The following is a 57,671-nucleotide window of genomic DNA, read 5'->3' on the forward strand; positions in this document are numbered from 1 at the left end:
CTGGAAGGAGACGACAGTTTTGTCGTGAAAGTTTCCAGCGGATTTTACACCAATCCATCATTAGGATTATCCAGCAATCAAGGTTTGATGATGGCCTTCTCGGCCAAAACCGGTGAGCCACAGGCGCTATTAATGGATGAAGGCTGGCTAACCGCTCTGCGCACCGCATTAGCCGGTCGAATTGTTGCCGAACTTTGTGCCCCAAAACACATTACAGCTATTGGCATTGTGGGCACCGGCTTACAGGCTCGCTTACAGTTGGTGCACCTGAAGGCCGTAATTAATTGTCGGGATGTCTGGGTTTGGGGACGAAATCCTGAAGCATTATACGATTATCAGTTATTTGCTGAATCAGAAGGTTTTCGCGTACAGATCACGCAAAATGCCAGCCAGTTAGCGGAAAAGTGTCAATTTATCGTGACGACTACGCCGAGCCGCGAACCTATTTTGCGGGCTAAAGACATTCAACCCGGTACTCACATCACCGCAGTCGGCGCTGATGCTACTGGCAAACAAGAGTTGGAAATCCAACTTGTGGCCAAAGCAGATAAGATTCTGGTGGATTCATTGGCGCAATGCCGCGCATTCGGTGAGATTTCCCATGCTTTTCAGCAGCAGTTACTTCAGGCAACACCCATTAGCGAGATCGGTGAAGTATTGGCGCTAAATAAACCCGTTAGAGAAAATGATCGTCAAATCACGCTGGCAGATTTAACTGGCTTGGGCATTCAGGATGTACAGATCGTAAAAAGCATTCTGCTTTCCTGCCCCTGAGCCTCAGAACAGGAAGGGGCCACTAATGGCCCCTAAAGCGTTTTTTACGTTATTTAGCAGCAAATTAACGTTGATTCAGCACAAACTTTTCAATGGCTAGCGCTACGCCATCTTCTTCATTAGTTGCCGTCACGTACTGGGCAATCTCTTTTAGCTCGGGAATAGCATTCCCCATCGCCACGCCCAGGCCAGCATATTCAATCATCGCGTAATCATTACTCTGATCGCCTAAAGTCATCACATTTTCCTGTGCGATGCCTAGATGCTCCGCCAGCATTTTAACACCGGCACCTTTATCAACGCGTTTACTTAGAATTTCCAGGAAGTAAGGCGAGCTTTTCATAATAGTGAACTTCTCGAACACTTCGGCAGGAATCTGTGCGATGGCGCGATCCAAAAGCTCTGGTTCATCGATCATCATCACTTTAGGGAAACGCATTGTTGGGTCCATTTCACTGACACTACGGTATTTCAACGAAATTCCCGTCAGAACAGTTTCGTGAATGGTGTACTTACTGATGTCTTTGTTAGCGGTATACAACGTATTGTAATCAAAAGCGTGGAAATGCACGCCTAACTGCCGCGCCAGAGCTTCGAAATAAAGATAATCATCAAAGCTTAAGGTTTCCTGCAACACACATTCACCGGTCGCGGCTTTTTGAACTAATGCACCGTTATTGCTAATGCAATAATCGTTGCTGTTTTCCATATTCAGTTCGCGCAGATATTGAGTGACACCGATATAAGGCCGGCCGGTAGCCAGTACCACCACCACGCCTTTTTTCTGTGCGGCCTCGATGGCCTGCTTTACTCTAGGGGTAATTTGGTGAAGCCCGTTAAGCAGCGTACCGTCCATATCAATCGCAATCAATTCAATAGCCATGACACCCTCATATATTTACATCGTCTTGCATCATGCTAACGCGATTCAGCGAACGAATGCTAGCAAGGGTTTACTCAACCGCCTGCTTGCCTATGAAACCTGGCTCGAAGCAGCAATATTGGCTGCAAATCGCGCCTAAACTGGCTTTTCAGGCAAAAAAAAACCAGAGACAGTCGCCTGCTCCGGTTTTCTTATTGCCGCAATTTATCAGATATCGATATTTGCTGCTTTTAAGGCGTTTTCTTCGATAAAGGCACGGCGTGGTTCCACTGCATCACCCATCAGAGTGGTAAACAGTTGGTCTGCGGCAATGGCATCTTTCACCATTACGCGTAGCATACGGCGACTTTCTGGGTCCATAGTGGTTTCCCAAAGTTGATCCGGGTTCATTTCCCCCAGACCTTTATAACGCTGAATTGCCAGACCACGGCGGGATTCTTTCACCAGCCAATCCAATGCTTCTTCGAAGCTATCGACCGCGAAACGACGCTCGCCGCGCTCAACGTACGCACCTTCTTCGATCAGGCCACGCAGTTTCTCACCCAGCGTACAAATCTTGCGATATTCACCGCCGTGAATGAATTCGAAGTCCAGATCGTAATCGGTATCAACCCCGTGGGTACGAATGCGCAGAATCGGCTCAAACATCTGACGCTCACGGTTTTCACGAACGATCGAGCTGTAGCTGCTACCGTGCTGTTCATTTTCATTCAGCAAGTTCACCAGAGAATCGATCCACTGCTGTACCGCTTCTTTATTGTCTAAATCGTCTTCCAACAGCGTTGGCTGATAAATCAGGTTATTCAGCAGCGCACGCGGATAACGGCGCTCCATGCGAGTAATGGTTTTCTGCACGCTGTAGTGTTCAGCAACCAGTTTCTCCAATGGTTCGCCAGACATTGCTGGTGCATTAGCGTTGATATGCAGAGCCGCGCCATCCAATGCCAGAGACATTTGATATTGCTCCATCGCATCATCATCTTTGATGTACTGCTCCTGCTTGCCTTTCTTCACTTTATACAGCGGCGGCTGAGCAATAAACACATGGCCACGCTCAATAATTTCCGGCATCTGACGATAGAAGAAGGTCAATAGCAACGTACGGATGTGAGAACCATCGACGTCGGCATCGGTCATGATAATGATGCTGTGATAGCGCAGTTTGTCCGGGTTATATTCATCCCGGCCAATCCCGCAGCCCAGCGCAGTAATCAAGGTAGCGACTTCCTGCGAAGACAGCATCTTATCGAAACGCGCTTTCTCAACGTTAAGAATCTTACCTTTCAGCGGCAGAATCGCCTGATTCTTACGGTTACGGCCTTGTTTAGCCGAACCGCCCGCTGAGTCCCCTTCCACTAAGTAGAGTTCGGACAGCGCCGGATCGCGTTCCTGACAGTCTGCCAATTTGCCCGGCAGACCGGCCAAATCCAACGCGCCTTTACGGCGAGTCATTTCACGAGCTTTACGCGCTGCTTCGCGAGCACGAGCGGCATCAATGATTTTACCGACCACGATTTTGGCGTCGGTTGGGTTTTCCAACAGATATTCGACCAGCTTCTCATTCATCAGCGTTTCAACCGCGGTTTTCACTTCGGAAGAAACCAGCTTGTCTTTGGTCTGAGAGGAGAACTTAGGATCGGGAACTTTTACCGAAACTACGGCGATCAGGCCTTCACGAGCATCGTCGCCGGTAGCGCTGATTTTCGCTTTTTTGCTGTAGCCTTCTTTATCCATATAGCTGTTCAGGGTACGGGTCATCGCCGTACGGAAACCAACCAAATGGGTACCGCCATCCCGCTGAGGAATGTTGTTGGTAAAGCAGTAGATGTTTTCCTGGAAACCATCGTTCCACTGCAACGCCACTTCCACGCCAATATCGTCTTTTACCGTAGAGAAATAAAAGACTTTTGGGTGAATCGGGTTTTTGTTCTTGTTCAGGTACTCGACAAACGCCTTGATCCCACCTTCGTAATGGAAGTGGTCTTCTTTATCGTTACGCTTATCTTTCAACTTAATGGAAACGCCTGAGTTCAGGAATGACAGCTCGCGCAGGCGTTTCGCCAGAATTTCATACTGGAATTCAGTATTATTGGTAAAGGTCTGGAAACTCGGCCAGAAACGTACCATGGTGCCGGTTTGTTCGGTTTCACCGACAACTTTCAGCGGCCCCTGTGGCTCACCCATTTTATAAGTTTGCTCGTGAACTTTACCTTCACGACGAATGACCAATTCCAATTTTTCAGAAAGGGCGTTGACAACCGAAACCCCAACGCCGTGCAGACCACCAGACACTTTATAGGAGTTATCATCAAACTTACCGCCGGCGTGAAGCACGGTCATGATGACCTCTGCCGCGGAAACCCCTTCTTCTTCATGCAGACCGGTAGGAATACCACGGCCGTCATCCTGTACGGATACGGAGTTATCGGCGTGAATAGTCACCTGAATTTCTTTACAGTGACCCGCGAGGGCTTCGTCGATAGCGTTGTCCACAACCTCGAATACCATGTGGTGCAGACCGGTACCGTCATCAGTATCACCGATATACATGCCCGGACGCTTACGAACCGCATCCAGCCCTTTTAATACCTTGATACTTGAGGAGTCATAAGTATTCGACATCAACGTTTCTCGCTCATCTTTAATCCTGTGGTTGAACCTCTATTTTGCCATGTTCCACTCGGAACATCTTGCCCTTTTCACCTACCATGTCGGTTACTTGTTCAGCGCTAACCGCACTGACAAAAACCTGTGCCTGGGTGGCTTTCAAACGCTCAGCCAATAAACGGCGTCGGCCGGTGTCCAGTTCAGAAGCAAAATCGTCAAGCAGATACAGGCAACGCCGCCCGCTCTGTCGGGTGAGAAACTCACCCTGCGCTAACCGCAGCGCGCACATCAGCAGTTTTAGCTGACCGCGCGATAGCAAATCTTCTACCGGCGTACCCTCGGCCCGAATGCGGAAATCCGCTTTATGCGGGCCGGCGGCGGTATAGGTTAGCGCTCTGTCACGCTCAAACTGGCGTTCCAGCAACTCACCGTAGTCGCTCTCTTTGTCCCAGCCACGCTGGAAAGAGAAACTCAGGGCGAACTCTGGCAGGAACAGGGCGCATGTCGCAGCAATATCTGCGGCAATGGCGTCACTGTATGCCGCTCGCCATTCGCTAATACGCTCAGCCAGCGGGATAATTTCCTGATCCCAAGGCCGTATTTGCGCATAGCGATTCACCTGGCGCAGCGCGGCGTTGCGCTGCTTAAGTAACCTTTTCAGGTTGCTCCAGGCAGTAAAGAAACCGGGTTCATTATGAAAGCAACCCCAGTCTAAAAAAGCGCGCCGAAACTTCGGCCCGCCGTTCAATAAGGTAAAACCTTCTGGCGTGATCAGCTGCATTGGCAACATTTGCGCCAGCTCAGCCACTTTATGGCCGTCACTGCCATCAATCCGCACTTTACTGTCGCCCTGGCGACTCTTGCTTAACCCAACGGACAACTCACGCTCACCGCCGTCTACCCGCCCATGTAATACAAACTCAGGACAGTCATGGCGAATCACTCTTCCTGCCTGTAGGCTACGAAAAGCCCTACCATGACCAAGGGTATATACTGCTTCGAGTACGCTGGTTTTGCCGCTGCCATTGGGGCCGACGAGAAAATTAAATCCCGCGGCCGGTGCCAGATCTGCAGATTCGATATTACGAAAATCTTTTATCAGTAAACGCGTCAAAGCCATGAAGCTGGTTCTTATTCTTATGATCGAGGACGTCATTATCGCCGGCAGACTGGATGTGAGCAGAGTTCAGCCTCATCCATGCAGGCAAATAGACAGCCCGATAAATACTACAAACGCATTGGCATGACTACGTAAGCCGCCGCCTGACTCGCGCTATCTTCAATCTGTACGCTTGAAGTCGAATCCGTTAGCAATAGGCGAACATCTTCACATTTCAAAGCGTTAAGCACATCCAGTACGTAGCTGACGTTGAAACCGATTTCCATTTCCTCGCCTTCATAGCTAACGTCCAGAATCTCTTCGGCTTCTTCCTGCTCAGGGTTGTTTGCCGTGATCTTGAGCTGATTATGGCTAACATAGAGGCGAACACCGCGGAATTTCTCATTCGATAAAATAGCGGCGCGGGCGAAGGCCTGCTTCAGCAAATCACAGCCTGCTTCCAGCGTTTTATCCGGATTCTTCGGCAATACACGGCGATAATCAGGGAAACGGCCGTCAACCAGCTTGGAAGTGAAAATAAAATCACCCACGTGAGCACGAATGTTGTTACTGCCAATTTGCAGACGCAGTGGCGTGTCGCCGCCGTCCAGCAATCGAACCAGTTCCATGACCCCTTTACGCGGCACGATCACCGAATGTGAAGGCAAAGTCTGGCCAATAGGCATTGAGCACACCGCCAAGCGATGGCCGTCGGTGGCTACGGTGCGCAGTTCTTCACCTTCGGTTTCAAACAGCATACCGTTCAAGTAGTAACGCACATCCTGATGGGCCATTGAAAACTGGGTTGACTCAATCAGACGCTTCATCGTGGCCTGAGGCAGCATAAATTCTACCTCACTTTGCCAGTCATCCAGATTCGGAAAATCAGCGGCAGGCAGCGTAGACAACGAGAATCGGCTGCGACCAGAACGCACCAGCAGGCGATCGCCATCCAGCGCCACGGTAATTTCAGCCCCTTCCGGCAACCCACGCCAGATATCAAAAAACTTCCGCGCAGGCACGGTCGTTGCGCCCTGTTCATGGGAGTGGGACAAGGCGACTCGCGCCACCATTTCCATTTCCAGATCGGTACCGGTCAGCAGCAAAGAGCCTTCCGTGACTTGCAGCAACAGATTGCCCAGAATTGGCAACGTCGGACGTCCACCCAGCGGGCTACTGACCTGTTGCAGGGGTTTTAGCAGATGCTCACGTTCAATGATAAATTTCATAGCGCTAGGAGGATAATGTTCTGATTAAGTTAGAGAAATCTTCTTTGATGTCGTGACTTTCTTCACGCAACTGCTCAATTTTCCGGCAGGCGTGCAACACCGTGGTGTGGTCGCGGCCACCAAACGCATCGCCGATTTCAGGCAGGCTGTGGTTGGTTAGCTCTTTGGCCAATGCCATCGCCATTTGGCGTGGGCGAGCCACCGAACGAGAACGCCGTTTGGAGAGCAGGTCTGCGACCTTGATTTTATAATACTCGGCCACTGTCTTCTGAATATTATCGATAGTGACCAGTTTTTCCTGTAACGCCAGCAAATCACGCAGCGCTTCACGCACAAAATCAATGGTAATGGCGCGTCCGGTAAAGTTCGCGTTGGCAATGACGCGGTTCAGCGCCCCTTCCAGCTCACGAACGTTAGAACGCAGGCGTTTGGCAATAAAGAACGCCACTTCTCCTGGCAGACGAATATCATTTTCATCCGCTTTTTTCATCAGGATCGCAACGCGGGTTTCCAGCTCCGGCGGCTCAATGGCGACCGTCAAACCCCAACCAAAGCGTGATTTCAGACGATCTTCCACGCCATTTATCTCTTTCGGGTAGCGATCCGAAGTCAAAATGATTTGTTGATTACCTTCAAGCAAGGCGTTGAAAGTATGGAAGAACTCTTCTTGTGAACGCTCTTTATTGGCAAAGAACTGGATATCATCGATCAGTAACGCATCTACTGAACGATAATAACGCTTAAATTCTTCAATTGCGTTGTTTTGCAACGCTTTTACCATGTCCTGCACAAAGCGTTCGGAATGCATGTAAACCACTTTGGCATTGGCTTTACGCGCCATGATGCCATTCCCCACCGCGTGTAACAGGTGAGTTTTACCCAAGCCGGTGCCGCCGTAGAGGAATAGAGGGTTATAGGCACCACCCGGATTATCCGCAACCTGACGGGCTGCCGCGCGGGCCAGCTGGTTAGATTTACCTTCAACAAAGTTATCGAAAGTGTGCTTAGGGTTGACGTTAGAGCGATAAGAAAGCTCTGGCTGCGCCGGTGAGCTGTCCCAACTCGGACGCATCGGCGCACTGCGAATCACCGGAGCGGCGGGCGCACTGACGCTGGCGGCGGTAACCGGTTGATTCTGTGTTTGCACCATGGGTTTGCTGCCAACTTCAAAGCGAAGCAAGGGTACGTTTGTACCGCAGAAGTCATTAAGCAAACCATTGATATTGTTTAAGTACTTATCACGTACCCAGTCCAAAACAAAACGATTAGGTGCGTAAAGCGCCAGAGTATTGTCACTCAGTTCCGCCTGTAGGGGGCGTATCCACATACTAAATTCTGTGGCAGGTAACTCATCCTGCAATCGGGCAAGACACTGCTGCCAAAGCGAAAGTGACACGGCGGACTCCACTCGAACAAGATCAATAAAAGAAAGAAATCAGGATATTGTGTAAATCATCGTTTTTGACACACGCCAATTGGCCTGTAGCAGGCCGAAGCGACATGCGAACCGTTTTTACGGTTGTTTTTTTACGATTAACATCCCCCCACGATCCCAGAGTAGAGATCGCGATCGGAATGGCGGATCATAGCGCAAAAGGAGCAATAGATCCTCCCCTTCCTCACAGATTAGATCCTTTTTATCCACAGGTGTGGCTTGACAAACAAGTGTAACCCACCGCGCCGCATTTGGTTGAGCACATCAGCATTAATCAAGAAAAATTTCAGACTTTCCTGAAATAACCCACAGCCTGCCCACAATCCGATCCCCTGATGAGAACAAAGGATCTTGATGCGATCCTTGCGATTTATCAGGGAGTCCGTATAATCCTCAGCCCTACGTGTGATGCCTGTTTTCCAGATGGCTTTGGCCAAACGGAATCCTTCGGTAAACACGGGCAGGCTCCTTGGTAAACTCCCGGTTTGGAAAACTTCCTTACTGGCTTGCGCAATGTGAATTGACTCAGGACTGTACAATTATTACAATCCCGCTTCTTTATATGTTGCGATTGAGGCGTCGGTGGTCTTCACTCCGAGCAGCCAAACGCGTTTACTGAATCAGTAATAATTTTAAGTTTAGGTAGAAATCGCTATGAAACGCACTTTCCAACCGTCCGTATTGAAGCGCAACCGTAGCCACGGTTTCCGTGCTCGTATGGCCACCAAAAATGGTCGTCAAGTTCTGGCTCGCCGTCGTGCGAAAAGCCGTTCTCGTCTGACTGTTTCTAAGTAATAAAGCTAACCGACTGAGTGGTTAAGCTCGCTTTCCCTAGGGAGTTACGTTTGTTAACTCCCAGTCATTTCACTTTCGTCTTCCAGCAGCCACAACGGGCTGGCACGCCGCAAATCACCATCCTCGGCCGCCTGAACGAGCTGGGGCATCCCCGCATCGGTCTTACCGTCGCCAAAAAACATGTCAAACGTGCTCACGAACGTAACCGGATAAAACGCTTAACACGCGAAAGCTTCCGGCTGCATCAGCACACGTTACCGTCTATGGATTTTGTGGTGTTGGTTAAAAAAGGTGTGGCTGACCTTGATAACCGTGCGTTGTCGGAAGCTTTGGAAAAATTATGGCGCCGCCACTGTCGCCAGGCTCCCGCATCCTGATCGGCCTGATTAGGGGCTATCAGCTCGTAATCAGTCCGCTGTTGGGGCCACGCTGTCGTTTCCATCCGACGTGCTCTCATTACGGAATTGAGGCATTGCGCCGGTTTGGCATGATAAAAGGCAGTTGGTTAACGCTGAAACGCGTATTAAAATGCCACCCTTTGAACCCAGGTGGCGATGATCCCGTGCCGCCGAAACCCGACGATAACAGAGAACACTAACGATGGATTCGCAACGCAATCTTCTCCTCATCGCGCTGCTGTTCGTGTCTTTCATGATCTGGCAAGCATGGCAAGTGGATAACAACCCACAAACCGCCGCCCAGACCACGCAACAGACTTCGAACGCAGCTAACGGTGATACCGCAAGCCAGGCCGTGCCAGCCAGTGGCCAAGGCCAATTGATCACGGTTAAAACTGATGTGCTGTCTCTGACCATTAATACACGTGGTGGTGACATTGAGCAGGCTAACCTGCTGGCTTACCCGGATTCTCTGGGTTCAGACAAAACATTTGAGCTGTTGGAAACCACGCCAGCCTTTGTTTATCAGGCGCAAAGTGGCCTGACAGGCAAGAATGGCCCGGACAACCCGGCAAACGGCGAACGTCCGCTGTTTGAAGTGGCGCAAAACAGCTTTGTGCTGGCTGACGGTCAGGATGAACTGCGTATCCCTCTGACCTTTACCGGCAAAGATGGCTCGGTCTTTACGAAAACGTTCATCGTTAAACGTAACGATTACGCAATTGGCGTGGATTACCACGTTAAAAACGCCTCTGCCGCACCGCTGGAATTGACGTTATTTGGGCAATTGAAGCAAAGCATCAACCTGCCTAAACACCGTGATACCGGTAGCAATAACTTCGCACTGCACACTTATCGCGGCGCGGCGTACTCCTCTGATCAAGATAATTATCAGAAGTATGCTTTCGATAAAATCGAAAAAGAACCGCTGAATATCACCACCAAAGGTGGCTGGGTTGCGATGTTGCAGCAGTATTTTGCAACCGCGTGGATTCCAGCGGCTAACGAAACTAACACCTTCTATTCTGCCGATCTGGGCAATGGACTGGCGGCTATCGGTTTCAAAGGTGCGCCTGTTGTCGTACAACCGGGTGAACAGAAACAGCTGGGAGCAACCCTGTGGGTTGGCCCGGAAATTCAGGACAAAATGGCCGCTATCGCGCCGCATCTTGACCTGACTGTTGACTACGGCTGGCTATGGTTTATCTCTCAGCCACTGTTCAAACTGCTGAAGTTCATTCACGGTTTTGTCGGTAACTGGGGCTTCTCCATCATTGTCATCACCTTTATCGTGCGTGGTATCATGTACCCGCTGACGAAGGCGCAGTACACTTCGATGGCGAAGATGCGTATGTTGCAGCCTAAACTGGCCGCGATGCGTGAGCGAATCGGCGACGATAAGCAACGTATGAGCCAGGAAATGATGGCGCTGTACAAAGCTGAGAAAGTGAATCCTCTGGGCGGCTGCTTACCGTTGATCATCCAGATGCCAATCTTCCTGGCCTTGTACTACATGCTGATGAGTTCCGTTGAGCTGCGCCATGCGCCGTTTATCCTGTGGATCCATGATTTATCGGCGCAAGACCCGTACTACATCCTGCCGATTCTGATGGGTATAACCATGTACTTCATCCAGAAGATGTCACCGACTACCGTGACTGACCCGATGCAGCAGAAGATCATGACCTTTATGCCGGTAATTTTCACAGTGTTCTTCCTGTGGTTCCCAGCAGGTCTGGTACTGTACTATATCGTCAGTAACTTGGTGACCATCCTTCAGCAGCAGTTGATTTACCGTGGCCTGGAAAAACGTGGCTTACACAGCCGCGACAAAAAGAAATAATGTGTATCGGTAATCATCTGTAGTAATAGCCTAAGGCGGTCAATTGACCGCCTTATTCTTTTTTAGTAGAAACCACTTTTACGCCGTCCAAGAGAGAGATAACCATGAGCGCAACGGATACGATCGTCGCACAAGCTACCCCACCGGGACGCGGTGGCGTTGGCATTTTACGTGTTTCAGGCCGTGCCGTGGCGGCCGTCGCCGAGGCAGTTTTGGGTAAATTACCCAAGCCGCGTTATGCCGACTATTTGCCTTTCCGCGATGCCGACGGCACCACGCTGGATCAGGGTATAGCTCTCTACTTCCCCGGCCCGAATTCTTTCACCGGCGAGGACGTGCTTGAATTACAAGGGCATGGTGGCCCTGTAATACTGGATTTATTGCTTAAACGCGTCTTGGCCCTGCCAGGCGTGCGTATTGCTCGCCCGGGGGAATTTTCCGAACGTGCGTTTCTCAATGACAAACTGGATTTGGCACAGGCGGAGGCTATCGCCGATCTGATCGACGCCAGTTCTGAGCAGGCCGCGCGTTCGGCGGTCAACTCGCTACAAGGCGCTTTTTCAGTCCGAATTCATCAACTGGTGGAAGCACTCACTCACTTGCGAATCTATGTGGAAGCTGCGATTGATTTTCCTGATGAGGAAATCGACTTTCTTTCTGATGGCAAAATAGAAGGCCAGTTGAACGGCGTAATGCGTGATCTGGAAAACGTACGCGCCGAGGCTCGTCAAGGCAGCCTGCTGCGAGAAGGGATGAAAGTGGTCATCGCTGGTCGCCCAAATGCAGGAAAATCCAGTCTTCTCAATGCATTAGCAGGACATGAAGCCGCCATTGTTACAGACATCGCCGGTACCACCCGCGACGTGCTGCGGGAACATATTCATATCGACGGTATGCCGCTACATATTATTGATACCGCTGGCTTACGGGAAGCAAGCGACGAAGTAGAGCGAATTGGTATCGAACGTGCTTGGAACGAGATCGAACAGGCTGACAGAGTGCTGTTTATGGTCGATGGCACAACCACTGATGCTACTGAACCTGCGACAATCTGGCCAGAGTTTATGGCTCGTTTGCCCGCAACATTACCGATTACCGTCGTACGTAATAAAGCCGATGTGACAGGCGAGACGCTTGGTTTAACCGAAGTGAATGGTTACTCACTTATTCGTTTATCAGCCCGAACCGGCGACGGAATTGACCTGCTGAGAGATCACTTAAAACAAAGCATGGGGTTCACCAGCAATACCGAAGGGGGCTTCCTGGCTCGGCGCCGCCATTTACAGGCGCTGGAAGCCGCTGCACAGCATCTGGTTCAAGGTCATGAGCAACTGGTTGGCGCACAGGCTGGCGAGCTTCTGGCTGAGGAGTTACGCCTTGCTCAACAATCACTTAGCGAAATAACCGGTGAATTCAGCTCTGATGATTTGCTGGGCCGAATTTTCTCAAGTTTCTGTATCGGTAAATAATCAAAACCGAATCGGGCTAAGCCAAATACAGTGCTTATCCCGATAATTTATGATGGCATCTTATTCAGAGGCCATCATAAAGATCAAAGAACATTGCAATAAGTGGTGAGTGAGCACTCACACCATACAGAGTTCTAGCTAATAAAGGCGCTCAATCGGCAAAAGCATACTTTTACCTCATCTACTCCCTATCGCGCTGCTGCTATTGCGCCCTTAAATTAAGGTTATTTATAATTGACGGTGAAAGTAGCCGTAGTCATCAGACTGCCAGCAGCAATTCTATTCTCGGTTTGATAGAATCTGGCCTTATAGGGCAGTTGGGTTAAAGTAGAGAGACTCCCAAGCGGTTGTTCTGTATCAAAAACCAAAGGAGCATCCCGCTCAACTATTTGAATGCCCACCCCCGCTGAAGTAGATGTCGAATCCGCTTTGATGACGCCGTTGCTACTTCCACCCTGCCAGATAATAGTCGCTTGAACCCCTCCACTACACTGCACTTCAATATCAAAACTTCGCTCACCGCTAGTGCTGCCGACACCTTTAAAGGTATTTTTCAATACAGCGCCCATTGGAACATCAATTTGGGGCGTCCTGACTTCACAGGTTTTTGCCGTTACTTTAAAACTGGGAATTTCGTAGCTAAATAAAATCTCATCGGTATTGAATCCCTTCTCATCCTGACGAGCTAATATTATTTTTATTGGATTAACCACACCAGATTCGGCATTCTTATCAACTGATATATAAAATTTACCGGTGAAGTTTTTTCTGACACCGATCCCTCTCATACTACCAACATTCATTTCCTGAGGGCTTAAATTATTTGGTTGGAGGCTCCACTTTATTTTCACTCCTAACAGATTGGTATCAAAATAATTATTTATGCCAATACTAGACACACCCAGCATAGACTTAACATAAATTCCCTGATGGGTTTTCCCCGGACAATTTACGTTAATTCCACTTACAGTTTTAACTATTATTTTCGGTGAATGAGCCATATCTCGACGAATAGAAATATCATCAAAATTAACTACCCCTACAGCTCTGTTAGCGTTACATACAGGGGATTTTGCAGCTTTCGCTCCATTTAAATAACTACAAAAAATAATAGATATAACTAACATCAATCCTGTTTTATTATATTTTCGGCTAAGAAAAATATAATTAATAGAAGCAAACATAAAAAATCCTTTTAATAACGACACTGGGCCACAAGCCGTAAAACACCTGATTTATCTGACATCTTTGATAAATCTAACTTTGCATAACAGTGCTGAGCAGGCTCTTTTCCCCATTGCACCTTTATTTCCGCATTTTCTGGAACGGCGTTTAAGTACAACTCACCTTCATCACCAACAATTCCACTGCTATCACCGTTTACCAACGTGGCACTGGAACCAAAAGGTACAGGCTTATTATCACTAAGTAATGTCACCAGTATTCGGTGCCCCTGCCGGACGCGAAAATCAGCGGCAACCACCGCGCCACGGGTTGGTACAACTTGCTGCACTGACTCATCCAAATCGAGGCCGTCAGCCAGTCCTTCTGTATCTAAAGCCACGCGGTTATAGGCATAAGGTTCAATAGACGGAATAACTGCATAACCTCTCGAATCAGTTTTAATGCCTCTCTGATTTAATATTTTTGCTTCCGCAGCGCCTTCTGCTCTAACCAATGCCACCGTCTCCCCTAAAGATTGAGAGAAAGTAATACCATCACGGTGAGCAACAATACCGCCCGATAATCCGTAATTTAGCATTCTGCTATTATCGCTATGGCTATATGCCATATTCATGCGTCCAGCATTATGAACATATTCCAACGACGCGCCGGCGCTGGTTGTCGCATAATTATTACTTTGATCCATGCGGATACCGTATAACAGCGCACGATCTTCCAAAGCACTTCCATTAAACGCTACCTGTTGTGTTCCCTGTCCACGATCGTTTCTATTAATACCGTAGGTTAGGGTTCCATTTGATATCCATTTATCCAAAGGAATAGAAACGTTAAAAGAAACCTGTTTATCCCTGGCGGCGGTATTTTCACGACTATCGCTATAAGAAAGGTTTAATCCATATCCAATACCCGCGCGATTAATAGTATATCCGGCGGATAATGATTGGTTTTTTCCCTGCTTTCCCCAGTAGTCCTGCTGGTTGGCTGACAAATAAACACTGCCCAAATCACCCATTCCCTGATTTAGAGTTAACTGTATTTGGCTACGTTTATTTAGCCCAGCGTTAACTGATTTTTTCGCTGTATATTCGTTTGCTTCCGCAAATGAGTAGTAGCCCGATGTAGAATAGCGATAGCCAGCTAACGTCAGCGAAGTTCCCGTGGTTTCAATACTTTTTGCATATTGAATACGATAAGACTGCCCTTGTTTACGCTGATTATCTTTCAGTCTGGCATCGGCCAGAGTCGTATCCAGAGAGATAGCACCGAAATTACCTAAGCCGAGTCCAAATCCGGTATTTAACGCGCGATAATTATCAGCAGCCTGTATACCAGAAAGTAAACTGACTCGATTAGAAAGCCCATAAATAAAGGAGCCTTCACCAAAATAAGGCTGATAAATATTGGCCCCAGAACTTCTGTAACGGCCAAAAGTTACCTGGTATTTTAATTGCCCTTCTCTTTGCATCATCGGCACTGAAGAGAATGGCTGGACAAATTTACGCTGTTGCCCGTTCTTTTCGGTGATCGTAACCTCTAAATCTCCGGAACCAGAAGTTGAATAGAGATCGGATATAACAAACGGCCCAGGCGGCACATAACCTTCATAAATAACATAATTATTTTGGCGAACCGTTACCCGAGCGTTGGTTTGAGCGATACCACGAATAATGGGTGCGAAACCTCGCTGGCTTCCTGGCAGCATTAAACTATCGGATGAAATGGATGCACCCGTGAACTGTATACTGTTAAATACATCCCCGTCAGTGAAAGCTTCACCGAGAATCATTTGGCTCTTTAACCGATGAATATCTCGCTGAACGTAACTGTTAATAGATGAGAAACGGCTACCCCCCTTATTTTCTTCAGAGTCATGACTATAGGTAGATTGGTTTCTGATACGCCAGGAACCAATATTAATTCCACTTCGTACATTTAAAAAATAGCTTTGGTTTTTACTTGTTCCATTATGATTATCCGAGCCGGTTAAATCATAGTTCACTAAAAATGAAGACAGCCCCTGTTGCCATAAATGCGATGAAACGGCATCTCTGACCTGAACATCTAGCGCAGCCTGCGGGATGCTGATATCCAAACGTTGAGAATAAAAATCAAAAACAACAGACGCCTGAGGAATATATTCTTTAAGGTCATCAATAATATGTTTTGAAGGAAGATCACTCAGCGTCGGAGTTGACGATATTTTTACGCCAAAGCGGCGGAGGTCATCCACGGTTAACTGTGGTAATAATGCTTTATCCGCCGTCTGAATAAATCTGACCCGCCTGGTTTCTTTCTCATTTCCGTTAAGAAATATAACCACCTGATACTCACCGGGTAATTGACCACCAGAGTTTGAAAAAGCGCTTAAATCAATAACAGCTTGCTCTGCATCACTTAACTCCAACGCAGATAATCGAAAATGGTCTTGCGCCAGAACCGAAGATGATAAGCATAAAAAAAAGGCTGAAATGAGCGTACAAAATAATAACTTTAGCGCACCTGGATTTATATTTAACATAATACTTTTCAGCCTCCTGCTGATCGTTCATCTTCCTTTTACCGCAGTTTTTGAGTGATCTCCGGGCTGACACCACCGTAGCTATTAATGCTGCTCCACTTTACGGCACAACCCGCTAAGCCCGATGGAAGTAAGAAGTGGGAAACACCCTGCGGAGCTATCATGTCCGCGCCTGCCAAAGCTTTACCATTAACCCTAATTTGTCCTAGAGTGACGTAATAATTGCTGGGGTTTTTCACCTCAAGCTGGTTACCAATACGACGAAACATCAATGATTTATAAGCCTCTTCCGCATCTCCAATGATGCCTTTAGGCCGGTAAAACAGTTTGATCCTCGTTTTAACCGCTATTAATAAAGTACTTTGTTCATTTTCTTGCACCGAAGGAATAGATTTCACATTCAGGTAAAACACCGATTCCCTATCTTCCGGTAAGTGACCACCGGTGCGCACAATTCTGAGCGTACTTTCTTTACCTGCATCCAAACGAAATAATGGAGGCGTCACGACAAAGGGAGGTTTCTCACCTTTTGTATTGCTATTGATAAAGGATTGAATTAAATAAGGCTTTGTTTCATCGGAATTAATTACCGAGATTGACGCCTCTTTTTTATTTCCATCATAGATAACTCGTGTTCCTCCAACGGTGACACCTGCCCAAGCCGGATATATGAATAACATTGATAATATCAACGTTATTTTCCTAATAAAAAGACACAAATTAAATAAATCATTTATTTTAGATTTCATAACAACTGTCCATGGTGTTAATTATCCCTGGCAAATAGCCATCACAATTCGCCTGCTGCCAGGGAATAAATTTTTATGAAAATTAATTTATATTTTTATTTATAAGAAATGTCGAAGTTTAGAGTAGCCTCTGCCTTTCCTGCTACGCCAGATTGACCATTAGCGACATAAGCGACTTTAAAAGGAATGTTTACATTAGCGCTATTAATAGCATCCGGGTATTCATAGCTAGCTGAATTTAAAGATATTTGATTTCCATCTTTGTCGTAAAGACCTATACCGATCCCTTCAGCGCCTGTTGCATCTAATTTTAACAACTTGTCGTCCTCGAGATCTGCCGTACCGGTAAAAGCGATAGACATAAGAACCGGAGCTCCAGTAACAACCGGGCAACCCGTTAATTTAATATCGAAATCTCTCTCACTTCCGCTAACTTTATCGCCTTTATTTTTTATCTCGCTTTTTAAAAATGCGCCCATTGGGACAGAAAGTGCTGATCCGCCAGAAATGGTACAGGTTGTTTCCATAATTTTACCGGTAAATTTTACCGTTCCGTTTGTTACCCCATAAGTCGTGCTACTTAAAGACATCAACGTCCCAGTAATTAATGATAAAACCACCCTTCTTTTCATTTACATCTCCTTGACAAATAAAATAAATATCCATTTTTTAAACTTCAAAATAAAAGCGTAAATAATTTATGACAAAAACAACTTTCCAGTACAGATATAAATCTGTACTGAGATAACAATGACAAATAACTTAAAAAACCAGAATAAAATTTTCGATAAAAACAAGAAATAAGAGCTTTAAATAGCTCCTATGTTTTTACTTTTAAATAACCATTAGCGATTTGTAAAATCCATTTACTTTCTTAATTAAGATTCCATCCTTAGCCTTTTAATTAATATCTTTTAAGGAGAAAATTATATGGGATTTTATGACTCAGATCAAACTTTAATCTATTTACAGTAAAACAAGAAAATGACTTAAGTTAAATTGTTTTTTTACAATAAGTTAAAGTTTAAAGTAAATAATTCTTTACACTTAGAAGTTAATTATCTCTACCTTCATCTGGTCTGGCTTGTGGGAATTTTCTGCTTTATTTAATTAATAATCTCCCAAAACTTAATCATCTTTGTTATCTATTCCGATATAAAATGAAATAACCTACTTTATTAGTATATTTATTTCGAGCTATTAACCTGTTTAAACCGAGGTATTATCCTTAAAAAAACCAGATAACCACATTATTTATATGTGTAACATTAGATAATGTCTCATCTACTCATGCTAAGAAAACCTTGTTTTTCTTCATTTCTCCCACTGGATCTAATAGCCGGGATAACTGAGTATTCTTCAGTTACATCCACCGAGGAGCCTTGTTTTGATGGCAATATCAATGAGTAAACTCTCTCAATCCAACCTTTCCTGATTGAAGTTATTGATGGCTGCACTAAGTTACTAAGTTACTAAGTTACTAAGTTACTAAGTTATAGACATCCATTTTGCTCAAAGAATACAGCTCTACTGTTGCAAGCCAATTAACGTTTTTTTAGATTATTATTAGTACGATAGAAACAGCATGACCCTTTTTATTATCAAACCCAAGCCTTACACCAAGTCACTCTTAGGTAGCGATATTTTTATTGATATTCAGCAAGATAAGCAGACAAATACCTATTGTTTAATTCGAGTAAGCAAGCCTAATCTAGTTCAAGACAATATTATTTCACCAATTAACAGGAGTGAGTCATGTCACAGCAGCCGCTTAAACTTGTTACCTTACTGGGTAGTCTGCGTTCCGGTTCCTATAACGCTATGGTTGCCAAAGCCTTGCCGCAATTAGCTCCCGCTGGAGTGACTATCGAGGCCCTGCCTTCTATCCGCGATATTCCTCTTTATGATGCTGATGTTCAACAGGAAGATGGCATTCCAGCTAGCGTAGAAGCCATTGCAGAGCAAATCCGCCAGGCCGATGGCGTGATCATTGTGACACCAGAATATAACTATTCGGTTCCCGGCGGTTTGAAAAACGCTATCGATTGGCTTTCTCGCCTACAAAACCAGCCCTTGGCTGGCAAACCCGTGTTAATTCAAACGAGTTCAATGGGCCCTATCGGCGGCGCACGCTGCCAATATCACCTGCGCCAGATTTTGGTCTTCCTCGACGCTATGGTGATGAATAAACCAGAATTTATGGGCGGCGTAATTCAGAGCAAAGTCGATGAAGAGCGCAGAGAATTAACCGATCAGGGAACCTTGGATTTTCTGACTAAACAACTCGCCGCGTTCAGCGCTTATATTGAGCGAGTTAGAGTGAAGTAAGCCCCATTTTGCATCAGACCCGGATAAAAAAAGCCCCGATCTCTGCAGATTCGGGGCCATTTTTATTACTCGATCAAATAATTAATGATCGACAAAGGCAATTTTTAGCACAAAGAGTAACGCCACAACGACGACGCAAGGGCTGATTTCACGCCAACGCCCGGTGCCCAGCTTCATTACGCAATATGCGATAAAGCCTAAAGCGATACCTTCAGTGATTGAGAAGCTGAATGGCATCATGGCGGCAGTCACAAAGGCCGGAACCGCTTCGGTTAAATCATCCCATTTCACTCGAGCCAGGCTGGATGTCATCAGAACCCCAACATAAATCAGCGCGCCAGCGGCCGCATAAGCAGGCACCATCCCGGCAAGCGGTGAGATAAAGATCACCAGCAAGAATAGGATACCCACCACAACAGCGGTTAAACCCGTGCGGCCGCCGACGGAAACACCAGAGGAGCTTTCGATATAAGCGGTTACCGAAGAGGTTCCTACCAGCGCCCCTGCTACAGAGCTGATACTGTCGACGTAAAGCGCCTGTTTCATTCGAGGGAACTTGCCGTTTTCATCCGTCAGACCCGCTTTATCTGTTACACCAATCAGCGTGCCAGATGAATCGAAAAGATTAACCAGCATAAAGGAGAAAATGACGCCTGCCAGACCCAGATTCAACGCACCGGCGATATCCACTTGGCCAACAACGCTGGTGACGCTGGGTGGCATGGAGAAAATACCGTGATACTGCACATCGCCCAACGCCCAGCCGATCAGCGTAGTTACGACGATGGATACCAGCACTGCCGCATGGATATTACGCGAAGCCAATACCGCAATGATAAAGAAGCCTAGCGCTCCCAATAGGACGCTGTGGGAGCTCAGATCGCCCACGGCGACTAGTGTGTCCGGATTTGCTACCACGATACCGGCATTTTTCAGACCCATCATCGCGATAAATAGACCAATACCACTGGTAATACCGACACGAAGGCTCAATGGAATGTTGGCAATCATCCAATAGCGGATGCGGAAAATGGTCAATAGCAGGAAACCGATTGCGCCCCAGAAAATAGCGCCCATCGCCACCTGCCATGAAATACCCATAGCGCCAACGACGACAAAAGCGAAGAAGGCGTTCAGCCCCATAGCGGGAGCCAAAGCAACAGGTAAGTTCGCCAATAATCCCATTAAAATACTGCCAAAAGCGGCGATCAAGCAGGTAGTGACAAAAACAGCCTGCACATCCATACCGGCAACCCCAAGGATTTGGGGGTTAACAAAAACGATATAGACCATGGTCAGGAAAGTCGTCATACCGGCGATCAGCTCAGTGCGCGCCGTTGTTCCATGTTGTTTTAGCTTAAATACGCGTTCGAGCATCCCCTGCTCAACATCAAGGTTTGGTTTACTCATTATCAGAGTCCACAATAGGGGGTGAATAGTCGGCTGCTATCCTATAACAAAACGCGTCAATGTTGAGCCGGATCACACTCTTTTTTAGCTATTTTTCGCAGAGGTTTGTATCAAATAGCCCCGTTTTAACGGCTACTCCACTTAAAAAAAACCGCTGATTTTGACGATTTTCTTACTCAATCGACTGTATTTATTAAATTTGTTATTAATTACCACGCTAATCATGACAATAAACGTCGCAATATTAATCCGTGACGTTAAAGTGGGTTTAAGCGATTTTTACAGCAAGGATTGGTGCTATGTCTCAGATTCAATGCGTCATGTTTGATTGCGACGGAACATTAGTAGACAGCGAAGTGCTATGTTGCCGAGCCTATGTGCTACTTTTTGCCCATTATGGTATTCACCTTTCTCTGGAAATCGTCATTAAGCGCTTCAAGGGCATAAAACTCTATGAAATTATTGAGTGTGTCAGCGATGAATATAATTTAAATCAGCCAGTTACTGAAATGGAGAAAATATATCGACAGGAAGTCGCGCGGCTGTTTGACAGTGAATTGCAACCTATTCCCGGCGCTAACTCACTGTTAAAAAAAATAAATGTGCCAGTCTGTGTGGTATCTAACGGACCGGTCAGTAAGATGGAGCACTCACTGGGACTGACAGATTTACGCCATTTCTTCGCTAATCATTTATATAGTGGCTACGACATTCAGCGCTGGAAACCCGATCCCGCCTTGATTCACCACGCGGCCAATAAAATGCAGGTTCCCGTTGAAGCCTGTATTTTAGTCGAGGACTCGCTGGCAGGCGCTCAGGCCGGCATCGCGGCGGGCATACCGGTTTTTTACTATTGCGCCGATCCCCATAACCAGCCAATCGATCATCCATTAGTCACCACTTTTTACTATATGCAGCAACTTCCTGAGTTATGGCAGCTAAAAGACTGGAAACTGACGAAAAATTAGCTGGCAGACAGCGCCGGTTTATTCCTCCACCAGCGCCATGTTCGTTTAATTGCCCGCGTTTGCGGGCTGAAACGGCGATTGATAACGTTGGCCGATACATCCAAAGTCAGACAAAAAACAAAGTAAATCAGGGCAACGAACAGGAATACCTCCATCGGGTACACCATGCTGCGATTATTAACCTGAGTCGCCAGAAATGTCAGTTCATTCACGCCAACTATATAGGCCAGCGAAGTATCTTTTATCAATGAGATCCATTGATTGATAAACGACGGCACCATCATGCGCAGCGCCTGCGGTAAAACCACGTAAGCCAATACCTGCCAACGGTTAAATCCGAGGGATAACCCCGCTTGCCATTGGCCTTCTCCTATCGCTAGAATGCCCGCTTTTACCGCGTGAGCCAGATAGGCCGAGGCAATCAGCGCCAGCGCACACACCACGGTGGTAATTTCCGGAATATCTACGCCAAAAACGATCGGTAGTAAAAAATAGGTCCAAAAAATCAGCATAATAACGGGGATAGCACGGAAAAACCCTAAAACCGCCGCCAGTATTCCGCCCCATACGCCCCGCGACATCGCCAGCGCTACACCAAGAATAATCCCCAGAGCTGCCGACGCCGCTCCCGCCATCAGGCTAATCGCCAGCGTCAGCGCCGCGCCGCCTAATGGGCCATCGGGGAACGTTCCCCACAACAAATAGCGCCAGTTATCCGCAATAATCGTAAAATCCATCTTAATGCCCTCGCGCAATCAATCGCTGTTGACGCCACATTCCCCAAGCCTCAATCAACGCAATAACCGAGATATACAACAGAGTCGCGACACCGAAGGCCTGAAAGGTGCGTAAAGTTTCAGTTTCAACCTGACGAGATGCATAAGAAAGTTCCGCGACGCCGATCGCCATCGCTAAAGATGAGTTCTTGATTATATTCATGTATTGCCCCAATAACGGCGGCATAGCTATTTTTAGCGCCTGTGGCAAAACGACGTAACGCATGGATTGCCAACCCGTTAACCCAAGAGCGTGAGCAGCATTTTTTTGCCCTTTAGCGACGCCGCTAATTCCCGCACGTAATTCTTCCGCAATAAAAGCCGTGGAATACAAAGTCAGGCCAATAAATCCGGCCAGAAACTCAAATGAAGGCCAGGGCAGTCCCCATCCGGGCAAGGATAATTCATGGGGTGTATTTAACCACTGCATCCATGATGCAGGCAGTAACTGACCGGCGGCGAAATACCAGAAAAAAAGCTGTATTAACAAAGGAGTATTGCGAAATAGCGTACTGTAGGCGATTGCCAACCACAGAAGCAGTTTTAGGTGGCTGTCTCTGGCTGCAGCCAGTACAAAACCCAGCAAAGTCGCAGCGACGACCGTACAGGCGGAGATCCATAGGGTCAGTAAAAAGCCGTCCCATAGCCAGCCAATATAGGGTGAAACCAGCAACCAATCAGTTAACCGATGAAAATTCATATACTTCCGTACCCGTCGGGTTATCGTTCAAATCCATTTGGCGCGACTCTCCCTGTCCTGCAAATAACGCCCTTGCGTAAAACAAATAACCCCGCATTGGCTATCAATACGGGGCATCCAGGCTCAGTGCATCATCGCAAAAAATCAGGCTTTAGGCTGTTGATCCAAAGGTGCAAACTTAAAATCACCGCGCGGCTGGGCAGATTTGGTTTCCGGCCCGAACCAGTGGTTATAAATCTTCACCGCGTCACCGTCTTTCTCCAGTTTTTCCAACGTTTGATTTACCACTGCAGTCAGACGATCCTCACCTTTAGGAATCCCGATGCCTTGGTATTCTTTGGTAATACTGAACGGAGATATTTCAAAATCAGCTTTTTGCGCGGCGGGGACGTTACCCAATAACCCAACTAATTTGGCATCATCCTGAGTAATAGCCTGAACGTTACCATTACGCAAAGCGGTGAAAGCCAGCGGCGTATCATCGTAGGAAATCACTTTAGCTGTGGGATAACGCTCCCGCAGGGTAATTTCTTGTACCGTACCTTTATCCGCGCCGATACGCAGTTTTCCGATGTCTTCCGGCGTTTTTAGTACCCCTTTGCGGGCTATGAATTTCTGTCCCGTGGCAAAATAAGGCAGGCTAAAGTTCACTTGCTTAGCACGTTCATCGGTAATGGTGAAGTTGGCAGCGATCAAATCAACTTTTTTCGATGCTAATAGCGGAATGCGGTTAGCTGGGTTTGTTGCCTTTAGCTCTAGCTTTACGCCTAAATCTTTCGCTATCGCATTCGCCACATCCACATCGTAGCCCACCAGCTTTTTACTTTGCTCATCGATATAGCCAAACGGAGGATTGCTATCAAAAACCGCAATTCGCACCACACCAGCCTGTTTAATATCATCCAGTTTATCGGCGTGAGCCATGCCGGAAAGCGTAGCCAAACTGGCCAACAGCGTTAATGTGATCGCCTGGTGTTTCATGGATAGCTCCTAAGTGATTGATGTGCTGCATTGGCTATAAGCTATCAATTTGTTCTTAGGTCAGGAAATAATATAAAACGCTATATTTATAACCATTTTAACCAAACGAGGAATTTTGAGTATATTGGGCGGGGAGTCAGCGTTTGGGGCAATAAAAAGCCCGGAGAACCGGGCCGATAGCGTTACTTTTTACCTTCGGAAAGCAATTTTTCCAGATCGTCCCCGCCCAAATGACGGAAATCATGACCTTTGACGAAGTAAAAAATAAACTCACAGATATTCTGGCAGCGATCGCCAATACGCTCAATGGAACGAGCGCAGAACAGAGCGGTTAGCACGCTGGGAATAGTGCGAGAATCTTCCATCATATAGGTCATTAGCTGACGAACGATGCCTTCGTATTCCTGATCTACCTTTCGATCTTCACGATAAATTCGGATGGCTTCGTCCAGATCCATACGCGCAAAGGCATCCAGTACGTCATGTAGCATTTGCACCGTGTGGCGCCCCAGAGATTCCAGGCTAACCAACAGCGGCTGATGCTGGTGGGAGAATTTCTCCAACGCCGTGCGGCAAATTTTGTCCGCTACGTCGCCAATTCGTTCCAGTTCGGAAATAGTTTTGATGATCGCCATAACTAAACGTAAATCGCTGGCGGTAGGCTGACGTTTAGCGATGATGCGCACGCAGGCTTCATCAATCGCCACTTCCATCATATTGACCTTTTTATCGCCTTCAATCACTCGCTTTGCCAGTTCACCATCCTGGTTATGCATCGCGGTGATAGCATCGGTCAATTGCTGCTCGACCATGCCGCCCATGGTTAACACCTGGGTACGGATATGCTCCAACTCAGCGTTGAACTGGCCAGAGATATGTTTATTCAGATTCAGGTTATCCATAATACTTCCCGTACGTATAAGCCTATCCCAATAGGCGTAATGAACGCGATCCCGTTGCGGGCGCTCTGGCCGAAAGTCAATCTTCGACCAAATTAACCCGCAGGGTCAGTGTAATAGCCTAATCAGTCAGGCAATCAACCATAGCGGCCGGTGATGTAATCTTCCGTCTGCTTCATCTGTGGCGCAGTAAACAGGGTGTCTGTATCACTGAACTCAATAAGCTCACCCAGATACATAAATGCCGTATGGTCTGAGCAACGCGCCGCCTGCTGCATATTATGGGTCACAATCACCACGGTATAGTCAGACTTCAGCTCGCTGATCAGCTCCTCAATACGCCCGGTAGAGATAGGATCTAGCGCCGAGCAAGGCTCATCCAGCAGTAATACATCAGGGCGAATAGCGATACCGCGCGCGATGCAAAGACGCTGCTGCTGGCCGCCGGACAGACTGTAACCGCTCTGATGCAGCTTATCTTTGGTTTCATTCCACAGCGCCGCTTTGGTCAGCGCCCACTGCACCCGCTCATCCATATCGGCGCGGGACAGATTTTCAAACAGTTTCACGCCAAAAGCGATGTTATCGTAAATCGACATCGGGAACGGCGTCGGTTTCTGAAATACCATACCGACCTTGGCGCGCAGCAGAGCGATATCTTGCTTATCCGTCAGGATATTTTCGCCATCCAGCAGAATGTCACCTTCTGCACGCTGATCCGGATACAGCTGATACATCTTGTTAAAGGTGCGCAGCAAGGTTGATTTGCCGCAGCCTGATGGGCCGATAAAAGCCGTGACCTGATTTTTAGCAATATCCAACGAAATATTCTTCAACGCATGGAATTTACCGTAATAGAAGTTCAAATCGCGAACCTGAATTTTGCTGTTGGTGGTCTCAGTAGCCATACTCATCAAGACTTCTCTCTTTTAGCTAACGCAGCCTAAGCTACGCTTTTGAATTTGGGTGACGTATCAGTATTTTTTCTTCGCGAAAATAACCCGCGCCAGAATATTCAATAGCAGAACGCACAGGGTAATCAGCAGCACACCGGCCCAGGCCAACTGTTGCCATTCGGCAAAAGGACTCATGGCAAACTTAAATATGGTAACCGGTAAGTTGGCTATCGGCTGGCTCATATCGGTACTCCAGAACTGATTGGAGAGCGAAGTGAACAGCAGCGGTGCCGTTTCGCCGGCGATACGGGCTATAGCCAACAGTACGCCGGTAAGGATGCCGGAGATTGACGCCTTCAATGTAATTGCAGAAATCATGCGCCATTTAGGTGTTCCCAAGGCGTAGGCCGCTTCACGTAGGCTATCCGGTACTAGCTTCAGCATGTTTTCCGTGGTTCGTATCACAATAGGCACCTGTAACAGCGCCAGCGCAATAACCCCTGCCCAGCCGGAAAAGTGCTCCATTCTCGCCACCACAATGGTGTAAACGAACAGACCAACCACAATCGACGGCGCAGATAGCAAAATGTCATTGATAAAACGAATGATCTCCGCCAACCACGATTTGCGCCCATATTCAGCCAGATAGATACCGGCCATAATGCCCAGCGGAGTACCGATAACCGTGGCCCATAGAATCAGGAGTCCACTACCGGCAATGGCGTTAGCCAGCCCACCACCAGCGGTATTCGGCGGCGGCGTCATTTCGGTAAACAGCGCCAAAGACATACCGTCTACGCCTTTGGTAATTGTGGAAAATAGAATCCACACCAGCCAGAACAGGCCAAAAGCCATGGTCGCCAGGGATAAAATCAGCGCGAGGCGGTTCTTTTGACGGCGCCACGCCTGTTTCTTGCGACGAGTTTCCAGCAAGGCTGCGTTAGTTTGCATATCCATAGTGGTCATATTAGCGCCCCTCTTTCTTAGCCAGACGCAGAATCATCAGCTTCGACAATGCCAGAACAATAAAGGTGATGACGAACAGGATTAACCCTAGCTCCATCAAGGCTGCGGTATGCAGGCCAGATTCAGCTTCGGCAAACTCATTGGCCAGCGCAGAGGTAATACTGTTGCCCGGCATAAACAGTGAGAAGCTGTCGAGTTGGTAGGTATTACCGATGATAAAGGTCACTGCCATGGTTTCCCCCAGCGCGCGCCCCAGCCCCAACATAACGCCGCCGATCACCCCATTCTTGGTGAAGGGCAGCACAATACGCCAAATCACTTCCCAAGTGGTGCAGCCAATGCCGTAGGCAGACTCTTTCATCATCACCGGCGTTTGTTCAAAGACATCACGCATAACGGAAGCAATGTAAGGAATAATCATAATGGCCAATATCACACCGGCAGCCAAAATGCCGATGCCGAACGCCGGGCCAGAGAACAGCACGCCAACGATCGGAATACCTGAAAGGACATTACCGACAGGTTCCTGAAAATACTTGGCAAACAGCGGCGCAAAGACAAACAGGCCCCACATGCCGTAAACGATACTTGGGATAGCCGCCAGCAGCTCAATAGCGACGCCCAGCGGGCGTTTCAGCCAGTTTGGTGCCAACTCTGTCAGGAATAACGCAATACCAAAACTAACGGGAACGGCAATAATTAACGCAATTAACGAAGTGACCACCGTACCGTAAATCGGTACCAGCGCCCCGAATTGCTCGGCCGGAGCGTCCCACTCTTTGGTCCACAGAAAGGCAAAACCGAATTTTTCGATACTCGGCCAGGAGGCAACAATGAGGGAAATAATGATCCCGCCCAGCAGGAATAGGGTTATTAACGCAGCCAGTTTTACCAGCGCGCCAAATATGATGTCACCGTGCTTGCTCGGTGCTTTGATAGTCGGCTTATAACCAGCCATAGACTCTCTTCTCATCCGGGTGTTATTTCCCTCCCCACACGGGGAGGGACAATTAATGGAACCAATTACAGTTTTTTACTGCTTTATTCGTTTCTATCGAGCTTAGAACAATGCTTTGCCTGAACTGTCTTTTATCTGCGTTTTCCAGGCTGCACGTACCTGCTCAACCACTTCGGCTGGCAAGGTTGCATAATCCAGTTCGCTGGCCTGTTTTGCGCCGTGGGTGTAAGCCCAGTCGAAGAATTTCAGGACTTCAGTGCCTTTTTCAGCATTTTTCTGGTTTTTGTGTAACAAAATGAAGGTAGTAGAAGTAATTGGCCACGCGCCTTCAGCATTCTGGTTAGTCAGGTCCTGAGCGAATGTTTTGCTCCAATCAACGCCTTTCGCCGCTGCACTGAAGTTTTCTTCCGTTGGGCTAACGGCTTTACCATCAGCACCAATGAGTTTGGTGTAAGCCAGATTGTTCTGTTTGGCGTAAGCGTATTCCACATAACCAATAGAACCCGGTAAACGCTGAACGAAAGCAGCAATGCCGTCGTTACCTTTACCGCCTAAACCGGTTGGCCAGTTAACCGTAGAGCCAGCACCGATTTTTTCTTTCCATTCCGCATTCACTTTAGCCAGATAGCTGGTGAAAACGAATGAAGTACCTGAACCATCGGCACGACGAACCACTGCAATATTTTGATCCGGCAGTTTTACGCCTGGGTTCAATTTAACAATAGCTGGGTCATTCCACTTTTTCACATTGCCCAGATAAATATCGCCCAGCGTTTTGCCGTCTAACGTCAATTCACCGGATTTCACGCCCGGCAGGTTGACTGCCAGCACCACACCACCAATAACGGTAGGGAACTGGAACAAACCGTCTGCCGCTAGCTTGTCGTCAGACAGCGGCGCATCAGAGGCACCGAAATCAACGGTATTGGCGATGATTTGCTTTACGCCACCCGAAGAACCAATCCCCTGATAGTTCACTTTGTTACCTGTTTCTTTCTGATAAGAATCTGCCCACTTGGCATACACCGGCGCGGGGAATGTCGCACCTGCACCCGTCAGGCTTGCAGCAGCGAACGCGGACACAGTTGTCATAGATAAAGTCGCTGCCACAATGCTGGCTACGGTGGTACGCATCAGTCTCATAATCCCTCCTAATGGGATATAGGTATCAAACTCAAAATTGTTTTCATCAGATTAAGTATGGTGCAGGAGGGAAAATAGGACAGTTTAGTGACAGAAAAATGTATGAAATATGACAGTTTTATGACAAATCAGAAAAGCAGCGGCAAAACCACCGACAGTCATAGGTTTCATCAAGACATTTTGCCTACCAGCCAGAAATGAACAAAAGCACAAAGCGTGATTTAGAAATCGACGATGACAAACACTATTTAACTAACCGATAAAACGCTATTTATTACAGAATGTGACCAGATACTCTCATAGTATAGTCAACGCCTAAAATTCAGAATATTAGAGGATAAAACCATGAGTATATCTATGGAAAGAGTACAACATGAAATTAGAACCATTCATAGCACTGCAGTGGACCAGAAAAAGGTAACATCCCAAAGTGCCAAAAAGTTATATAACTTAATGAAAGAAATAAAAAACTCACCTCTTAGCTGTAGTCAAGGGTGTAAAACAAACGCAATCAATGATTTAAATAATTTAAATAAAATACTCACTGAACAGAATTCAAAGTTGGTTAATAAAAAAAGCAAAGGAATAAATGCATTACTGAAGAAAATAAATACAGCAAAAGTAGAAGAAAACATAATAAATAATAGTATTTATAGCGTTGGAAAATCATCATACGTACCAATAAATAATGAATTATATGCTTCACAAGAACATATCTATGAATCAATAAGTGATGATATTAATGGCCCAGCAGAACCTATCTACGAATCAATAAATGATGATGTTAATGGCCCAGCAGAACCTATCTACGAATCAATAAATGATGATGTTAATGGCCCAGCAGAACCTACCTACGAATCAATGTATCATGACGTTAATAGTTCACCAGAATCCATCTACAAATCAATGAAAGCAGTAATAACAAATACCGAAAAAGGTACATATTCAAAACCATTTGATAACTATAGTGACAATATATATCAAAAGCCATTTTATGATAAACAAAAATACAGCAACTCGTTACCAATAAATGAATTAAATAATATTGAGAAATACATAGACGAATTGGCGGAAATTGCTGATGATATTATTTTCATCAGAACGCCACCAGGAATACGCCCCCCCAACACCTAATAAAACCCCTGCATCAAGTAATAAATAACACTTTATACAGATTGTTAAAAATAATAAAATACATATATTAAAAGCAAAAATTAATATATAAATAAGATATAGCGATATTTACAGTCAGCTCTTAGAGGCTAAAAATTTTTTTGATAATCAACGAAGCGATACGCAATGAATTTTCATTAGTAGATAATAAGTTGGGTAAAAAAATGCTGTTCAGCAGATCGAGATCTCGCTGAACAGCATATTCATTAGATTTATAGCCCGAAATTACTCAACGGTAACCGATTTTGCCAGGTTACGCGGCTGATCCACATCAGTGCCCTTGATCAGAGCAACGTGGTAAGACAGCAGCTGTAGCGGCACGGTATAGAAGATTGGAGCAATAATGTCTTCTACGTGTGGCAGTTGGATAATTTTCATCCCTTCACTGTCGGTGAAACCCGCGTCCTGATCGGCAAAGACGTACAGCAAACCGCCGCGAGCACGTACTTCTTCGATGTTAGATTTCAGTTTTTCCAACAGATCGTTGTTTGGCGCAACCACAATAACCGGCATATCAGCATCAATCAGCGCCAGAGGGCCGTGTTTCAATTCACCAGCTGCGTAAGCTTCCGCATGAATATAGGAGATTTCTTTCAGCTTCAACGCGCCTTCCATTGCAATCGGGTATTGATCGCCACGTCCCAGGAACAGAGCATGATGCTTATCAGAGAAACCTTCCGCCAGCGCTTCGATAGTTTTATCCAGAGACAGCATCTGCTCAATACGCGCAGGCAGAGCCTGTAACGCATGAACCACATCGTGTTCCAGGCTTTCCGGTTTACCCTTCAGGCGGCCAATTTTAGCCACCAGCATCAGCAAAACGGTCAACTGAGTGGTAAAAGCTTTGGTCGAAGCTACGCCGATTTCAGTCCCAGCTTTGGTCATGAGTGCCAAATCAGATTCACGAACCAACGAAGAGCCTGCTACGTTACAAATAGCCAAAGAACCCAGATAGCCCAGTTCTTTAGACAAACGCAGGGCTGCCAGCGTATCCGCCGTTTCACCAGACTGAGAAAGCGTAATCAACAGACTGTTTGGACGAACCGCTGATTTGCGGTAACGGAATTCAGAGGCAATTTCCACGTCGCAAGGCACACCAGCCAAGGCTTCGAACCAATAGCGAGAAACCATGCCTGAGTTGTAAGAAGTGCCACAAGCGATAATTTGGATATGCTGGACATCAGAGAGCAGCTTATCTGCGTTCGGGCCAAGTTCAGACAGATCGATCAAACCGTGGTTCAAACGGCCTTCCAGCGTGTTTTTAATCGCCATCGGCTGTTCGTAGATTTCTTTCTGCATGTAATGGCGATAAACACCTTTGTCGCCTGCATCATATTGAACCTGAGATTCAATTTCCGCACGTTCGACGGCGTTACCGCTTTTATCGAAGATTTTCACGCTGCGGCGAGTCACTTCAACCACATCACCTTCTTCCAGGAAGATAAAGCGACGAGTTACCGGCAGCAAGGCCAGCTGGTCAGAGGCGATAAAGTTTTCGCCTACGCCACAGCCGATCACCAGCGGGCTACCGGATCGCGCTGCTACCAGCGTACTTGGGTCACGGCTATCCATCACTACGGTACCGTAGGCACCACGCAGCTGAGGAATAACGCGTTTCACCACATCCAGCAAAGAACCGCCCTGTTGCTGCTCCCAGTGCACCAGATGAGCAATAACTTCGGTATCGGTCTCAGAATTGAACTTATAGCCGCGGCTAATCAGCAATTCACGTAATGGTTCGTGGTTTTCGATAATGCCGTTATGAACGACGGATATATATTCAGAAACATGCGGGTGAGCATTCGATTCTGAAGGTTCGCCGTGAGTCGCCCAACGCGTGTGTGCAATACCTGTGCCACCGTGCAGTTCCGTGCTTTCTGCCGCATCGGACAAAGCCTGAACTTTCCCCACGCGACGCAAACGGGTCATATTACCTTTGGCATCAACTACCGACAGACCGGCAGAGTCATAGCCACGGTATTCCAAACGGCGCAAGCCTTCGATCAGAATCTCAGCAATATCACGTTGCGCTACTGCGCCAACAATTCCACACATCAGTTTAATTCCTATTTAAGGTTCTTTGAAAAGAACCCATTCGATGCCAGTGACCTGATTTTCCGGATTTTCCGGGTTCCCCGAGCCTGTAGAGTTTGGGGATTATTATGTTTTGCTCGATATTCTCAGCCGTTAGTCGCTAAAAAAATCGAGCAAAACATTCCTTTCATGGCATGACACCATGAAAGGATATGAATCAGCTTTTTTTGACCGGACGCTTCCAGCCTTGGATATTGACCTGCTTAACGCGGCTCAATACCAGCTCATTTTCAGCCACGTTACGGGTGACAGTAGTACCAGCGCCGATAGTGGCACCTTTTTCGACGGTAACAGGGGCTACCAGTTGGGTATCAGAACCAACGAAGACATCATCGCCAATAATGGTTTTAAACTTGTTCTTACCATCATAGTTGCAGGTGATGGTTCCTGCGCCGATATTCACATCTGCGCCGATTTCAGCATCGCCTAAATAAGACAGGTGGCCAGCTTTAGAGCCTTTACCCAAACGCGTTTTCTTCAGTTCGACGAAGTTGCCCACGTGAGCCCCCTCAGCCAGCTCAGCGCCAGGACGAAGACGGGCAAACGGCCCAACGGTACAGGCGTTATCCAAACGAGCATCTTCCAGCACGCTGTAAGGACTGATTTCGCAATCATCGCCAATCACGCAATTTTTCAACACACAGCCGCTGCCGATGCGAACCCGATTGCCTAACGTCACTTTGCCTTCGATGATAACGTTGGTGTCGATGGTGATATCACGGCCATGAGTTAACTCACCGCGCAGATCAAAGCGAGCAGGATCTAACAGCATTACGCCCGCCAGCAGCAGTTTTTCCGCTTGTTCAGACTGGAAATCACGTTCCAAAGCAGCCAATTGCAGACGGTTATTAACGCCTTCAACTTCACTTAGGCGGGAAGGATGTACGGCTTCAATCTTTTTACCGTCAGCATGTGCCAGAGCGATAATATCGGTGATGTAAAACTCACCCTGCGCGTTGTTGTTATCCAGCATAGACAACCAGCGCTTCAGATCGCGCCCGTTAGCCACCAGAATACCCGTGTTAACTTCGTTAATATCACGCTGGGCTTCGCTGGCATCTTTATGCTCAACGATACCGACCACTTCGCCGTTTTCACGCACGATACGGCCATAACCGGTTGGATCGTCCAACTTAACCGTCAGTAGCCCGATACCGCCTTCTGGTTTAGCCGCAACCAAACGCTGCAAGGTATCCACAGAGATCAGTGGTACATCGCCATACAGCATCAAAATATCTTCATCATCAGAGAAATGAGGCGCAGCCTGCTGCATCGCATGGCCCGTACCCAGTTGCTCAGCCTGTAACACCCAGTTTAATGCCGGATCGCTCAGCGTCTTTTTCAGTAAATCGCCACCGTGACCATAAACCAGATGAACATTGCTGGAACCCAGCTTCATCGCAGCATCAATAACATGCTGAACCATAGGCTTGCCGGCCAATGGATGTAATACCTTGGGAAGGTCGGAATACATGCGCGTTCCCTTGCCTGCGGCAAGAATAACTACGCTCATTGTGCTGTTAGACATAAGCAACCTGATAACTCCAATTGAATTGACGGAAGTAAACCCGTTTACCGATAAAATTACTACATATTTCTCAGCGAAAAACGCCGCAAACCCACACCGTTAAAGGATTGTTTCACTTAGCGAAAATCCAAAAAAAAGCGAGAGATACTGTCTGCGATCGACGACGTTTTACCACTTTTATCGGCTGAGAAAACCTAACTCTATCGCGCAATAAAACACTTATTTTACGGCAAGAAACAAGATAATTCAGAAAGAAAACGCCTTCCTCATAATCAACTCTCGCCGAAATAAGACATCCCCCCAAAGGCTAACGATGCTTTTGCATTGAAACATCATTACCGACTTTATATATCCGATAATAGTTATACGGATCGCACCTTATTAAGTAAGGTTTAACAATCTTAAAAACACAATGAAATGACCGATTGAATAGGAAAAACCGAGAGGCGAGATCGAAGAATAAAGAGAATCATGGGATTCGCAGAAAAGAAAAATGCCAGTCAGCTTGCGCTAACTGGCACCTTATTACTCTATCAGTCAGGCCGCTTTAGGCAACCTGACTCGATAAAGTTACATCGCTTTACGGGTCAGTTCGATTACGCGTAATTTCGCAATCGCCTTCGCCAGTTCAGCGGATGCCTGAGCATAGTCGACATCACCGTGGGAATTGTTGATATGGGCTTCGGCTTTGCGCTTAGATTCCAGCGCCTTAGCTTCGTCCAGATCGGTTCCGCGAATAGCAGTGTCAGCCAATACGATCACAACGCTCGGTTGCACCTCAAGGATGCCGCCAGAAAGATAGATAAACTCTTCCTCACCGAACTGTTTAACAATACGTATCATGCCAGGCTTAATGGCAGTGAGCAGCGGGGCATGGCCAGGGAAAATACCCAGCTCACCTTCACTACCCGTCACCTGAATCTTTTGCACTACGCCTGAGAACATTTTCTTCTCGGCGCTCACAACGTCCAGATGGTAAGTCATTGCAGCCATGTCACCCTCCAGTCAACAGCGTTACAGTTTCTTGGCTTTTTCCACTGCTTCTTCAATGGTGCCAACCATGTAGAACGCCTGCTCCGGCAGGTGGTCATAGTCGCCATTCATGATGCCTTTGAAACCACGGATGGTATCTTTCAGCGACACGAATTTACCCGGAGAACCGGTGAAGACTTCTGCCACGAAGAACGGTTGAGACAGGAAGCGCTGGATTTTACGCGCACGGGATACAACCAGTTTGTCATCTTCTGACAACTCGTCCATACCCAGAATCGCGATGATATCTTTCAGCTCCTGGTAACGTTGCAGAATAGACTGCACGCCACGCGCTACATCGTAGTGTTCCTGACCAACAACCAATGGATCAAGCTGACGGCTGGTGGAATCAAGCGGGTCAACCGCCGGGTAGATACCCAGAGAGGCGATTTGACGGCTCAATACCACTGTTGCATCCAAGTGAGCAAAGGTGGTTGCTGGTGATGGGTCAGTCAAGTCATCCGCAGGTACGTAAACGGCCTGTACGGAGGTGATTGAACCCGTCTTGGTGGAAGTAATACGTTCCTGCAACACGCCCATCTCTTCTGCCAGCGTTGGCTGGTAGCCTACCGCAGATGGCATACGACCCAGCAGTGCAGATACTTCTGTACCGGCCAAGGTATAACGGTAAATGTTATCGATGAACAGCAGTACGTCACGACCTTCATCACGGAATTTCTCCGCCATGGTCAGGCCGGTCAATGCTACGCGCAGACGGTTACCCGGTGGCTCATTCATCTGGCCATAAACCAGTGATACTTTGTCCAGAACGTTGGAGTCAGTCATTTCATGGTAGAAGTCGTTACCCTCACGAGTACGTTCACCCACGCCGGCAAAGACAGAATAACCTGAGTGCTCGATCGCGATGTTACGGATCAGCTCCATCATGTTTACTGTTTTACCTACACCCGCACCACCGAACAGACCGACTTTACCGCCCTTAGCGAACGGACAAATCAGATCCATTACCTTGATACCGGTTTCCAACAGATCCTGCGAGCTGGCAAGCTCTTCGTAAGAAGGCGCTTCGCGGTGGATTGCCCAACGCTCTTCTTCACCGATGGCACCTTTCATGTCGATTGGGTCACCCAATACGTTCATGATACGGCCCAGAGTAGCTTTACCTACTGGCACTTCAATTGGGTGTTCCAGGTTGATTACTTTCAACCCACGGCTCAGACCATCGGAAGAGCCCATTGCGATACAACGAACAACACCGCCGCCCAGCTGTTGCTGAACTTCTAGCACTAGCTTGGAAGCCGTGCCTTCGACCTCAAGGGCGTTGTACACTTTTGGTACAGCGTCTTGGGGGAATTCGACGTCCACTACGGCGCCGATTACCTGGATAATCTTTCCAGTAGCCATCTTGAATCCTCTACGTAATACATTTACCCGTCATACTTCACATTGCTGACGCGTTGGCTGTCTTCTTTCACTCCCGCTGCTTACTTCAAGTAAACACCCGGAGGCTCGCTCAGTTGCCGCCTTCCCGCAATATGAACTATTTGGGGTAATAGCCTGGTTAAACCGCGGAGGCTCCCCCGACGATCTCGGTGAGTTCCTGAGTGATGCTGGCCTGACGAGCCTTGTTGTAAACCAACTGCAGCTCTTTGATCAGGCTACCGCCGTTATCGGTGGCGGCTTTCATCGCTACCATTCGCGCGGCCTGTTCGCTGGCCAGGTTTTCAACGACGCCCTGATAAACCTGTGATTCCACATAGCGACGCAGGAGGGTATCCAGCAACGCTTTAGGATCGGGTTCATACAGGTAATCCCAGGATTTCTTCTTCAGCTCGCCGTCTTCCGCAGGCGGAAGAGGTAACAGCTGCATGATCCGTGGTTCCTGAGACATTGTGTTGATAAACTTGTTATTTACTACATACAGTTTGTCCAGGCGGCCTTCATCGTAGGCTTGTAGCATCACTTTCACCGGCCCGATCAGTTCTGACAGAGAAGGGTTATCCCCCATGCCAGTAACCTGAGCAACAATATTGCCGCCCACGGAACCGAAGAAAGATGCCGCTTTGGAACCAATCAGGGCAAGATCGCACTCAACGCCTTTCTCGGACCAAGTTTTCATCTCAGCCAACAGTTTTTTGAACAGGTTAATGTTCAAACCACCACATAGACCACGGTCTGTAGAAACCACCAGATACCCGACGCGTTTCACTTCACGTTCGTCCAGGTAGGGGTGTTTGTATTCCAGATTACCTAACGCGAGGTGACCAATCACACTGCGCATCGTTTCTGCATAAGGACGGCTGGCCGCCATGCGTTCCTGCGATTTACGCATTTTGGAGGCGGCGACCATCTCCATGGCTTTGGTGATCTTTTGCGTGTTTTGCACGCTGGCGATCTTGGAACGTATCTCTTTTGCGCCGGCCATTTCTGCTTCTCCTCATTGCCAGACGGCCTGCTTTCCTAACGAAAAGCAGGACCGAATAGCGTTACCAGGACTGGGTTGCCTTGAATGTGTCGAGGATGCCTTTCAGCTTGGCCTCGATCTCATCGTTATACGCGCCAGTTTGGTTGATTTGTTGCAGAAGCTCAGCGTGCTCACGGTCAGCAAAAGCTAACAGCGCAGCTTCAAAGCTACCCACCTTCGCCAGCTCGATATCACCCAGATAACCACGTTCAGCTGCGAACAGAACCAGAGACTGCTGTGCGACAGACATCGGCGCATACTGTTTCTGTTTCAGAAGCTCGGTCACTTTCTGACCGTGGCTCAGCTGTTTACGTGTTGCATCATCCAGATCGGATGCGAACTGGGAGAACGCGGCAAGTTCACGATACTGTGCCAGAGCGGTACGGATACCACCGGACAGTTTTTTCATGATCTTGGTCTGCGCTGCACCACCCACACGAGATACGGAGATACCTGGGTTTACCGCAGGACGAATACCGGCGTTAAACAGGCTGGATTCCAGGAAGATCTGACCATCGGTAATCGAAATTACGTTGGTCGGAACGAACGCGGAAACGTCACCTGCTTGCGTTTCGATGATCGGCAGAGCGGTCAAAGAACCGGTTTTACCTTTCACTTCACCCTTGGTGAATGCTTCAACGTAGTCCGCGTTGACACGCGCAGCACGTTCCAGCAAACGGGAGTGGAGGTAGAATACGTCGCCAGGATAAGCTTCACGGCCTGGTGGACGACGAAGCAGCAAGGAGATTTGACGATATGCAACGGCCTGTTTGGACAGGTCATCATAAATAATCAGCGCATCTTCACCGCGATCGCGGAAATATTCACCCATGGCACAACCGGAGTAAGGTGCCAGGTATTGCAATGCTGCAGATTCAGACGCGGTAGCAACAACCACAATGGTGTTAGCCAAAGCGCCGTGTTCTTCCAGTTTGCGCACTACGTTTGCAACAGTAGAGGCTTTCTGGCCGATAGCAACATACACACATTTGATGCCGGAATCGCGCTGGTTAATGATCGCATCAATCGCCAGAGCAGTTTTACCGGTTTGACGGTCACCGATGATCAATTCACGCTGACCACGACCAATTGGAATCATGGCATCAACGGATTTATAACCAGTCTGAACGGGTTCATCAACGGATTGACGTTCGATAACGCCAGGTGCAATAGCTTCAACGGCTGAGAAGCCGTCGTTTTCTACCGGACCTTTACCATCAATAGGTTCACCCAGAGTATTGACAACGCGACCCAACAGGCCACGACCGACAGGAACTTCCAGGATACGGCCAGTACATTTAACCTTCATGCCTTCAGCAAGATCGGCGTACGGACCCATAACGACTGCACCAACGGAGTCTCGCTCCAGGTTCAGTGCGATAGCGTAACGGTTGCCTGGCAATGCGATCATCTCGCCTTGCATAACTTCAGCCAAACCGTGCACGCGGATGATCCCGTCGCTGACGGAAACAATAGTACCTTCATTGTGAGCTTCGCTCACCACATTGAACTGAGCAATGCGCTGCTTGATCAGTTCGCTGATTTCGGTGGAATTCAGTTGCATATGCTCCAGTCCCCTTAAGACTGCAAGACGTCTGCCAGGCGTTCAAGACGACCGCGAACGCTGCCATCTATCACCATATCGCCTGCGCGTATTACGACGCCGGCCATTACAGACTTATCAATTTTGCAATTCAGCTTAACTTTGCGTGACAGACGTTTTTCCATCGCAGCGGCAATCTTAGCCTGCTGTTCGTCACTCAGTGCACTCGCAGAGGACACTTCAACGTCGACGGTAGACTCTAACGAGGCACGCAGTTGAATAAACTGCTGCAGCACCTCAGGAAGAACCAGTAAACGGCCATTCTCCGCCATAACTCGGATAAAGTTCTGTGCGGGCACATCGAGTTGATCACCACAAACGGCAATAAACGTTTTCGACATTGATTCAGGTGCAACTGCACCTGAAAGCAATTCGGCAATCTGTTCATTGCGCGTTACCTGAGCGGTAAACGCCAGCATTTCCTGCCAATGTTCAACCGCCTGGTGCTCAACAGCAAAGTCAAAAGCTGCTTTGGCGTAGGGGCGAGCTACAGTTACAAATTCAGACATCAGCCCCTCCCTCCTTACAGTTCAGCGACCAGTTTATCAACGATGTCGCTGTTAGCAGCTTCATCCACGGAACGTTCGATGATCTTCTCGGCGCCAGCTATTGCCAACATCGCGACTTGCTTACGCAACTCTTCACGAGCGCGCTTACGTTCGGCGTCGATCTCTGCCTGCGCTTGCGCCACGATTTTGTTACGTTCCTGTTCAGCTTCAGTTTTAGCTTCATCAAGGATCTGAGCTTTGCGTTTAGACGCCTGCTCGATGATCACCTGAGCTTCTGCTTTCGCTTTCTTCAGTTGGTCGGTCGCATTGGCTTGCGCTAAGTCCAAATCTTTTTTGGCACGCTCTGCAGAAGAGAGACCGTCAGCAATTTCTTTTTGACGCTTCTCGATGGCAGCCATAATTGGCGGCCATACGTACTTCATACAAAAGATGACAAACAGGACAAACGCGATGGCCTGGCCGAGGATTGTTGCGTTAAGATTCACAGCACAATGCCTCTTTCAAAGTTAATAGTTTGGTGTAGTTTCACAGTAGAGAAAATCTCTACTTACGCGACAGCAAACATCACGTACAGACCCAGACCAACAGCGATCATTGGGATGGCGTCAACCAGACCCATGACGATAAAGAACTGTGTACGCAGCAGAGGAATCAGGTCAGGCTGACGTGCAGCGCCTTCCAAAAATTTACCACCCAGGATGCCGATACCGATCGCAGCACCGATTGCCGCTAAACCCATCATCACAGCGGCAGCCATGTACAGCAGATCCATATTCAGGTTTTCCATGACAGTCTCCAGTTATTTCAGTTAAAACGCAGTAGTGTTATAAGAAAATCAGTGCTCTTCGGATGCCATCGAGAGATAGACAATCGTCAGAACCATGAAGATAAAGGCTTGCAACGTAATAATCAGTATATGGAAAATGGCCCAAGGCACACTTAACAACCACTGAGACCACCACGGCAGCAGGCCAGCAATCAGGATGAAGATCAACTCACCCGCATACATGTTGCCGAACAGTCGCAGACCGAGTGAAACCGGTTTGGACAGCAGGCTGACACCTTCCAGGATCAAGTTGACTGGAATGAATACCGGGTGATTGAACGGCTGCATCGTTAATTCTTTTACGAAGCCGCCTACACCTTTCATTTTGATGCTGTAGAACAGGATAAGGATGAAAACACCCAAAGCCATAGACAAGGTAATGCTTACATCGGCAGTAGGTACCACACGCAGAGCCGGTAATCCAAAGACGTGTTCACCGATGAATGGCAGTAAATCGATTGGTAGCAAGTCCATCATATTCATCAGGAAGACCCAGACAAACACGGTCAACGCCAGAGGAGCGATCACTTTGCTCTTGCCGTGATACATGTCCTTCACGCTGCTATCGACAAAACCGATAATCAATTCAACGGCGGTCTGCAGTTTACCCGGGACGCCACTGGTGGCACCTGCAGCAACTTTGCGGAACAAAAGCAGAAAAGCTAACCCCAGCACGACAGAGAAGAACAATGAGTCAATGTTCAACGTCCAGAACGATGCAGGGCCAGTAGAGTGGGGATTGACCAACTCGAAGGTACGCAGGTCCAACTGAAGGTTATTCAGATGGTGGCCTATGTAGTCCCTTGGAGTAGAGATTTCTCCTGATGCAGACATGATGCCTCTTACCCTTTTTTAGTTAAATACGATAACTGTTTTAAGTACGGTAACCGCTAATTACGGCCGGTGCCAATATCTGCACAATCAGCACCGATAAATAGGTTAAACCGAGTGGGACAAACGCCGCTTTAAACAGCCCCAAAGCCACAATCAGTAAAATTATCGTAATGATAACTTTTAACCCTTCGCCAATGGCAAACGTCCAAGCAACACGACCCGGAGCCGCTGTTTTTGCCTGATGGCGGCAAGCAAACAGCATGAACATGGCATTTGGCAACCAGGCCGCCAAACCCCCTGCGAATGCAGAAGCACTCCATTCCAAGCCTTTCAAACCGAAAGCAGCGCTGAGAACAACAAAAGTCATTAACTGCAAAAACAGCAACTTTCGCGCAATTTTCCCGTTGTAAAGGGATACAGGCATGACGTTTGTTCTCTCCCTACCCCTCGATGGGTATACTGAGTGACGTATAAAACTGCCTTTGCCCCAGAGAGTCAAGCAGCAAAAAACGAGCAAATTATACGGTGCACACCAACGAATTCAATCGATAAGTAGCGAAAAGGTGAACAATTATTTAAATTTTCTTCTTTCGGACTCTTTTCACAAGAAATCCCTCGGAATAAATCTCACATTATTTTGTCTGACTATTCCACTGGCTCTCAATAAAGCGTGCTGTTGCTCACAGAACTTAATATTATCTATTTATATCGAGAACGCTTTTCTTTGTCTTTAACCAAAAGAGCCATTAAATACATATATAAATCAAAGAATTGAATTTAAACACACCGTAAACATCTTATCTACCGAACCAAAACCTTCTGTTGACATTTTCGATAATAATATTGCAACAAGTTAAACACATAAAAACGAAGAATAATGAATCAAAGTAGTTTCATTCGTGATTATATCCCTGCGTCCAACCTGATATGTCAATTCCCGGATACATTCTTGTAATAATCAGGTGAATATTTACACATCCACCGAATTAATTAACTCAGACAATTAACCCGGGTGAAATACCTAATTCCGAAAAACTTTATTGCTTTTTTTTGATAAATAACAAACTTAGTTTGGTTTAAGGATAACCAAATGCCGTTCGCCATCTAACTCAGGAACCTGTAGTCGAATCACAGACTCCAATTCAATACCTTGTGGCAAAGTCGATAATTCATCATCAGGGCGTACGCCTTTCAGCGCGTAAAAACGCCCTTCAGGCCTGGCTGGCAGGTGATGGCACCAAGACAGCATATCGTCCAAAGAAGCAAACGCACGGCTTATCACGCCATCAAACCCAGGTTGGCCGCTAAAGTCTTCCACACGGCTCTGCACAGGCTCGATATTAGTCAACCCCAACTCATGTTGTACCTGACGCAAAAAGCGCACACGCTTTCCGAGGCTGTCTAGCAGAGTGAAATGTGAATCAGGGCGCACGATAGCCAGAGGAATGCCAGGTAAGCCCGGCCCGGTTCCGACATCGATAAACCGCTGACCTTGCAAATGAGGGTTAACCACAATGCTATCCAGGATATGGCGAACCAGCATTTGTTCAGGGTCGCGGACAGAAGTCAGGTTATAAGCCTTGTTCCACTTGTGCAATAGCTCAACATAGCCAATAAGCTGCTGTTTTTGTTGATCGGGTAACGAAATTCCCGCGCTTTTAAGCAAGGATTCTAATTTTTTTTGCACCACAATTTCCTCTGGCCATAAGCGGCGTAGCCAGCGTTAATAAGTCATCGAAAAAGAGATTTGCCTGCGTTAGCAGGCGGTCGCTGGTGCGCTAAGTCTAGCGCACCGCAGAATACATTCAGGCACTACGACGAAGTAAGCCCTGTTTTTTCAACCAGACCAGCAAGATAGAGATTGCAGCTGGCGTAACGCCAGAAATACGCGATGCCTGGCCGATCGAGTTTGGTTTATGATCGTTCAGTTTTGCCGTGACTTCATTCGACAAACCTGAAACCTGACTGTAATCCAGATCCGCAGGCAGCAACGTGTTCTCATTGCGCAGCTGGCGTTCGATTTCTTCCTGCTGACGGGCAATATAACCCTCGTATTTTACTTGAATTTCAACCTGATCCGCAGACTGAGGATCGCTCAATGCTGGGCCGAATTTGTCCAGTGAAGTCAGCATGCGGTAATCGATTTCAGGGCGTCGTAACAACTCTTCGCCGTTGGCTTCTTTGGACAAAGGCGCTTTGAGCAACGCGTTGATTTGCTCGATGTTCTCTGAGTTCGGATGCACCATGATATCGCGCAGACGCTGGCGTTCTCTCTCGATTTGCTCGATTTTCTGGCTGTAATGAGCCCAGCGAACGTCATCGACTAAACCAAGCTTACGTCCAGTTTCAGTCAGACGCAGATCGGCATTGTCTTCACGTAACATCAAGCGGTATTCAGCCCGAGAGGTAAACATGCGATAGGGTTCTTTGGTGCCCAAAGTGCTCAAATCGTCTACCAGCACACCGAGGTAGGCTTCATCACGGCGCGGTGACCAGCCTTCGTCTTCGTTGGCAAAGCGACCTGCGTTGAGGCCAGCAAGCAAGCCTTGAGCCGCCGCTTCTTCGTAACCGGTGGTGCCGTTGATTTGTCCTGCAAAGAACAGCCCCTGAATATATTTACTTTCCAGAGTCGGCTTCAAATCACGTGGATCGAAGAAATCATACTCAATAGCGTAACCAGGACGAATGATTCTTGCGTTTTCCATACCTTTCATCGAACGAACGATTTGCATCTGCACATCAAATGGCAAACTGGTGGAAATCCCATTTGGGTAAATTTCGTTACTGGTTAAGCCTTCTGGCTCAAGGAAAATCTGGTGCGCATTACGATCGGCGAAGCGCATGACTTTGTCTTCGATCGAGGGGCAATAGCGTGGGCCGATCCCTTCAATGATCCCAGCATACATTGGGCTACGATCGAGGTTATTACGGATAACCTCATGGGTTTTTTCATTGGTGTAGGTGATATGGCAAGCCATTTGCTCAGGATGCTGTGAGGCATTCCCGAGGAATGAAAATACCGGCACCGGATCGTCACCTAGCTGCGGTGTCAATTGGCTGAAATCGATAGTTCTGGCGTCAATTCGCGGTGGTGTACCGGTTTTCAGGCGATTCACTCTCAACGGCAGTTCACGCAGACGCTGTGATAGCGAGATCGATGGAGGATCGCCTGCACGGCCACCGCTGTAGTTTTCCAGCCCGATGTGAATCTTACCATCCAGGAAGGTCCCTACGGTCAGCACAACGGCTTTGGCGCGGAATTTAAGCCCCATCTGGGTGACAGCACCGACAACCCGATCGTTTTCCACAATTAGATCTTCGACAGGTTGCTGGAAGATCATCAAATTTGGCTGATTTTCCAATGCGGTACGCACCGCCTGACGGTAAAGTACCCGATCGGCCTGCGCACGAGTTGCCCTGACTGCGGGGCCTTTGCTCGCGTTTAGTATCCTAAACTGAATGCCCGCCTGGTCTGTTGCCATCGCCATCAACCCGCCGAGGGCATCGATTTCTTTTACCAGATGCCCCTTTCCAATACCGCCGATCGCTGGGTTGCAAGACATTTGCCCCAGTGTGTCGATATTGTGCGTCAGCAAGAGGGTCTGACGTCCCATGCGTGCCGCTGCCATTGCAGCCTCTGTGCCTGCATGACCACCACCGATGATGATGACGTCAAATTGATCTGGATAAAACATGGTACTGCACCTCGCCGTTATGCGAATGATCGTTGGTTTGCCCTGGGGTGGGGGATTCTACTCAAGTTTAGACGATCGACCAAGTGCCTTGGGATCGCCCTTAATTAAAAGAAGATCTTTTTATTTAAAGATCTCTTTATTAGATCTTCTATTAGGATCGCGATCATCTGTGGATAAGTGATTATTCACAAATAAGATCATGGGATTAAGGAGGATCGTTTGCTGTGCATGATCGGTGATCCTATTGCGTATAAGCTGGGATCTAAATGCCATGTTATGCACAGGTCACAATACGTACGAAGGTTGTTATAGGGATAACTACCGGTTTTACCCTGCTTATAAGCATAGTTATCCACAATCGTTCGCGTGATCTTTGAGCGAATTAGAGTAAATTAATCCACTTTTTAACCCATTCCTCAGCTGGATCCTCAGGAATCTCATGTTGAGTGACGTCGATCTCGAGTATTTCACCGATCCGTTTAGCCCCTTTTGCGATCAACTGTTGATCAAGAGAGCGGATCGCACCGCAAAAAGTGTCGTACTCGGAACTGCCAAGACCAACGGCTCCAAAGCGAACCTGAGATAAGTCGGGTTGTTGTTGCTCGATTTGTTCAAGCAAAGGCTGAAGATTGTCTGGTAGATCACCCGCTCCATGAGTCGAGGTCACCACCAGCCACAGGCCTTCCGGCGTTAATTCATCTAATTCCGGGCCATGCAAAGTTTCAGTGGAGAAACCCGCTTCTTCCAGCTTCTCAGCCAAATGCTCAGCGACATACTCTGCGCTGCCAAGAGTGCTGCCACTGATCAACGTAATATCAGCCATAAACAACCCAACCAAAGTAAAGAGGCGGTATTGTACTCTGTGAATCAGCTGGGATCTACCTGTGGACAATATGGGTATAGTTATTTCTTCATTATGGCACGATGGTACGCATAATGGGGTTCTGTAGTGAAATTAACGTCTCGGTAGACTGGATCTCATCAATAGTCTGGATCTTGTTGATAAGTACCTGTTGCAGCGCATCAATGGATCGACACATGACTTTAATAAACACGCTGTAGTGCCCAGTGGTGTAATAGGCTTCTACGACCTCTTCCAGGCTCTCCAGTTTTTTCAGCGCTGAGGGGTAGTCTTTGGCACTTTTTAAAATAATGCCGATAAAACAACACACATCATATCCCAACCGTTTTGGGTCAACGTGAACGCAAGCCGCGGTAATGATGCCCGCCTGCTTCATTTTCTCGACCCGAACATGAATAGTGCCTGGGCTAACGGCAAAGTTTTTGGCTAATTCGGCATAAGGTGTCCGTGCATTTTCCATTAATGCGTTCAGGATGCCGCGATCGAGATTATCGATCTGATATATTTCGCTCATATTTACCCCCTATTTTTATCGATAATGCGTATTTAACCGATAAAAAATGAATGATTAAAAGTGAAAAGGCAATATTAGTTATTGGATATTGAATTATAGGTCTGTTCTGTTGCTTAATCGATGTCAAGCCAAACGGCATCCTGATAATCAAGCATTGAGAAAACAGCCATGAAAAAACAATTTATCCAGAAACAGCAACAAATCAGCTTCGTAAAATCCTTCTTTTCTCGTCAGTTGGAACAACAACTGGGTCTGATTGAAGTACAGGCTCCTATTCTTAGCCGCGTGGGTGATGGTACTCAGGATAACTTGTCTGGTTCTGAGAAAGCGGTTCAGGTAAAAGTGAAAAGCCTGCCTGATGCGACTTTTGAAGTGGTTCACTCTTTGGCTAAATGGAAACGTAAAACCTTAGGTCGTTTCGATTTCGGTGCCGATCAGGGTCTGTACACTCACATGAAAGCTTTGCGTCCTGATGAAGATCGTCTTAGCGCTATTCACTCCGTTTATGTGGATCAGTGGGATTGGGAACGCGTGATGGGTGACGGCGAGCGCAACCTGGCTTACCTGAAATCCACGGTTAACAAGATTTACACTGCTATTAAAGAAACAGAAGCCGCAGTGAGCGAAGAGTTTGGTATCAAGCCTTTCTTGCCTGAGCAGATTCATTTCGTACACAGCGAATCCCTACGCGCTCGCTTCCCGGATCTGGATGCTAAAGGCCGTGAACGTGCGATTGCTAAAGAGTTAGGTGCCGTATTCCTGATTGGTATCGGTGGCAAGTTGGCAGACGGTCAATCTCACGACGTTCGTGCACCGGATTATGATGACTGGACGTCGCCGAGCGCTGAAGGCTTTGCTGGTCTGAACGGTGACATTATTGTCTGGAACCCCGTTCTGGAAGATGCGTTTGAGATTTCTTCCATGGGTATCCGTGTGGATGCCGAAACGCTGAAACGCCAGCTGGCGCTGACCGCAGATGAAGATCGCCTGAAGCTGGAATGGCATCAGTCACTGCTGCGCGGTGAAATGCCTCAGACTATCGGCGGCGGTATTGGTCAATCCCGTTTAGTGATGTTACTGCTGCAACAGCACCATATCGGTCAGGTTCAGTGCGGCGTCTGGGGCCAGGAAATCTGCGACAAAGTAGAAGGCCTGCTGTAATTAGGCGTAGCTTTAACCGATAGAATTATCAGGCAGCCCGGCGTTATCGCCGGGTTATCTATTTTGTTTCCTGTCAGGGTGTTCTTCGTCCCTATTATAGTTTCCTCTTTTTTATCTTCTAACTGTCTATTGCTACTTCAATCTCTTGCCTTTTTAATCACTTATTCGCCGAGGCAATAAAGAATAGTTCGGCTATGCCGATAGTTTCTGCGATTCTGGAACTTATATCTTATATACAGTCGACCTGACGCTCAGATGCCCTTTCCTGCGCTAAGGCAAATAAGGAAATTGACGAAGATGGCATCCACCTTCCGCTCCCTTGCTCCATATATAGAACAACGTGAACATTTACGCTTATTACTGGCTTCCCATCAATTTGATGAGCTTGATTCTCTGCTGGATGCCTCAGCTCAGCGTTGGCTGGATAGTTCTTCTCAACCCTTTGATTATGATTGGATCATTAGCACTTTTTTCGATCCGGCTGAGGTTGCTACAGACACGCTTTCAAACCTGAATGCCTGGATTAAACACAAGCCCATGTCTTATCACGGGCGTTTGCTGCATGGCTGTTATTGGGAGGCAGCGGCGGCGCGGATTCGTACCTCCAACGGCGGAGAATACGTCTCTAACGATCGCTGGGTTGGCGCTCAACTCGCGCGTGATTTAGGGCTGATCTCCTATCTGCGGGCTATTTCGCTGCATGAGCGCCCGGCTTACGCATTGCGTCGGATGTTACGTTTAACCGCGTATCTGGGCGAGCCGCAGTGGTTATACGATTTGGCTCATGGGCATGAACCAACAAATTACGTGCAACTCCAGGCTGAAACCGAGTCGGAGGTATGGGAAGCGGGTCTACGTCGTCTGTTGGCTGAAGGCGGCGATTTGGCGTCTATTCCACAGGCATTGCCTGGGAGTCTTCCTGCCCGTCGGTCTGAGAATGTTAAAACCTATTGGCTCAACGCGACCTTGGCTATTCGTCCTCAGGACGTCGGCGTTCGCAATGAATATCTTTACTTCCTTTATCCGCGTTGGGGCGGGAGCCATGAGCAAATGGCTGAATTTATCGAAGGGCCGGTTTGTGCCGAACTCAGCGAGCAAAACCTCAATCTTCTTTGGGTCACCAAGGCTTGGGATTTCCTCGGTTATTCCATTTATTTCCCTGATAAAGAGCAAACCGACGATATTGCTTACTGCTGTGATGCGTTTGAGCAACTGTTAGCGTTGGATCTTGAAGAAGATCAGCGTGCGAGACTGTTGTATCAATATGCTAATTTCCTCGCTTATTATGGTAATCAGGACGGTGTCTGGCAGCCGGAAAAAATGCAGCGTTGTTACGATCTGTTAGTGCAAGCCTGGCAAATCAACCCAGCTATAGCCAATCCGCAAACGGGGCTGGATACATTGATGAGCTGCATTAATTTCGCGAATATCAATGATAGCCATAATTTATTACCGCAATGGTTGGAACGGTTACAACTATGGGGAAACGATAAATACGCGGTGATGTTGGCGGGGATCGCCAGTAAATTCGGTCTGTACGGCATAAAGAAAGGCCAGTTTAATCATCAGAGGTTATTGGCTCGAGCAGCACATCTGGACTCTGAAGATGTGGATGTCGGGCAAGCCGCTGCGAACCTGTTTGGTTCGGTATCTGAAGAGGCTGGAATATATCTGCTACAACAGGCCTGCGAGTGGGGCGACACTTCGGCAATGGCGACGTTATCAGACGTCTACGCCGGTGTGTTATCCCGCCAGAATGGCCGTGATATGGAAGCCTATAAAAATAGCGAATTAAGGACGTACTGGATGGAACGAGCCGCAGACGGCGGCGACGCGACCTGTCAGTACAATTTGGCCTATGAAATTATTGAAGATAATGAGCAACTCAGCCCAGAGCAGTATCAGCAGGCTAGAGCATTACTGCTAAATGCCATGAATACGCCGAATGTGCGCCGAGACGTATGGGAACGTTCGGCGCGTCGATTAGCGACATTATTGATGTTTAGCGATATTCAATATGATATGGAACTCTGTCTCGACGTTGTGCTGCCTGCGCTGTGGAGTGATGAAGAAGAGCCAAACCGCGTCTTTGCTGCCGGTTATTATGCGCTGGCATTTCATTTGGGCGCAGGATGTAATCGTAACAGCTATCTGGCGAAAGTCTGGCTGGAACGCGGGTTGGAAATCGATCCCGATGATAGCTATCTAGCTGACCGCGCTACCGAAATATTCCGCTATAAAGAGTTGTTGGGCGGCGTTCGCGCCAAAATGGGGTTCGGCAAAGATAAAAAACTGATGGATCAACGCGGATATAATCTGACATTTAATGAGTAAGCCGCAGGTTCAGGCTATTGCAGGAAAAAATAGTCTGCTCTGTTTCATCATCATTACTTCTCTATAGTGAAAACCAATATCAATATATAGAGAAAATCAGCCCGGTTATTACCACCAGCGTCATTTCCGGGCTGTTTGTTATCTGGTTGGAGGCAGTTTCAGTCTGCTTTCTTATTTATCGCCTATCCTCATCATAGTTAGAGATTTAAAAACCATATAAACAACATGGAAGGTTAAATGCTCGCTATGGCTCTATCACACGCTATTCGCCACTATTTACATGCTCGTCCGCGTTTTTTGCTTTCCGTCGGCGCTGGCGTAGTCAGCTTTTTAGTATTGCCGTCTGATTTGAGCGTTCTGTTCCGTTTGATGGCTAGCTGGAATCTAGGGGCGTGGATATATCTGATTTGCCTGTGGTTGCTGATGTTACGCACTGAGTCGACGCAGGTCAGGCTGGTAGCCAAAGTTCAGGATCAAAGCGCCAGCGCCGTGCTGGCTATTGTCTCTATGGCCTGTTTGGTCAGTATTCTGGTGATTCTGTTTGCTCTGAGCAAAGCCAATACGTTATCCGATGGGATGAAGGCGCTGAATCTGTTGCTAACGGGAACTACGTTATTTGTGTCCTGGTTGCTGTTGCCAACCGCTTTTACCATGCACTATGCCCATCTTTTTTATCTGGAAAGGCCAATACCAGAAAAAACGCTGCCGCTGATTTTCCCCGGGGATATCACCAAACCTACTTATTGGGATTTCCTTTATTTCACCTTTACCATCAGCGTGGCGTCGCAAACGGCCGATGTGTCTATCGGCAGCTCAGATGTTCGCCGTATCGTTTTGCTTCAGTCGGTTTTATCTTTTATTTTTAATATGACGATTCTGGGGCTGTCGATAAACGTCGGTGCCGGATTGCTGAATTAAGAATATACGTCGATTAACGCTGCCAGCGGCGCATCAGGCGACTTTTTAATCCGGTATCAAAGCGCCAGATATGGTCGAATATCCGCATGATTCCTGGCTTGCCATAGGCTGACATCGCAACCGCATGGAAACGATGTTGGTGTGCTTGCTGTTGGATTTTGATGCGTCGGATTAATTCTTCCGGCAATCGCTGCGCCACAAAATCGGAAATAATCACCGCGTCGGCGTCATACCATTCTCTGTCGTCCATTTTGGTCAGCGTTGCGGATAAGCAGGCTGCCAGATCTGTTCCACCGCGAAAACGCTGGCTGAGGAAGCGAATTGCCTGTTCGAGTCCGCTGGACGCGGAGAGCTCGTAGTGAATGATTTCTGTCGCGAATAACATAATGTAGCAACGGCGGTTGTCTTCCAACGCGATGCGTAGCAACGCCAGGCAAAAGGCTTTAGCGCACTGTTCATTGAATCCGCCCATCGATCCGGAAGTATCTACGCAGACAATAAAAGGGCCGCGCGGCTGTTGATCGCTATTTTTCAAACTGACTGGCCGCTGTAACTGCTGTTCTTGCCAGGCATCGCCCTGTAGCCGATAAGTCAGCAAGCGGCGTTCCAACAGGCGACGGTAAAACTCGAATTCCAGCTCGCTCATGCCTAGCATCACCAGTTCGGTCGGCAGTAAACGTAGAATGTCATTACTTTGATGAATACCACTGACTTCCTCAGGCACGGCGTCTGGCATTCGCACCATCACTGAGTAAGGTTCGAAGCGAGCATCTGGCGTCGGTAATGCCTTAGCTGAACGGCTACGCCCCAACTGTTCGGCCAGTTTTTGTAATTCCGGCTGTTGCTGCAAAAAATCACCGTACTGCAGTAATAACTGATAATCCCCGCGCTGTAATTGTCCCTGACTCATATCCCACAGTCTGCCTGCGGCGGTGTCGTTATCTGCCAGTATCGGCTCCAAGGCGCCGGTCAGCGCCAGCCGCTGCTGCAATTCGGCCAGTAGCTGCTCACGTTCCTGTTCTAACAGCTGGTGGTGCAGCGTAACGGTTTGTACCGTTAAACTAATGCGCCAGCGTTGTAAAAACAGCGTTTGCAGGCTATCGCCGTGGGGAGGATTATTGGCCAGATCGGCGGCTTCCAGCATGGATCGCGCCTGAGTCGCGAAAGGAGAATGGATCTTCTCCATATTTTCCGCCACTTCCCAAACCTGCTGATAAAAGGTCACGCTGTCCTGAAGTTGGCAGCGCTGATAGAGCGTAAATTCGTTCGCCAGCGCCGGTGGCACCTTTGCTTCCTGAATTCGTTGCTGCAGTTTGAGTTTCCAGCCGGGAATATCTTTCATCAGGGCGCGTTTCATTCGAGGGAACTTCTCAAAGAAAATAGCCAGCTGTGGCGCGGCCAACAGACCGATCACCAGTTCATCTATCAGTTGGTTTTCACTGATAGACAGCAGCATATCCAACGTTGCCAAGCTGAGCACGGCTATTGCCCACGCATTTTTTGGTGTTGCTGTTTCACCTGCTCAGCAACTTGTAGCAAGCTGGCTTCAATTTTCGCCAGCCAGCTTGAAGGTGTGAACAGGCAGGGTTGGTGCTGGCTAAACTGTCTGCGTTGTTCTGAGAGACGAATTTCCAACTCACTCATTTGAGTTAATAACGATTCTGGTACAGCTCCGGCGGATTCACCCGGCAGAGAAACAACCGCGCCCTGACGACTAACGTCCAAAATAACCAGGTGCTGGCGGTCGTCAATTTCGGCATCAATGCTCTGTGCGAAACCGACGCCATTCAGTTTGGCACGCAGTACGCCGCCTTTGTTTAGCCATTGCACCAGAGCGTCCCGCTCGATTTGCAGATGATTGACTTGAATATCGTGCAAATTCAGCGGTTTTTGTAGGAAAAATGTCAAAGTTGCATCGGTCAGATTTTCTGGCAAAGAATATTGGGGCTTACGGCTGAATATGCCGCTTTGCTTTATCAACGTGAGCGCTTGCCGATCGCTTTGCTGTTGCTGATGTTGCAGCCATTGAGCCTGAATATGTTGGAGCTGAGTGATAAGCAGCTGTTGCTGATAGCTTTGCTCACATAACAGTTGTTCCAACTGCTGCTGGAGTAGTTTGAGAGAGTTAAGGTCATGCCACAGGCAATCTTTCAGTAAAATCATATCGATAGGCGCAATGGCATCGCGACCGCTGAAAAAGGCGCTGGCTTGCAGCAAGCGCAGGGCTTTTTTCCAACGTCGATCAGAAACATAAGGCGCCTGCTCTAAGGCACCTAAGCGTTGACGTAATTGAAAAATAAGTTCGAAACAATTATCTGGCAGCGTAATTTTATCTATCTGTGGCTGCCACTGATGAAACTCTTCATCGGTGATACTAAGATTTTCCGCCACCGGATTATGGTTTTCGTTTTGACGCGTTAATAGCAATGAGCGGAAGTTTTGTTTTTCCTGCACTCGATCTAACCACAGGCGAATTAGCATACGGTCATAAAGAGCCTCCAAACTGCTATCGGCATCGGGCAGTTCGTTGGATGCCGTAACCAACAGACGCATTGGAATGCTTTCTTCTTTGTCACCGTTGCGAAAACGCCGTTCGTTAATCGCTGTCAGCAAAGTATTCAGAATCGCCGGGCCAGCTTTCCAGATTTCATCCAGAAAAACGATTTCCGCTTCCGGCAAATAACCGTGGGTCATTCGCTGGTAACGCCCCTCTTCTTTCAGTGCCTGAATGGATAGCGGGCCAAAGACCTCTTCCGGCGTTGAAAAACGCGTCATCAGGTATTCAAAAGCCCTGGCATTACGGAAGGCAAACTTCAGGCGACGGGCAATCAGACTTTTAGCAATTCCAGGTGGGCCAAGTAAAAACACGCTTTCTCCGCTCAACGCGGCGAGCAGGCATAAGCGTATCGCTTCCTGCCTTTCATACAGTCCGGTTTCCAGCGCATTACTTAAACGGGATATTCTGTCTGCTAATTGCGTTGATTGCGCCATAATTATCCTAAACGGTCGATGCGTGAACTGATTTTTACCCAAGAGGTAGAGATTAAACCACTTTTTTTAATGTTATAGCTTCTTGATTAGTAAAATTTTTATGTTATTGATGATGCTTACCTCATCATTTATTGCCTTCTTTATCTCCCGATTTAAGGGTAGGCAATCAGTTTAAATCGTGCATACTGTGCGCCTTTTGGTGAGCGTCAAGGGACAGAGAACCGTCGGTTGGGTTCTTAAACGCACGCATCAGCTTATGGATGTTCTAGCAAAAAGAAACAAATTATGAGCACAGAACATAAACGATCTTTATCGGCAGTAACCCTGGCAGCAATAGGGGTAGTGTACGGTGATATTGGTACCAGTCCTCTTTATACCTTAAGAGAATGTTTTTCTGGTCATTATGGTTTTGACGTGCGTCCTGACGTCGTATTTGGTTTTCTCTCTCTGATATTCTGGATGTTAATCCTGATTGTCTCGCTAAAGTATCTTACCTATGTGATGCGAGCCGATAACGCCGGTGAAGGCGGGATTTTAACCCTGATGTCTCTGGCCGGCAGAAACACGTCCTCCCGCGCAACGTCGATATTGGTCATACTTGGCCTGATAGGCGGCAGTTTTTTCTATGGCGAGGTCGTGATCACTCCCGCGATCTCGGTGATGTCGGCGATAGAAGGTTTGGAAATAGCCGCCCCCGCCCTCGATCCTTATATCGTTCCCTGTTCAATTGCCGTTCTGACTTTATTGTTTGTCATTCAAAAACACGGTACCGGTAGCGTGGGCAAACTCTTTGCGCCGGTCATGTTAGTTTGGTTCCTGACGTTAGCGGTGCTGGGTATTCGGGGCATTATGGATAACCCGGAAGTGCTCAATGCGATGAATCCTAAGTGGGCGCTGGCCTTCTTTGCGGAATACAAAACGGTTTCTTTCTTTGCCTTAGGTGCGGTAGTGCTGGCAATTACCGGCGTAGAGGCACTGTATGCGGATATGGGGCATTTCGGTAAATTCCCTATTCGTCTAGCCTGGTTCACCGTGGTGCTGCCTTCGTTGGTGCTGAACTACTTTGGTCAGGGCGCACTGTTGCTGAAAAATCCGGAAGCGATAAAAAACCCCTTCTTCCTGCTAGCTCCCGATTGGGCGCTGATTCCATTGTTGGTTCTGGCAACGTTAGCGACGGTTATTGCCTCGCAGGCCGTGATTTCTGGCGTATTCTCCCTGACTCGTCAGGCGGTGCGTTTAGGCTATTTACCACCAATGCGCATTATCCATACTTCAGAAATGGAGTCTGGCCAGATCTATATTCCCGTAATTAACTGGACGCTATATATCGCCGTAGTATTGGTGATTATCGGCTTCGAACGTTCCAGTAATCTGGCCGCGGCCTACGGTATTGCCGTTACCGGCACCATGGTATTGACCAGTATTCTGTTCTGCACCGTGGCGCTGAAAAACTGGCACTGGAATCGGGTATTCGTAGCCTGCTTATTGATGATATTACTGATCATCGATATCCCGATGTTCTCCGCCAACGCCTTGAAGCTGTTCTCCGGCGGTTGGTTACCTCTGACGCTGGGTCTGGTGATGTTCATCATCATGACCACCTGGAAAAGCGAGCGTTTCAGCTTACTACGTCGGATGCATGAGCACGGTAATTCTCTGGAAGCGATGATCGCCTCACTAGAGAAATCGCCACCGGTGCGGGTTTCAGGTACGGCGGTATATATGTCGCGTGCCGTGAATGTGATTCCTTTCGCGCTATTACATAACCTCAAACACAATAAAGTGCTGCATGATCGCGTGGTATTGCTGACTCTGCGCACTGAAGACGCGCCTTATGTACACAACGTTCGCCGTGTGACAATTGAGCAGCTCTCACCGACCTTCTGGCGTGTGGTGGCCAGCTACGGCTGGCGAGAAACGCCGAACGTGGAGGAAATCTTCCACCGCTGCGGTCTGGAAGGGCTGCCTTGCCAGATGATGGAAACCTCCTTCTTTATGTCCCACGAGTCGTTAATATTGTCGAAACGGCCTTGGTATTTGTTCCTGCGCGGTAAACTGTTTATGGCTCTGAGCCGCAACGCTCTGCGCGCGCCGGATCAGTTCGAAATCCCGCCTAATAGGGTGATTGAACTGGGAACTCAGGTAGAAATCTAGTTACTAAGGCCGTCATTCCGACGGCCTTTTTACTTCTTGTACTGATACGCACTGACTTTTTATCCGCAGATTTTCCCTACCACTTATTTTCCCGAAGTATTTAGCCAGTTTATTCATCCTTGTTTAATAGTGCAGCGAAACGTTTCGATGGCGATCACAAATTCACCACATTAGGTTTGCCTTCTGCTGTCTTTTTTTTAAACTTATCCATCAGCGAAACGTTTCGCTGTCGGAGCAAAAAATGAAAAAAGGCGTATTACTGAATTCTGATATTTCCGCGGTTATCTCCCGATTAGGTCATACGGATCAAATCGTCATAGCGGATGCTGGGCTGCCGATTCCGGCCAGTACCACCCGCATCGATTTGGCGCTAACACAGGGTGTACCTGGCTTCCTCCAGGTGCTGTCGGTGGTGACGCAGGAAATGCAGGTAGAAAGCGCTATTTTGGCGGAAGAGATCGCGAAGAATAATCCGCAGCTCCATGAAGCTTTGCTGACACAACTTAAACAACTTGAGCAACACCAGGGAAACTCCATTGCTTTGCACTATGTCAGCCATGAGGCTTTCAAAGAGCAAACAAAACATAGCCATGCGGTCATCCGTAGCGGGGAATGTTCACCTTTTGCGAACGTGATTCTCTGCGCTGGCGTAACTTTCTGAGGCATTTATGCAACCTTTGCTGCAATTGAAAGGGATTGATAAAGCCTTTCCCGGCGTCAAAGCGCTCTCTGGCGCTGCACTCAGTGTTTACCCCGGACGGGTAATGGCGCTGGTGGGTGAAAACGGCGCAGGGAAATCGACGATGATGAAAGTGCTGACGGGCATTTATACCAAAGATGCCGGTAGCCAGCATTTTCTCGGTCAGGAAGTGGTATTCAATGGTCCCAAGGCCTCGCAGGAAGCGGGTATTGGGATTATTCATCAGGAACTTAACCTGATTCCACAGCTGACCATTGCCGAGAATATCTTTCTTGGTCGTGAATTCGTTAACCGTTTTGGCGGCATCGATTGGAAAAAGATGTATGCCGAAGCGGATCGCCTGTTATCCCGCCTGAATATTCGCTATAGCAGCCATCGTTTGGTCGGTGAGCTTTCCATCGGCGATCAGCAAATGGTCGAAATTGCCAAGGTGCTGAGCTTCGAATCCAAAGTCATCATTATGGATGAGCCAACGGATGCGCTGACAGACACAGAAACCGCCTCGCTATTTAACGTAATCAACGAGTTAAAAGCTGAAGGGCGCGGCATTGTCTATATCTCTCACCGTCTGAAAGAGATCTTTGAGATCTGCGACGATGTGACGGTTTTCCGCGACGGCCAGTTTATCGGTGAAAAGCCGGTAAGCGAGCTGGAAGAAGACACATTGATTGAAATGATGGTTGGCCGGAAGCTGGAAGAACAATATCCACGCCTGAATTTGCCTTTGGGCGATGTGCGCTTGCAAGTGAAAGAACTTTGCGGCCCAGGGGTGAACGACGTCAGCTTTACGCTGCACGCCGGTGAAATCCTCGGTGTGGCCGGGTTAATGGGCGCAGGGCGTACTGAACTGATGAAAATCATTTACGGCGCGCTGCCGCGTAAATCTGGTTATGTGATGCTGGATGGTCGTGAAGTGGTGACCCATACCCCGCAGGACGGTTTGGCTAACGGCATTGTTTATATTTCCGAAGACCGTAAGCGTGATGGTTTGGTGTTGGGAATGTCGGTCAAAGAAAATATGTCGCTGACGGCATTACGTTATTTTAGCCGCAGCGGCGGATCGCTGAAACATGGTGAAGAACAGCAGGCCGTGGCTGACTTTATTCGTTTATTCAATATTAAAACGCCATCAATGGAACAGCCTATAGGTTTGTTGTCCGGCGGCAATCAGCAGAAAGTGGCGATAGCCCGAGGATTAATGACTCGACCTAAAGTCTTGATTCTGGATGAACCTACCCGCGGTGTAGACGTAGGGGCGAAAAAAGAGATCTATCAGTTAATCAACCAGTTCAAGCAAGAAGGGCTCAGC

Annotated in this window: 51 protein-coding genes (2 of these 51 cut by a window edge); 15 read left to right on the forward strand and 36 right to left on the reverse strand. The window is 47.8% G+C overall.

Features of this window, described 5'->3' with window-relative positions:
• On the forward strand, nucleotides 1-774 hold the 3' portion of the coding sequence (locus tag DBA33_RS11655) for an ornithine cyclodeaminase family protein (RefSeq protein ID WP_064515937.1). The gene continues 171 nt to the left of window position 1, outside the view; the window shows 774 of its 945 coding nt (coding positions 172-945); its start codon lies off the left edge, out of view; its stop codon occupies nucleotides 772-774.
• 64 nt (nucleotides 775-838) lie between these two features.
• Here DBA33_RS11655 and yidA read toward each other — a convergent pair whose 3' ends face one another.
• The 6 genes from yidA to DBA33_RS20635 form a co-directional block, all read right to left on the reverse strand.
• The gene (gene yidA, locus DBA33_RS11660; RefSeq protein ID WP_064515939.1) at nucleotides 839-1,657 is read right to left on the reverse strand and encodes a sugar-phosphatase; all 819 of its coding nucleotides are present in this window, start codon (nucleotides 1,655-1,657) and stop codon (nucleotides 839-841) included.
• A 207-nt stretch (nucleotides 1,658-1,864) separates the two neighbouring features.
• Nucleotides 1,865-4,279, reverse strand: coding sequence for a DNA topoisomerase (ATP-hydrolyzing) subunit B (gyrB, locus tag DBA33_RS11665; protein ID WP_064515941.1), 2,415 nt, complete (start codon nucleotides 4,277-4,279; stop codon nucleotides 1,865-1,867).
• A 19-nt stretch (nucleotides 4,280-4,298) separates the two neighbouring features.
• Nucleotides 4,299-5,384: a DNA replication/repair protein RecF gene (gene recF / locus DBA33_RS11670; RefSeq protein ID WP_120806531.1), complete on the reverse strand. Its 1,086-nt coding sequence runs from the start codon at nucleotides 5,382-5,384 to the stop codon at nucleotides 4,299-4,301.
• A gap of 107 nt (nucleotides 5,385-5,491) precedes the next feature.
• Complete coding sequence (gene dnaN / locus DBA33_RS11675) at nucleotides 5,492-6,592, reverse strand: DNA polymerase III subunit beta (RefSeq protein ID WP_064515947.1); 1,101 nt, start codon at nucleotides 6,590-6,592, stop codon at nucleotides 5,492-5,494.
• Between the two features lie 4 nt (nucleotides 6,593-6,596).
• Nucleotides 6,597-7,988 (reverse strand): chromosomal replication initiator protein DnaA, encoded by a 1,392-nt coding sequence (gene dnaA, locus DBA33_RS11680; protein ID WP_049597411.1) that lies wholly within the window; start codon nucleotides 7,986-7,988, stop codon nucleotides 6,597-6,599.
• A gap of 230 nt (nucleotides 7,989-8,218) precedes the next feature.
• Entirely contained in the window at nucleotides 8,219-8,485 is a 267-nt protein-coding gene (locus DBA33_RS20635) for a hypothetical protein (RefSeq protein ID WP_064515949.1), read from the reverse strand.
• A 196-nt stretch (nucleotides 8,486-8,681) separates the two neighbouring features.
• Here DBA33_RS20635 and rpmH point away from each other — a divergent pair, with 196 nt between their 5' ends.
• The 5 genes from rpmH (at nucleotide 8,682) to mnmE (ending at nucleotide 12,532) form a co-directional block, all read left to right on the forward strand.
• Nucleotides 8,682-8,822 (forward strand): 50S ribosomal protein L34, encoded by a 141-nt coding sequence (rpmH, locus tag DBA33_RS11690; protein WP_002220736.1) that lies wholly within the window; start codon nucleotides 8,682-8,684, stop codon nucleotides 8,820-8,822.
• Between the two features lie 17 nt (nucleotides 8,823-8,839).
• Complete coding sequence (gene rnpA / locus DBA33_RS11695) at nucleotides 8,840-9,199, forward strand: ribonuclease P protein component (RefSeq protein ID WP_120806532.1); 360 nt, start codon at nucleotides 8,840-8,842, stop codon at nucleotides 9,197-9,199.
• On the forward strand, nucleotides 9,163-9,420 hold the full coding sequence (gene yidD, locus DBA33_RS11700) for a membrane protein insertion efficiency factor YidD (RefSeq protein WP_049597413.1): 258 nt from the start codon (nucleotides 9,163-9,165) through the stop codon (nucleotides 9,418-9,420). The genes rnpA and yidD overlap by 37 nt, the downstream gene beginning before the upstream one ends.
• Nucleotides 9,421-9,422: 2 nt before the next feature.
• Entirely contained in the window at nucleotides 9,423-11,063 is a 1,641-nt protein-coding gene (gene yidC, locus DBA33_RS11705; protein WP_064515951.1) for a membrane protein insertase YidC, read from the forward strand.
• Nucleotides 11,064-11,167: 104 nt separating this feature from the next.
• Nucleotides 11,168-12,532 (forward strand): tRNA uridine-5-carboxymethylaminomethyl(34) synthesis GTPase MnmE, encoded by a 1,365-nt coding sequence (mnmE, locus tag DBA33_RS11710; RefSeq protein ID WP_064515953.1) that lies wholly within the window; start codon nucleotides 11,168-11,170, stop codon nucleotides 12,530-12,532.
• A gap of 224 nt (nucleotides 12,533-12,756) precedes the next feature.
• Here mnmE and DBA33_RS11715 read toward each other — a convergent pair whose 3' ends face one another.
• The 4 genes from DBA33_RS11715 to DBA33_RS11730 form a co-directional block, all read right to left on the reverse strand.
• Nucleotides 12,757-13,716, reverse strand: coding sequence for a fimbrial protein (locus tag DBA33_RS11715; protein ID WP_120806533.1), 960 nt, complete (start codon nucleotides 13,714-13,716; stop codon nucleotides 12,757-12,759).
• An 11-nt stretch (nucleotides 13,717-13,727) separates the two neighbouring features.
• Nucleotides 13,728-16,235, reverse strand: coding sequence for a fimbria/pilus outer membrane usher protein (locus DBA33_RS11720; RefSeq protein ID WP_064515957.1), 2,508 nt, complete (start codon nucleotides 16,233-16,235; stop codon nucleotides 13,728-13,730).
• Between the two features lie 38 nt (nucleotides 16,236-16,273).
• Complete coding sequence (locus DBA33_RS11725; RefSeq protein WP_235600968.1) at nucleotides 16,274-16,984, reverse strand: molecular chaperone; 711 nt, start codon at nucleotides 16,982-16,984, stop codon at nucleotides 16,274-16,276.
• A 95-nt stretch (nucleotides 16,985-17,079) separates the two neighbouring features.
• The gene (locus DBA33_RS11730) at nucleotides 17,080-17,616 is read right to left on the reverse strand and encodes a fimbrial protein (protein ID WP_064515960.1); all 537 of its coding nucleotides are present in this window, start codon (nucleotides 17,614-17,616) and stop codon (nucleotides 17,080-17,082) included.
• 1,123 nt (nucleotides 17,617-18,739) lie between these two features.
• On the opposite strand from DBA33_RS11730, the gene DBA33_RS11735 reads away from it, so the two are divergent.
• Nucleotides 18,740-19,312 carry an NADPH-dependent FMN reductase gene (locus DBA33_RS11735; protein WP_064515961.1) on the forward strand — a complete coding sequence of 191 codons (573 nt, stop codon included), beginning with the start codon at nucleotides 18,740-18,742 and terminating at the stop codon, nucleotides 19,310-19,312.
• An 81-nt stretch (nucleotides 19,313-19,393) separates the two neighbouring features.
• Here DBA33_RS11735 and DBA33_RS11740 read toward each other — a convergent pair whose 3' ends face one another.
• A complete protein-coding gene (locus tag DBA33_RS11740) occupies nucleotides 19,394-20,722 on the reverse strand; it encodes an NCS2 family permease (protein WP_064515965.1) in 1,329 nt (442 codons plus the stop codon).
• Between the two features lie 299 nt (nucleotides 20,723-21,021).
• Here DBA33_RS11740 and yieH point away from each other — a divergent pair, with 299 nt between their 5' ends.
• Nucleotides 21,022-21,690: a 6-phosphogluconate phosphatase gene (yieH, locus tag DBA33_RS11745; protein ID WP_120806534.1), complete on the forward strand. Its 669-nt coding sequence runs from the start codon at nucleotides 21,022-21,024 to the stop codon at nucleotides 21,688-21,690.
• Here the strand turns inward: yieH and DBA33_RS11750 are convergent.
• The 8 genes from DBA33_RS11750 to pstS all read right to left on the reverse strand — a co-directional run bounded on the left by DBA33_RS11750 (nucleotide 21,687) and on the right by pstS (nucleotide 29,009).
• Nucleotides 21,687-22,427, reverse strand: coding sequence for an amino acid ABC transporter permease (locus tag DBA33_RS11750; RefSeq protein ID WP_064515969.1), 741 nt, complete (start codon nucleotides 22,425-22,427; stop codon nucleotides 21,687-21,689). The genes yieH and DBA33_RS11750 overlap by 4 nt on opposite strands.
• Before the next feature lies 1 nt (nucleotide 22,428).
• Entirely contained in the window at nucleotides 22,429-23,166 is a 738-nt protein-coding gene (locus DBA33_RS11755) for an amino acid ABC transporter permease (RefSeq protein ID WP_120806535.1), read from the reverse strand.
• A 144-nt stretch (nucleotides 23,167-23,310) separates the two neighbouring features.
• Nucleotides 23,311-24,147 carry an ABC transporter substrate-binding protein gene (locus DBA33_RS11760; RefSeq protein ID WP_064515973.1) on the reverse strand — a complete coding sequence of 279 codons (837 nt, stop codon included), beginning with the start codon at nucleotides 24,145-24,147 and terminating at the stop codon, nucleotides 23,311-23,313.
• Between the two features lie 182 nt (nucleotides 24,148-24,329).
• A complete protein-coding gene (gene phoU / locus DBA33_RS11765) occupies nucleotides 24,330-25,049 on the reverse strand; it encodes a phosphate signaling complex protein PhoU (protein WP_049597424.1) in 720 nt (239 codons plus the stop codon).
• A 134-nt stretch (nucleotides 25,050-25,183) separates the two neighbouring features.
• Nucleotides 25,184-25,960, reverse strand: a complete 777-nt coding sequence (pstB, locus tag DBA33_RS11770) for a phosphate ABC transporter ATP-binding protein PstB (protein WP_064515974.1) — start codon at nucleotides 25,958-25,960, stop codon at nucleotides 25,184-25,186.
• A gap of 60 nt (nucleotides 25,961-26,020) precedes the next feature.
• The gene (gene pstA / locus DBA33_RS11775) at nucleotides 26,021-26,908 is read right to left on the reverse strand and encodes a phosphate ABC transporter permease PstA (RefSeq protein ID WP_049597426.1); all 888 of its coding nucleotides are present in this window, start codon (nucleotides 26,906-26,908) and stop codon (nucleotides 26,021-26,023) included.
• Between the two features lies 1 nt (nucleotide 26,909).
• On the reverse strand, nucleotides 26,910-27,866 hold the full coding sequence (gene pstC / locus DBA33_RS11780) for a phosphate ABC transporter permease PstC (RefSeq protein WP_049597427.1): 957 nt from the start codon (nucleotides 27,864-27,866) through the stop codon (nucleotides 26,910-26,912).
• A gap of 102 nt (nucleotides 27,867-27,968) precedes the next feature.
• Nucleotides 27,969-29,009, reverse strand: a complete 1,041-nt coding sequence (gene pstS / locus DBA33_RS11785) for a phosphate ABC transporter substrate-binding protein PstS (protein ID WP_064515978.1) — start codon at nucleotides 29,007-29,009, stop codon at nucleotides 27,969-27,971.
• A gap of 345 nt (nucleotides 29,010-29,354) precedes the next feature.
• Here pstS and DBA33_RS11790 point away from each other — a divergent pair, with 345 nt between their 5' ends.
• A complete protein-coding gene (locus DBA33_RS11790) occupies nucleotides 29,355-30,143 on the forward strand; it encodes a hypothetical protein (protein ID WP_120806536.1) in 789 nt (262 codons plus the stop codon).
• A 264-nt stretch (nucleotides 30,144-30,407) separates the two neighbouring features.
• On the opposite strand, the gene glmS is transcribed toward DBA33_RS11790, so the two are convergent.
• From glmS to asnC, 15 genes are all read right to left on the reverse strand, one after another.
• Complete coding sequence (gene glmS, locus DBA33_RS11795; protein WP_064515982.1) at nucleotides 30,408-32,237, reverse strand: glutamine--fructose-6-phosphate transaminase (isomerizing); 1,830 nt, start codon at nucleotides 32,235-32,237, stop codon at nucleotides 30,408-30,410.
• Between the two features lie 196 nt (nucleotides 32,238-32,433).
• Nucleotides 32,434-33,804, reverse strand: coding sequence for a bifunctional UDP-N-acetylglucosamine diphosphorylase/glucosamine-1-phosphate N-acetyltransferase GlmU (gene glmU, locus DBA33_RS11800; protein ID WP_064515984.1), 1,371 nt, complete (start codon nucleotides 33,802-33,804; stop codon nucleotides 32,434-32,436).
• Between the two features lie 570 nt (nucleotides 33,805-34,374).
• The gene (locus DBA33_RS11805; RefSeq protein ID WP_038242203.1) at nucleotides 34,375-34,797 is read right to left on the reverse strand and encodes a F0F1 ATP synthase subunit epsilon; all 423 of its coding nucleotides are present in this window, start codon (nucleotides 34,795-34,797) and stop codon (nucleotides 34,375-34,377) included.
• A 21-nt stretch (nucleotides 34,798-34,818) separates the two neighbouring features.
• A complete protein-coding gene (gene atpD, locus DBA33_RS11810) occupies nucleotides 34,819-36,201 on the reverse strand; it encodes a F0F1 ATP synthase subunit beta (RefSeq protein WP_049597432.1) in 1,383 nt (460 codons plus the stop codon).
• Between the two features lie 157 nt (nucleotides 36,202-36,358).
• The gene (gene atpG / locus DBA33_RS11815; protein WP_120806537.1) at nucleotides 36,359-37,222 is read right to left on the reverse strand and encodes a F0F1 ATP synthase subunit gamma; all 864 of its coding nucleotides are present in this window, start codon (nucleotides 37,220-37,222) and stop codon (nucleotides 36,359-36,361) included.
• Nucleotides 37,223-37,283: 61 nt separating this feature from the next.
• A complete protein-coding gene (gene atpA, locus DBA33_RS11820; protein ID WP_004393033.1) occupies nucleotides 37,284-38,825 on the reverse strand; it encodes a F0F1 ATP synthase subunit alpha in 1,542 nt (513 codons plus the stop codon).
• Between the two features lie 14 nt (nucleotides 38,826-38,839).
• Nucleotides 38,840-39,373 (reverse strand): F0F1 ATP synthase subunit delta, encoded by a 534-nt coding sequence (atpH, locus tag DBA33_RS11825; protein WP_064515986.1) that lies wholly within the window; start codon nucleotides 39,371-39,373, stop codon nucleotides 38,840-38,842.
• Nucleotides 39,374-39,387: 14 nt separating this feature from the next.
• The gene (gene atpF / locus DBA33_RS11830; protein WP_049597435.1) at nucleotides 39,388-39,858 is read right to left on the reverse strand and encodes a F0F1 ATP synthase subunit B; all 471 of its coding nucleotides are present in this window, start codon (nucleotides 39,856-39,858) and stop codon (nucleotides 39,388-39,390) included.
• 62 nt (nucleotides 39,859-39,920) lie between these two features.
• Nucleotides 39,921-40,160, reverse strand: a complete 240-nt coding sequence (gene atpE, locus DBA33_RS11835) for a F0F1 ATP synthase subunit C (protein ID WP_000429386.1) — start codon at nucleotides 40,158-40,160, stop codon at nucleotides 39,921-39,923.
• Nucleotides 40,161-40,208: 48 nt separating this feature from the next.
• Entirely contained in the window at nucleotides 40,209-41,033 is an 825-nt protein-coding gene (gene atpB / locus DBA33_RS11840; RefSeq protein WP_049597436.1) for a F0F1 ATP synthase subunit A, read from the reverse strand.
• Nucleotides 41,034-41,073: 40 nt separating this feature from the next.
• Nucleotides 41,074-41,457, reverse strand: a complete 384-nt coding sequence (gene atpI / locus DBA33_RS11845) for a F0F1 ATP synthase subunit I (RefSeq protein ID WP_064515988.1) — start codon at nucleotides 41,455-41,457, stop codon at nucleotides 41,074-41,076.
• Nucleotides 41,458-42,099: 642 nt separating this feature from the next.
• On the reverse strand, nucleotides 42,100-42,720 hold the full coding sequence (gene rsmG, locus DBA33_RS11850) for a 16S rRNA (guanine(527)-N(7))-methyltransferase RsmG (RefSeq protein WP_064515990.1): 621 nt from the start codon (nucleotides 42,718-42,720) through the stop codon (nucleotides 42,100-42,102).
• A gap of 118 nt (nucleotides 42,721-42,838) precedes the next feature.
• Entirely contained in the window at nucleotides 42,839-44,728 is a 1,890-nt protein-coding gene (mnmG, locus tag DBA33_RS11855; protein WP_120806538.1) for a tRNA uridine-5-carboxymethylaminomethyl(34) synthesis enzyme MnmG, read from the reverse strand.
• A gap of 382 nt (nucleotides 44,729-45,110) precedes the next feature.
• Nucleotides 45,111-45,551 carry an FMN-binding protein MioC gene (gene mioC / locus DBA33_RS11865; RefSeq protein WP_120806540.1) on the reverse strand — a complete coding sequence of 147 codons (441 nt, stop codon included), beginning with the start codon at nucleotides 45,549-45,551 and terminating at the stop codon, nucleotides 45,111-45,113.
• Between the two features lie 91 nt (nucleotides 45,552-45,642).
• Complete coding sequence (asnC, locus tag DBA33_RS11870; protein ID WP_064515996.1) at nucleotides 45,643-46,104, reverse strand: transcriptional regulator AsnC; 462 nt, start codon at nucleotides 46,102-46,104, stop codon at nucleotides 45,643-45,645.
• A gap of 168 nt (nucleotides 46,105-46,272) precedes the next feature.
• On the opposite strand from asnC, the gene asnA reads away from it, so the two are divergent.
• The 3 genes from asnA to DBA33_RS11885 all read left to right on the forward strand — a co-directional run bounded on the left by asnA (nucleotide 46,273) and on the right by DBA33_RS11885 (nucleotide 50,517).
• The gene (gene asnA, locus DBA33_RS11875) at nucleotides 46,273-47,265 is read left to right on the forward strand and encodes an aspartate--ammonia ligase (protein WP_120806541.1); all 993 of its coding nucleotides are present in this window, start codon (nucleotides 46,273-46,275) and stop codon (nucleotides 47,263-47,265) included.
• 297 nt (nucleotides 47,266-47,562) lie between these two features.
• Nucleotides 47,563-49,599, forward strand: a complete 2,037-nt coding sequence (locus DBA33_RS11880; RefSeq protein ID WP_120806542.1) for a DUF4034 domain-containing protein — start codon at nucleotides 47,563-47,565, stop codon at nucleotides 49,597-49,599.
• Between the two features lie 246 nt (nucleotides 49,600-49,845).
• Nucleotides 49,846-50,517 (forward strand): DUF1345 domain-containing protein, encoded by a 672-nt coding sequence (locus DBA33_RS11885; protein WP_064518415.1) that lies wholly within the window; start codon nucleotides 49,846-49,848, stop codon nucleotides 50,515-50,517.
• 13 nt (nucleotides 50,518-50,530) lie between these two features.
• Here DBA33_RS11885 and viaA read toward each other — a convergent pair whose 3' ends face one another.
• Both viaA and ravA read right to left on the reverse strand, forming a co-directional pair.
• On the reverse strand, nucleotides 50,531-51,997 hold the full coding sequence (gene viaA / locus DBA33_RS11890; protein WP_064516002.1) for an ATPase RavA stimulator ViaA: 1,467 nt from the start codon (nucleotides 51,995-51,997) through the stop codon (nucleotides 50,531-50,533).
• Nucleotides 51,998-51,999: 2 nt separating this feature from the next.
• On the reverse strand, nucleotides 52,000-53,508 hold the full coding sequence (gene ravA, locus DBA33_RS11895; RefSeq protein WP_120806543.1) for an ATPase RavA: 1,509 nt from the start codon (nucleotides 53,506-53,508) through the stop codon (nucleotides 52,000-52,002).
• A 285-nt stretch (nucleotides 53,509-53,793) separates the two neighbouring features.
• Here ravA and kup point away from each other — a divergent pair, with 285 nt between their 5' ends.
• The 3 genes from kup to rbsA all read left to right on the forward strand — a co-directional run.
• Complete coding sequence (gene kup / locus DBA33_RS11900) at nucleotides 53,794-55,662, forward strand: low affinity potassium transporter Kup (RefSeq protein ID WP_064516007.1); 1,869 nt, start codon at nucleotides 53,794-53,796, stop codon at nucleotides 55,660-55,662.
• A gap of 241 nt (nucleotides 55,663-55,903) precedes the next feature.
• Nucleotides 55,904-56,323 carry a D-ribose pyranase gene (gene rbsD, locus DBA33_RS11905; RefSeq protein ID WP_049597449.1) on the forward strand — a complete coding sequence of 140 codons (420 nt, stop codon included), beginning with the start codon at nucleotides 55,904-55,906 and terminating at the stop codon, nucleotides 56,321-56,323.
• A 7-nt stretch (nucleotides 56,324-56,330) separates the two neighbouring features.
• Nucleotides 56,331-57,671: the 5' portion of a ribose ABC transporter ATP-binding protein RbsA gene (gene rbsA, locus DBA33_RS11910; protein WP_064516010.1), read on the forward strand. The gene runs 192 nt beyond the window's last position; the window shows 1,341 of its 1,533 coding nt (coding positions 1-1,341); its start codon is at nucleotides 56,331-56,333; its stop codon lies beyond the right edge, outside the window.

The sequence above is a fragment of the Yersinia sp. IP36721 genome, assembly GCF_003634395.1.
Classification (GTDB): domain Bacteria; phylum Pseudomonadota; class Gammaproteobacteria; order Enterobacterales; family Enterobacteriaceae; genus Yersinia; species Yersinia entomophaga.

What these genes read in the sequence shown, in the direction of transcription:
- DBA33_RS11790 (WP_120806536.1), top strand. Translation starts at nt 29,355, where the DNA reads ATGAGTATATCTATGGAAAGAGTACAACATGAAATTAGAACCATTCAT.
- pstC (WP_049597427.1), bottom strand. Translation starts at nt 27,866, where the DNA reads ATGGCTGGTTATAAGCCGACTATCAAAGCACCGAGCAAGCACGGTGAC.
- DBA33_RS11885 (WP_064518415.1), top strand. Translation starts at nt 49,846, where the DNA reads ATGGCTCTATCACACGCTATTCGCCACTATTTACATGCTCGTCCGCGT.
- rbsD (WP_049597449.1), top strand. Translation starts at nt 55,904, where the DNA reads ATGAAAAAAGGCGTATTACTGAATTCTGATATTTCCGCGGTTATCTCC.
- DBA33_RS11715 (WP_120806533.1), bottom strand. Translation starts at nt 13,716, where the DNA reads ATGTTTGCTTCTATTAATTATATTTTTCTTAGCCGAAAATATAATAAA.
- pstA (WP_049597426.1), bottom strand. Translation starts at nt 26,908, where the DNA reads ATGACCACTATGGATATGCAAACTAACGCAGCCTTGCTGGAAACTCGT.
- glmS (WP_064515982.1), bottom strand. Translation starts at nt 32,237, where the DNA reads ATGTGTGGAATTGTTGGCGCAGTAGCGCAACGTGATATTGCTGAGATT.
- mnmG (WP_120806538.1), bottom strand. Translation starts at nt 44,728, where the DNA reads ATGTTTTATCCAGATCAATTTGACGTCATCATCATCGGTGGTGGTCAT.
- recF (WP_120806531.1), bottom strand. Translation starts at nt 5,384, where the DNA reads ATGGCTTTGACGCGTTTACTGATAAAAGATTTTCGTAATATCGAATCT.
- DBA33_RS11880 (WP_120806542.1), top strand. Translation starts at nt 47,563, where the DNA reads ATGGCATCCACCTTCCGCTCCCTTGCTCCATATATAGAACAACGTGAA.
- mioC (WP_120806540.1), bottom strand. Translation starts at nt 45,551, where the DNA reads ATGGCTGATATTACGTTGATCAGTGGCAGCACTCTTGGCAGCGCAGAG.
- yieH (WP_120806534.1), top strand. Translation starts at nt 21,022, where the DNA reads ATGTCTCAGATTCAATGCGTCATGTTTGATTGCGACGGAACATTAGTA.
- glmU (WP_064515984.1), bottom strand. Translation starts at nt 33,804, where the DNA reads ATGTCTAACAGCACAATGAGCGTAGTTATTCTTGCCGCAGGCAAGGGA.
- atpD (WP_049597432.1), bottom strand. Translation starts at nt 36,201, where the DNA reads ATGGCTACTGGAAAGATTATCCAGGTAATCGGCGCCGTAGTGGACGTC.
- DBA33_RS11755 (WP_120806535.1), bottom strand. Translation starts at nt 23,166, where the DNA reads ATGAATTTTCATCGGTTAACTGATTGGTTGCTGGTTTCACCCTATATT.
- gyrB (WP_064515941.1), bottom strand. Translation starts at nt 4,279, where the DNA reads ATGTCGAATACTTATGACTCCTCAAGTATCAAGGTATTAAAAGGGCTG.
- atpH (WP_064515986.1), bottom strand. Translation starts at nt 39,373, where the DNA reads ATGTCTGAATTTGTAACTGTAGCTCGCCCCTACGCCAAAGCAGCTTTT.
- pstS (WP_064515978.1), bottom strand. Translation starts at nt 29,009, where the DNA reads ATGAGACTGATGCGTACCACCGTAGCCAGCATTGTGGCAGCGACTTTA.
- yidD (WP_049597413.1), top strand. Translation starts at nt 9,163, where the DNA reads ATGGCGCCGCCACTGTCGCCAGGCTCCCGCATCCTGATCGGCCTGATT.
- DBA33_RS11735 (WP_064515961.1), top strand. Translation starts at nt 18,740, where the DNA reads ATGTCACAGCAGCCGCTTAAACTTGTTACCTTACTGGGTAGTCTGCGT.
- atpI (WP_064515988.1), bottom strand. Translation starts at nt 41,457, where the DNA reads ATGCCTGTATCCCTTTACAACGGGAAAATTGCGCGAAAGTTGCTGTTT.
- yidA (WP_064515939.1), bottom strand. Translation starts at nt 1,657, where the DNA reads ATGGCTATTGAATTGATTGCGATTGATATGGACGGTACGCTGCTTAAC.
- DBA33_RS11740 (WP_064515965.1), bottom strand. Translation starts at nt 20,722, where the DNA reads ATGAGTAAACCAAACCTTGATGTTGAGCAGGGGATGCTCGAACGCGTA.
- yidC (WP_064515951.1), top strand. Translation starts at nt 9,423, where the DNA reads ATGGATTCGCAACGCAATCTTCTCCTCATCGCGCTGCTGTTCGTGTCT.
- phoU (WP_049597424.1), bottom strand. Translation starts at nt 25,049, where the DNA reads ATGGATAACCTGAATCTGAATAAACATATCTCTGGCCAGTTCAACGCT.
- kup (WP_064516007.1), top strand. Translation starts at nt 53,794, where the DNA reads ATGAGCACAGAACATAAACGATCTTTATCGGCAGTAACCCTGGCAGCA.
- asnC (WP_064515996.1), bottom strand. Translation starts at nt 46,104, where the DNA reads ATGAGCGAAATATATCAGATCGATAATCTCGATCGCGGCATCCTGAAC.
- DBA33_RS11730 (WP_064515960.1), bottom strand. Translation starts at nt 17,616, where the DNA reads ATGAAAAGAAGGGTGGTTTTATCATTAATTACTGGGACGTTGATGTCT.
- DBA33_RS11805 (WP_038242203.1), bottom strand. Translation starts at nt 34,797, where the DNA reads ATGGCTGCAATGACTTACCATCTGGACGTTGTGAGCGCCGAGAAGAAA.
- ravA (WP_120806543.1), bottom strand. Translation starts at nt 53,508, where the DNA reads ATGGCGCAATCAACGCAATTAGCAGACAGAATATCCCGTTTAAGTAAT.
- dnaN (WP_064515947.1), bottom strand. Translation starts at nt 6,592, where the DNA reads ATGAAATTTATCATTGAACGTGAGCATCTGCTAAAACCCCTGCAACAG.
- pstB (WP_064515974.1), bottom strand. Translation starts at nt 25,960, where the DNA reads ATGAGTATGGCTACTGAGACCACCAACAGCAAAATTCAGGTTCGCGAT.
- atpA (WP_004393033.1), bottom strand. Translation starts at nt 38,825, where the DNA reads ATGCAACTGAATTCCACCGAAATCAGCGAACTGATCAAGCAGCGCATT.
- asnA (WP_120806541.1), top strand. Translation starts at nt 46,273, where the DNA reads ATGAAAAAACAATTTATCCAGAAACAGCAACAAATCAGCTTCGTAAAA.
- DBA33_RS11725 (WP_235600968.1), bottom strand. Translation starts at nt 16,984, where the DNA reads ATGAAATCTAAAATAAATGATTTATTTAATTTGTGTCTTTTTATTAGG.
- mnmE (WP_064515953.1), top strand. Translation starts at nt 11,168, where the DNA reads ATGAGCGCAACGGATACGATCGTCGCACAAGCTACCCCACCGGGACGC.
- rpmH (WP_002220736.1), top strand. Translation starts at nt 8,682, where the DNA reads ATGAAACGCACTTTCCAACCGTCCGTATTGAAGCGCAACCGTAGCCAC.
- atpB (WP_049597436.1), bottom strand. Translation starts at nt 41,033, where the DNA reads ATGTCTGCATCAGGAGAAATCTCTACTCCAAGGGACTACATAGGCCAC.
- DBA33_RS11720 (WP_064515957.1), bottom strand. Translation starts at nt 16,235, where the DNA reads ATGTTAAATATAAATCCAGGTGCGCTAAAGTTATTATTTTGTACGCTC.
- atpE (WP_000429386.1), bottom strand. Translation starts at nt 40,160, where the DNA reads ATGGAAAACCTGAATATGGATCTGCTGTACATGGCTGCCGCTGTGATG.
- DBA33_RS11750 (WP_064515969.1), bottom strand. Translation starts at nt 22,427, where the DNA reads ATGGATTTTACGATTATTGCGGATAACTGGCGCTATTTGTTGTGGGGA.
- atpG (WP_120806537.1), bottom strand. Translation starts at nt 37,222, where the DNA reads ATGGCCGGCGCAAAAGAGATACGTTCCAAGATCGCCAGCGTGCAAAAC.
- DBA33_RS11760 (WP_064515973.1), bottom strand. Translation starts at nt 24,147, where the DNA reads ATGAAACACCAGGCGATCACATTAACGCTGTTGGCCAGTTTGGCTACG.